This window comes from Nonomuraea sp. NPDC049684, assembly GCF_044465345.1.
In the GTDB taxonomy this organism is placed as follows: Bacteria; Actinomycetota; Actinomycetes; order Streptosporangiales; family Streptosporangiaceae; genus Nonomuraea.
This window is the reverse complement of record NZ_JBITLO010000001.1, coordinates 1,124,102-1,181,092: the sequence shown is the minus strand read 5'-3', so window position 1 is coordinate 1,181,092 and position 56,991 is coordinate 1,124,102. Positions and strand designations below refer to the sequence as shown.

The window sequence follows — 56,991 nt, the reverse complement described above, 5'->3', positions numbered from 1 at the left end:
ACTCCCAGAGCTTGCTCTCGCTTCCCTCGGGCCAGCTCTGGCCCGCCGTGAGCAGCGGGATCAGGTGATGGACCACCCAGCCGGGCAGCGCCTCGGTCTGCCAGACGGGCTCCACGTCCTTGGTGGCGATCCCGCCGTCGAACGCGCCGGTGCCGCCCGCGGGCTTCCGCGCCTCGTCGGTGGCAGTGGTGACGTCGCCCTTGCCCGCCATCATGCCTTTCGGTAGGCGTTCGACAGCCCCAGGTCGATCGCCTGCTCGGTGGTGAGGGTGTTGGAGACCGTGGCGCGCAGCAGCGGCCCGGAGCCGGAGATCTCCTTGATCAGATCATCGGTGTCGCGCAGGAATCTCTCGGGGCCTCCGCCCGCCAGGTACTGCCTGCTGAAGGACACGCCGTCCGGTCCGTCGCCCTGGGGACGGACGGCGTTCAGCGCCCGGATCCGCGCCGCGATGGCCGGCCAGGCGGCGCCCAGGTCGGTCGCCATGGCGTCCCACTGGTTCAGACTGTGGCTGATCGGTTCGCGGATGTGCACGTCCGCCCGGTCGTCGGCGGTCATCGGCGGCGTCTCTCTCCCGGCAGCGGACCGGAGAGCTGGTCGAGCACGGCCTCCAGGTCGCCCTCCAAATGGGCGCGTAACTGCTCGGGCGGCACCACGGGCTCGAAGAGGTCGACCAGCTCGTCCAGGGCTTTGGCGGTGGCCCGCCGGATGGTGTCGGTGATCGTGTCGGCCAGCCCTCTGGCGTTGGGCCGGCGGTACAGCCGGGGGTCGAGATCGAGCCTGATCAGCTCTCCGCGGACGCTCACCGTCGCCGAGACCAGCCCGTCGGCGGATCTCTCCGTGACGCGGATGGCCTGGGCGCGGGCGTTGAGTTCGCCCACGTCGCGCTGCATGCGCATGAAGGTGTCGCGTAACTCGTCGGCGTAGGCCTGGAGGCCCACTATGTCCGCGTCTTCCATCGAGGCCCACCCCCTGACTGGGGTGAATATAACAACAACATCATCCGGCTCGAAAGAGATCATCAGTGATGTCGTTCACCGGTGCCCCCGATCATCACAGCCTTCTCGCCGAGCGCTGAGACCTCCTCCCGCCGCACCCAGGCGCGGTACACGCCGCGCTCGATCCGTTCCAGGCCGAGCCCGGCCGCGTGCGACGCGTTCCCGCCGGTGTACTCGACGAGCAGCTCCGCCTCCCGTTCCGCGAGCACCAGGAAGGAGGCGCCGCGCCACTCGCAGACGGTCGTCACGTGCCAGATGGCCGCGCAGCCGGCCGCGGGAACCGCGCGTACGAACCGGCCGGGCGCCGCCTCCTCGAAACCGTCCGCGGGGACCGGGGCGTACAGGCGCATGAACAGCCGGCCGTCGACGAGCTCGGCCGACGCCTCGTAGTCCGTCCCGTCCCAGCGGGCTCGGTACGACTCCCCGTTCACCGGTCCGCCACCATCAGCCAGCGGCCGTGGTCGGCGTCGTACCTCGCCTGGACGCGCTCCTGGCCGTCGGACCCCAGCTCCACGATCTCTGCGCCGTGCGGCAGGCCGACGCCGTCGACCTTGTACTCCCTGATGGTCTCGGCGGCGTTCGGCACCAGGCCCATGCCGACGAACGGCGGCTCCTCGATCACCCAGCCGGCCACCGCCGTCCGGCCCCGCTCGTCGACGCCGCCGTAGGGGGTGCGGTAGAGCTCCACCCCGATCGCCGGCCAGCGCAACAGGTTGACCGCGCCCTCCGCGGTCAGCGCGTCCTCCTGGAGCAGCGCGTCGGCGAGCACCGAAGGGGTCGCGATGTGGGCGACGTCGAGCGCGTGATGGCAGTAGCCGGAGATCCGCGGCCGCTCGCTCTCCAGCAGCTCCTGGAGCTGTGCCACCTCCAGCAGCTTCTGCATGATCGGGAGGCCGCTGTCCGGCTCCGCTGCCAGGTCCTGCTCCAGCGTGGGCACCGCCAGTCTGGCGACCGTGCCCGGTTCGAGCAGGAACGACGGCTCCAGACCCGGATTGACGGCCAGGCCCCAGCGAGGATCGGGCCAGCCGGCCGCCAGCTCGACCAGCGACAGGATCCGGAAATGCCGAACGCCGCCGTCCGTCGCCTCGCGCATCGCCTCCGCCGAGGTGTACACCGCCACCCACACCCGATCGGCGCCGGGGAACGTCGGCCAGGTGATCGGCTCCTCGCCCCTGGCGGCGGCCTGGCTGACCGGGCAGGCGAAGTCGGCGTACCGCAGCAGCGCGAGACAGGTGGTCAGGTCGTGCCGGCCGTGCGCCTCCTGGAGCCGCTCCTCGAACGCGGTCGGTGCCTGCATGGCGACACCCTAGTGGGTTGATCGGCTTCCCTGTAGGTTGCGCGTGTGACGGATCGGCCGATTGCCCGCACCCGCGACGAGGCTCTCGTGTACCTCGACCTCAACCCGTGCCAGTGCGGCTCGGTGGAGACCGAGTGGGACAGCGGCGTGGTCAGCGTCGAAGGCTCGCTGGCCAAGTGCTACTCGGGTGCCTGCGACGACTGCGGCGCGGCGCGGGAGTACCTGTTCTCGCTGCCCCGACGCGAGGTCATGCCGGCCGGCTGGCCGACGTTCGGCGGCGCGGAGCCGTCGGAGCTGCTCGACGCCGGGGAGTGGATGTGGCTCGCCGATCTCACGGCCGGCAACGTCCCCGACGACCCGGAGGACGGCCGCCGGGCGCTGTCGATGGCGCGCGCGGCCGTGGAAGAAGTGCTCAAGTTCATCCCCGAAGGGCAGGACGACGTCCCCGCGACGGCCTTCTGGTCCGCCCGCGGACGGGAGGTACGCGCCGCCGAGCCTCCCAGGTTCCGCCGCGACCGCCTGATGGTCGTCCGGGACACCTACCGCGACCTCGCCGACCGCTGAACCTGTGCTCGCCACGGCGGTCAGGGCGTGTCCTGCCCCGCAGGGGGCAAGTGATCCTCATGTTCGGCGAGCGAACGACGGCGGTGGTCCCTCGGGCTGAGGTCGTAGGCGGTACGGAACGCGCGGCTGAACTCGGCGCCGTTCCTGAAGCCCCAGCGCACGCCGATCTCGCCGATCGGATCGTCCCTCAGCCGCGGGTCGGCCAGGTCGGCGTGACAACGTTCGAGCCGGCGCCGGCGAATGGTGGCGCTGACGGTCTCGTGCCGCTGCTCGAACAGCGCGTGCAGGGTGCGTACGGAGATGTGGTGGTGCGCGGCGATGCTCGACGGCCCCAGATCGGGGTCGCCGAGATGCTGGTCGATGAAGGCGTCGATGCGCGCGGCCAGGATCCGGTGTCGGCTCTCGCTCGGCAGTTGGCGGTCGGCGTCGAGGCGTCCGGACAGGAAGGCGGCGGCCAGGTCCACGCCGATGGTGCCGAGACGTGGCAGCTCGGCGGGGTGGCAGCCGCTCGCGTGTTCGAGCAGGCCGGTGAGGTAGCGGGCCAGCATCGCCCCTGAGCCGGTGGCCGCCGGGAGCCTGGTGGCCAGCAACCGCTCCATCTGGCCGCGGGTCAGCGGCAACGCGTCGCGCGGCAGGAACAGGAGCGTCACCCGGGTCGGCCGGTCCGTGCCGAGGAATTCGGTCGTGTACGGGGAGGAGGTGTCGAACAAGCCCATGTCGCCGGCCTGTAACAGAGACTCGTTGCCCTGCTGCCGCAGCCTGTTCGCGTTGTTGTGCACCAGGAACAGCTCATAACCCTCGGGATCGTGCCGGCTGATGTGGGCCGGCGTGCGCCGGCCCTCCAGCGGCGACATCGTGAAGTCGCCCACGCGCACGCGCGACAGGTCGATGGACTGCACCCGGCCGTGGAAGTCCTCGGCGTGCTCGCTGGACAGTGCTGTCGGGACGACCTCGTGCGCCGCGATATGCGCCCACCACTCCAGGCGATCCTTCCTCGGGATCGCATCGGTGGAGAGGGAGACCACCGGGCTCGCTTTGACTGTTCGGTGGATCCAGGAACTCCGGTACGGGTGATCGCACACCGCGTCTACGCTGTCGGCCACCGTCCAAGGGTCCACAACCCCGTCCCCGGCCGCAAGGGAGCGCGTCGAACTCTAGTGACCGCAGCCAGACCACGAGTACATGATCAGGCCAGCGATGCTTGCACGCCACAGGATCTGCGTGCAAGCGGTATGAATCGTCCCGGGTTCGGTGGAGACTTGATCTCTTGAGAGGATCGAGTCCATGCCAGGTAAGTCTCCCTATCCCGCCGAGCTGCGCCGTCGAGCGGTGCGGATGGTCGCCGAAGTACGGCCGGATTACCCGACCGAGTGGGCCACGATCAACGCGGTCGCGACCAAGCTCGGCATCGGCACTGCGGAGACATTGCAATCAACCGCTGAGGTCTCCATCAAATTCGGGGCGATTCACGTAGACCATGCATCAGAAGATGAATATGGAAAAGGTGAAGCATCATGAGCATGCCTGACCCAGGCCGCTGCTCCCTCAGGAAGCCGAGAGATCTCGCAGCTACTGTAATTGCTTCCGTCTCCCGGGTCACCGGAGCTCGCGTACGTTGAGGCGAAGCCTCTCAGAGCAAGGACCCGGGCGGACGTCGTTATCGGTAGGCGCAGCGTCGCCGTTATGTGGATCAGCCGCGACGAGCGCTTCGGCGGCCCTTTTCGGGAAGTGCGTTGTCTCGCTCTTTGTTTTGTGTGCAAAACAAAGAGCGAGACAAATATCGGTTCTTGCTCAGGACTCGTTGAACTGTGCGAGGATGGCCGCGGCGAGGCGGCGCTCGTCCTCTCCCATGGCTGAAGCCTGCTGAATTAGAGCTCGGGCGCGCCCAGTCAGAGATTTGTCAATCTCCACACTGATGGAGACCAGATCCATGCAGTGCATGCGTTCGCTCCTGCTCCCGCTCTCCATTATTTCACTGTAGAGGGGGAGCCCTCGCAGTACCTCTCGTTGGACCTCAGGTGCAAGGTTACGGTCACTGCCAAGCGGGTCTACGCCTCCCCCTAGCTGAACTAGCAGCTCCAGGACGTGCTGCCGGCTGACATCGTTTGCGGTGAGTAGTCCTTGGACCAGGCACGCCGTCACGTCGGTGGCGCCCGGCTGCAATGCTCCGTTGACGACGACGACGGAATCGATCTGCCAGTAAAACCTCTCAATCTCTGCCTCATCCTCCGAATGGATGAGCCGGTAGATCACTTCGCCCATGTCGACGCCGAGCGGAGCAAAGCCGCTCCAGTCGCGCCATTCCAGCTCCCAACGCATGTGCGTCATCCTACCGTGGAATGTCAGAGAGGAAGGTGGTGGCTGGGTCGGTGAATGGCGCGCGGCCATAGGTTGCCTCGCAGAATCCGCAGACAGGGATGGCTCGATAGGGGCCGCTACCGCCTGTCGGGCGATACGCTCGCGTGAACCGGATCAGATCCTTGTTTCCGCCGAGATTGCGAACGGCGCAGGTTTCTGCGCATTCCTGGAGCAGTTTGGAGCTGTGCCCGACAGTAACTTCGCCGGTCTTGATGTTGTAAGCACCTACGACGGTGGCGGGCCGTTCTCTGCTACTCAATTGGCCCAGGCGTGCGAGTTCGCTTTCCAGCGACTGATTCGCTCTCCCGAGGAGTACCTGATCCTGAGTAAGCCCTGATCCGACGATCGGATTGCTCACTTGACCGGTAATCTTTGCCGTCTGTCCTGCGAGGGTCCCAGTGGTTCCGATGCCCATGGTTGCCACGCCGGTCGCGACTGTGCCGGCACCCTTGCCAACGGCGCCCGCATAGCTGTCGCCGTCGATGGGATAGGTGGTGTCGACCCAGTCGTAATAGTCGCCCCCATGTCCAGTGAAGAGCATGACTGCCGGGTCTAGAAGGATTCCGAAGGCGGACATGATCGAGTTGTTCATGCCGTTGATCAGGTTCTGCTGCATCGACTGGCTGCCGTAAGGCACATAGTCGGCGCTAGGTGGCCTGATGACGATCTGAGGCTTGATCACCGGGGTGTAGCTCGTCCCGGTCGATCGGCTTGCACTCGTCCCTGTGCTGGCGACTGGCTTGTAGCCGCTGCCTGCCGGGTTGCTGCTGGTGGTGTAGCTGCCGTCGGTCTTGGTTCCGGTGATCTTGTTGCCGTGGCTGTCGGCGCAGCCACCGCCTACGGAGCCGTAGGCGCAGTCGTCAGGGCGCAGGCCTGTCGGGTCACTCCAGGTGCTGGGGTTGTTGTTGGCATAGGCGTAGCCATGAAGCTGCTGTGGATTGGTCAGATCCATGACAGGGTCCACGCTGATGAACCGGCCGATGAGCGGGTCGTATTCGCGGGCGCCCAGGTGGGTCAGGCCAGTGCTGTCGCTGATCCCGCTACCGAGGAAACCGTGGTCACCGGGCCATGCGCCGGATGAGCCACGCAGGCCACCGAACGGGAGAGTGCGGCGGATCGCCGTGATCTGGGTAGCGCCATTGACGGCCAATTGGCCGGTGCCCTGATGATCAGGGGCGATGAACGACACCGTGCTGCCCACGCGGACGGCGATGGTCTGGCCGGCGGTGCTGTAGTAGCGGGTGCCGGAGACCACTGTGGTCTTCTTCAGTTCCATCCCGTTGGGGAGGTACAGGGTGACGGTGGTGCCGTCGCGGCGGATGAGCCGGCTGCCGTTGGCGTCGTAGAGGTAGGTGCTGGTCTTGGTCCCGTCGGTGACCTTCTCCAGACGTCCTTCGGTGTCCCAGGTGAGTGTCTGGGTGGTGGCGCCGATCTTGCGGGTGGTGGTGTTGCCGGTGGCGTCGTAGCCGAAGCTGTCCGTACGCGCTCCGGCGGCGCCGGTCTGCTGGATCGACGACAGGCGGTGCTGGCCCTGCCCTGGGGCGGGATAGGTGTAGGTGCGGACGGTGTCGGCGGCGCCGCCGACACCGTGCTGGACCTCCTTGGTCCGGTTGCCGGTGGCGTCGTAGGCGTAGGACTGCCAGTACGGCTGGATGCCGCCGACCACGCCTGCGGCCGGGCTGGCCGAACAGGAGGTGTCGCCCTCGGTCCACGCGTCGGTCAGACGGCGCAGGTAGTCGTAGGTGAAGCACTGGGTGTCGGTGCCGGACTTGGACACGTCCGCGATGGAGGTGATGTTGCCCGACGGGTCGTAGCCGTAGGTGGCGGAGCGGTCCACGCCGGTCTGGTTCTCGCGCTCGACGCGGGAGTCGGCCAGGCGTTGGGTGCCGTATTCGTAGCCGTAGGTGAACCAGGAACGCTTGCCCGCCGTGGTGCCCACCTCGTACTGGCCCAGCTTGCCGGTCAGGCCGTAGGTGGTGGCCGAGACGTAGGTGTTCAGGTTCGACGTCAGCGTGGTGGGACGAGCCAGGTCGTCGTAGCCGTAGACCACCGTTTCGGCAGCCAGACCACCGGCGGAGGGATAGCCGACGGATTGGACGGTGCCGTCCAGGTTGTAGCTGGTGCCGAACTGGTAGGCGCCGGCGAGTGTGCCCTCCGTCGTCGGGATGGTCACCGTGGATCGGATCGCGCGGCCCATCTTGTCGTACTCGGCCACCGCCTGCGTGTAGGGCTGGCCCCCGGAGTAGCGAGTAGAGGAGGTGACGGCGCCCTTGCGCAGGGTGTCGTAGACGAACTGGGTCAGCAACGTCCCGGTGGCCGAGCCGTCGCGGGTCTCGGTGACACGGTCGAGGTTGTCGTAACCGGTCCAGACGCTCTTGCCGCGGGCGTCAGTGGTCGTGACGACGCGGTCGAGGTCGTCGTAGGCGGTCTTGGTGACGCCCTTGTCGGGGTCGGAGGACTCGATCTTGCGACCACGCTGGTCGTAGGTGTACGTCCAGACGTTGCCCGAACCGTCGGTCACCTTGGCCAGGAGACCTGTCTGGCCGAAGCCGTACTTGATCGCGTCGTAGTCTCCGGTCGGTGCGCCGCCCTTGTACTGGCGGATCTCAGCGGTCCGGCCGCGTCCGTCGGTGATCGTGGTCGTGGGAGTGGCACCCGCGGGCGGATCCACGTGGACGCGGTCGCCGCCGTAGCCGGTGGTGGTGCGCCACTTCTCCTGGCCGACGCCGTTGCCGGTCAGCAGCTTCTCAGCGGTGACACGTCCCAGGCCGTCGTACTCGTAGGCGACCTGCGACTCCACACCGTCGGTCACCTTGAACAGCGACGGTTCGGGCACACCGGTGGCGTAGTAGGCGGCGTAGGTGCGCTCGACCTTGCCCAGGTAGTTGTAGAAGGTGTCGGTCAGCAACCGGCCGCCGTTGGCGCCGGGGACCTGGGTCTGGCGCGGGCGCAGCAGGCCGTCCATCAGGGTGTAGGACCACGGCAGGTAGGCGCCGTTCTTGCCGATGCTGCGAGTGCCGACCGCGACGATCGCCCCGGCTTTGATCGTGTAGGCGTACTCCGTGTTGGCGCCCTGTCCGGCGGACTTGGGGTTGTTGGGCAACCAGACGCCGGTCAGCCGGCCGAGCCCGTCGTAGGTCATATCGGTCCTGGAACCAGCGGTGTCAATCTTCACGATCGGCAGATTCCAGGCGCTGTCCAGCTCGGTCGTGCTGGTGAGTGCCGTTGTCGCGTCACCGGCCTTGGCGGGCGGAGTGGTGATCTTGATCGAGGCTGGCAGGCCAGAAGTGGGAGTGTATGCGGTGATGGTGCTGCGGCCGGCAGCGTCGGTGCTGGTCAGAGGCCGGCCGTAGGAGTCGTAGGTGGTGGTTGCCGCGGGGAGGTAGGTGGCCGTGGTGCCGTTGTGCGAGGCCAGCTTCTCGACCTTGGTGGCCTGGCCCTTGGAGGGGGCCGCGCCTAGGGCGCCGTTGTCGAAGTAGGTGCGGACGTCGGAGACGACCTGCTTGGTCCTGTCCGGCGTGGCAGTACAGCCGACTGCGACGATCTCTTCCCGGGAGACGTAATTGATCAGCCAGTCACGGGTGTTGGCCGCGGCATAGGTGACGCGGTTGCACTGGTCATCGGCCGGATCGGCGACGTCGCCCTTGTCGTCGGACTGGGTCCGCAGGCCGTAAGTGGTCTCGTAGGTGTGGTCCACCCGGGTCTCGCGGAAGCCGCCGCCCTCAAGCGCCGTCCACGCACGAGCGCTGCTGACGCCGGTCAGGGACGCGGTGACCGTGCCCCACGTGCGAGTTCGGCTGGCACTCTGGTGCCGCCAAGGCGTGTTGACCGTCTTGGACACGACCGCGCCACCGGGTTTGTCATACGCCGTGGTCTTGAGCAGGAACCCTTCCAGACCTTCGGAGTCGGTGTGGGTGCCGCCCTCGCCGTCGGACACCGTAACCGTCTTGGTCTCGCCGGTGCCCTTGTCGGCCAGGTCGCCGTGCATGCCGCGCAGGTACAGCGAGGTCTGCTCGGTCTTCATCCCGACTTCGGGGCCGCCTCCGCTGCGGGAGGTGACCTTGCCGTAGCCGCGCCACTGCGACCAGGTCTTGTACTTCTCCTTGGTCAGGCCGTCGTCGTCGTCGAAGTGCCAAGCCGCGCCGCCCTCGTAGGCGTAGGTGGTGACCATGTCCGGGGATTGGGCGGTACGGTCGGAGACGATGACCTTGGTGGCCACGTACTTGTGGAACCAGTCCCGGACGGGGTTCGCGGTGCCGCCCGGCTCCCAGAACACCGGGAAGCAGCGCTTGGTGTTGTTCGAGGGGGCGGGCAGGCTGCCGAGGGTGCATTCGGGCGCGCTGTAGGTGACGTCGATCTGACCGCCGGACTCGTCATAGATCGTGCCGAGGCGGTACTTGATGAACGGCGGGATGTCGTCGCCCTGTTCGTCCAGCCGGTTCATGAGCTGGACGTGGTTGAAGGTGACCGGCGGCAGCGTGACCGGCGTGCCGGTGGCCAGCCCGGTGTGCTGGACCGACTTCAGCAGCAGGTCGCGGTCGGAGTCCGCCTCGCCCCACAGGTGATCCATGGCCCAGGAGTCAACGGGCCGGTAGGAGCCGTCGCTCTTGAGGATGCTGGTGGTGACCTTGGTCAGCCGCTTGCGGGTGAAGAACGCCGGGGAGAGGACTTGCTCGCACTCGCCGTCGGCGTTCTTGCACTGCTGATCCCAGGGCACGTCCGGCCACTGCTGCGGCTGGTTGTCGATCTTGTCCGGGGCGCAGTCGAAGCCCGCGTCCGGGATACAGCGCTCGGCCACCTCGAAGTCGACCTTGCCCAGCGGCTTGGAGGAGTAGACGGCGTCGGCGCGCAGACCGTAGTCGATGTGGTCGAGCCAGGAGCCGCGGTCGTAGGGGGTGTCGTCCTCCTTGAGGTTGCGGCCGTAGTGGTTGCCCTCCACCTCGTAGTAGTACGCCATCGCGTTGCCGGACGGGTCCACGACGTAGTCGAGGTTCCAGCGGTAGGCCTGCTGGCACCAGGAGTCGGCGAAGCTGCCGCCGTGGCAGGGCTCGCCGGAGTTGTTGCCGAACACGGGAACGGTCAGGGCCGACTTGGTGGCGCCGCTGCCGTTCCAGCCGGGCAGGCGGTTCAGGCCGAAGTAGTACTGGGTGCCGTCGGTGGTGGTGACCCGCCAGTGCTCGCCGTTGTCGTCGCCGTTGACGGTGTTGAACAGGTGCTCGATGCGAGTGCCGTCGTCGTTCTTGAACTTCCAGACGTCCGAGCCGGGTCCGGTCTGGATCAGCTCGCCGCCCTTGCCGTTCCAGCTGATGGTGGCGTTCGGGTACGCCCAGCACAGGTCGCCTGGCTTCTCCAGGTCGGTGCCCTCGCCGTCGTCCTGACATGGTTTGTAGCTGCGCTCGATGAACCCGGGCGACAGCTCGAAGCCCTCACCCACCCAGGACGGCTGGGCGTTGGTGTTGGAGGTGCGGCCGTCCACGCTCGACGAAGAGTAGGAAATGGCCAGGTTCGGGGTCAGGTCGCCGGGCACGGGAGGTACACGCATGGGGTATGCCCAGGCGAAGTCGCCCGAGTTGCCGCCTGCGTTCCAGGTGGCCGAGGCCGACAGCGAGGTCGCCTTGTAGTCGCCCTGGCTGCCCGACGGGCCGGCGGTGGCCGCCAGCACCATGGGCTCGCTCGCCGCGAGTGTCTGGCCGCTCGGCTGCAGCGCCCTTCCACCGGCGGACGACGTCTCGACCGGCGCGGGTGCTCCTGGGAGTGTGACCTGGCCGGTGACGGTGTCGGTGCGGGGGTTGTTGGCGGACTTGATCGGGGTGGCCTTGCGGCACTCCGGCTTGTCCGGGGTGGTCAGCGCGCAGGCGGGCAGTTGGACCAGGCGCAGGCGAGAGCCGTACGAGCCGCCGTACGCCTGGGCGAACGACGAGTAGTCCAGCGCCACCTGGGCCTGCCCGGTTCCGCCCGACAGGCTGAAGAGCGGCCCGTCGAGGCCGGCGCGCTGCGATGCGGCCCTGTCGTGCAATTCGACCTTGACCTTGCCGGTCGCTGCGGGAGCCGCGCTGTTGGCGGTGCTCTTGGCGGAAGGCGGCGCGGGCGGGGTCAGCCGGATCGGGAAGGCCGTCTTCTCCGTCGGGGCGTTCAGGTCGGTTTCCACCACCGCGGCGGCGGGCCAGGCGATCTTGTGAGGGATGGAGCTGCTCTGGGCGGCCGGGTCGGGCTTGCGGTCACGTACGACCACCGGTCCGCCCTTGGCGACGCGGTCGTGGCTGGTGACCTTCGGGCGTTCGGTGTTCACTTGAGCTGTGGCCGGTAGGGCCTGCAACGTGGTCAGGCTGACCCCGGTGATCGCGAGCATCGCGATCCTCCGGGTCCAGCGGCCTCGTCTGTGCGGCAGCGTGCTGCCCACGAGTACCTCCTATGGGGGAACAAGGACACGACGGATTCCGGCAGGCGGGTGCCTGCCGGAATCCGTGGGTGATCAGGAGTTGGCGAGGAGGGTGATCTCTTCGGCGGTGAGTGCGCCCTGGTAGGCGTGGACTTCGTCGAGCGCGCCGGGGAAGGCGTTGCCGTAGCTGCCGCTGACGAACCTGGTGCGGCCGATCTGCAGGGCGCCGCCGCCGTTCCACGGGGTGTCGTGGGTGGCCGATCCCTGCAGCGTGCCGTTGACGTACAGGCTGACCTTCTTGCTGGTCGGGTCGTAGACGCCGGCCAGATGGGTCCACGTGCCGATGGCCGGCGCGGCTGTGGAGACGGCGGTGCGGGCGGCGGCGGTCGAGGTGTCGTTCGCCCTGATCCGCATGATCCAGCGCTGGGTGGCCTGCTCGTAGCCCAGGTAGAACGCGCTGCCTCCGCCGCTGTCCTGGGAGACGGCGGCGTGGTTGGCGGTGGCGCTGTCCAGCTTGACCCAGGCCGTCACCGAGAAGGCCCGGTCGGTCCGTACGGGAGCGGTCGAGCTGGCGTAGGCGCCGCCGGCCAGTTGGGCGGCGCAGCTTCCGCGTACGTCCTCCACCCAGCTCGCGGTGCTGTTGAGCGTGGCGTCGTGGCCCTTGCCGGAGTAGTCGTAGACGGTGGTGCCGTCGCACTCGTCGAAGGTGAGCAGCAGTTCGGGCGCGGTGGGCGGATATGTAGTGATCTCGGTGCTGTTGGCGAGGGTCTGGATCTGGCTCTCGCTCGCGATGCCGGTGAAGGCCCAGGTGTCGTCGAGCTGGCCGGGCCAGTACTCGCCGTACGCGCCGCCGGTCTTCGTCCGGCCGAGCTGCAGGCCCTTGGCGGCGCTGAAGGCCACCGTGTTGTCGCGGACCGACACCGACTCCTCGAGCTGGCCGTTCACGTACAGCCGCAGCTGGTCGGCGAACGCGTCGTAGACCACCGCGAGGTGGTCCCAGGTGGAATTGGTCTGGAAGCGGGGGTGGCGCGCGGTCTGGGACACCGCGCCGGTGGCGTCCTTGTCCGGCACGTCGATCTGCCAGGCGCCCTGGTTGGCCGGATCGGCCGGGTCGGGCACGTAACGCAGGGTGAAGGCGCTGTTGACGTTGCCTTCCTCGCTCAGCACGGCGACCGGCTTCTGCGGGCGTCCCGCCGTGCTCGCCCAAGTGGCGACGGTGAAGCTTTCACCGGTGTTGACGACCGGCGCGGCGGTGGCGGCGTAGCCGCTGGTCCCGTTCAGCGTCAGGGCGCCGGTGCCGACGGCGACGTTCGCCGTGCTGATCGAGGCGCCGCCGCCCAGAGTGAGGTTACGGGCCTTGCCGCTGTCGTCGCCGGAGACGGCGGGGGTGCCGGAGGCGGAGTTCAGCTTCCAGCGGGCGGCCACGGTGGGGTGCGTGGTGAACAGGTCACGCGCTTCGGTACCGGTGACCACGCGGTCGTACAGGCGCACGTCGTCGATGGAGCCGCCGAACAGGGTACCGGGGCCGCCGCTGTAGGCGCCCGAGCCGATGAACACCGGGCCGGTCGCGTTCCAGCCGGAGGTGAAGGCGGTGCTTTCGGTGAGGGTGCCGTTGACGTACAGGCGGAGCTGTCCGGCGGTGGCGTCGTAGACGCCGACCAGGTGCTGCCATTCGCCGCCCTGCGGGGCGGCGGCGCTGTTGACGCGGACGCCAGTGGCGGTGCTGGTGTCGGTGGTGGTGCGCATGAAGCTCCACCGGTCATAGCCGGGCGAGTAGAACAGGTCGAAGCCGGACTTGACCGCGCCGGCCTGGGCCATCACGTTCATCTGCTTGCCGGGCTTGGACGTGGCCAGACGCACCCAGGCGGCGATCGAGAAGCTCTTGCCGGTGTCGAGGGCCGGGCCTGCGGTCTTGGCGTAGACGCTGGTGCCGTCCAGGTCGAGGGCGGTGCCGTCGGCGCCGGGGATGCCGAGGGTGGCGTTGCCCGTGAGCGTGGCCGGGATCTGACCGGACAGGGTGGTGGAGCCGCCCGGGTCGTCCATGTTCCACTCGGCCTTGGCCGGGGTGCCGGCCTTGACGCGGAACAGGTACTGGGCCACGGCGCTGGCGTTGCCGGCCGCGTCCAATGCCTTGACCCGCAGGAAGTTCACGCCCGCCGTGGACGGCATGACGCTGACCGTGACCGGGCCGCCGCCGGTGGTGGTGCGCTCGAAGGCCGACGACGGGTCGGTGTTGAGCCCGATCTGGTACTTCACCACGTCGGTGGCGTCGGTGTCGATGGTGAAGTCGCCGTACCTGCCGACGCCGTCGAGCCAGGGGTCGTCCGGGTTGTCCGGGTCGGATTCCGGATAGGCGGTCGAGGTGATGGTCGGGGCGGTGGGGGCGGCGGTGTCGTACAGGAAGGTGCAGAAGACGGCGCCTGTGCCTTCGCTGCTGTAGGCGCTGTAGGTGGTGCCGTCGTAGGAGCGGGCGTCCCAGGAGAGCGTCTTGCCCTGCGGCGGGTTGAGCGTGGCAGGGATCGTCATCTGGAACTGGGAGCCGGACGCCTTGGCGTCGGTCAGCGGCGAGGTCCACTTCAGCGCGCCGTCCCAGAACAGCCGGAACTGGCCGCGGACCTTGGCGGCGTCCTCGGTGTCGGCGTCGCGCAGGGTCGCGTACAGGACCGGCAGCTTCTGCAGCTTCGGGCCGTTCGGCGACACACAGGCGCCACCCGGGTTCATGCTCAGGTCGGCGGGCTTGGGCTGCTGCGGCGGGGTGTTGTAGTTGACCCGCAGGTACGCGTCGTCGCCGAACCGCTTCCAGCCGATCATGTCGCTCTCGTTGGCGGCGCGCAGGCCGAAGGCCATCCGCGACTGCCCGGCCGCCAGGGCCTTGGTCAGACCGGCCTTGGCGTCGAACTCGACGTTCTTGGCCGGGCAGGTGGCGTCGTGGCCGTAGGCCACGTCACGCGAGTCGAGCTGCTGCCGCCACCATCCGGACGTCTTCTGCTTGTCCCAGTCCAGCGCGTCGGCGAAGTTGTCGGTCCACCACAGCTGGACAGACCGGCCCTCGCACGAGGCCGACCAGACCTCCTTGGCCTGGAACTCGGCCGAGATGACGGTCTTGCCGGCGTACGCGCCGATCGGCATCTCGTAGTGCAGGCGCTTGACGTGGTTGCTGCCGCAGCGCGAGTCGAGGCTGGTGCTGCAGTAGCCCATGCCCTCGTCGTTCTTGCCCTTGAACTTGTAGTAGGACGTGGACGGGAAGGCGCTGGTGGTCATCGCCCACTCGTTGGCCTGCTCGGTCTTGAACACCGGGTCGATGTAGACGGGGAAGGTGGTGTTCGCGCCGGTCAGCAGGCTCTGGTCGGGCACCAGTGACAGGTTGTCCTGGGTGACCTGGACGCCGAGCTCGGCCACCTTGGCGCCCTCGCCCGGGCCCTCGGCGGAGCTGACCTGGCCGGGTGCCGCCGGAGCGGCCTTGAGCGTACGGGCCGTCGCGGCCTGGGCGGGCGCCGAGTCCCACATCAACGGGGTGGGCGCCCGGAATACGCCGGCTCCCGAGGCCGTGTCGACCGCCGACACCGCGCCGGTGTCGTCCTTCCTGGTGGTCAGCCCTTTACCGGACAGGCTGTAGCTGAGCTGGGACAGCGCGGGGTTCGCGGCTGCCTCGCGGGTCTTGACGACCAGGACGTGGGAGAAGCCGTCCACGTCGGCGCGTGCTCGCAGGTCCACGCCGGGCAGTACGTCGGCGTAGACGGCGGTGTCGCCGTCCAGGGTCGGCGCCGGCAGCGTGTTGTTCCAGCCGAGCGCCAGTTCCCGGCCGGCCAGGCCCATCGTCGCCAGCGGCGCGTCGCCGCCGGTGGAGAAGCGCAGTTCGACGGTGGAGGCCACCGGGCCGATGGAGCCGTCGGCCTTCTTCTCCAGGCGGGCGTCGGTCCTGACCCAGCGGCCGGCCTGGCGCGTACGGACCGGACGCAGGTGTTCCACTGCGGTGTAGGTGCCGTCGCTGTTGGCGAACACCTCGCGGGACTCGCCACGGAAGGCGCCGATCTCGACGGGCTTGCCGGTCTTTCGGGCCAGCTTCAGCGCTGCGGCTTCGGTGGCCACCATGGTCTGCGTCGGGTCGGTCTCCGCATGGGCCGCGGAGGGGGCGACTGCCGCCAGATGCAGCTGAAGGAGGGCGAGCGTCAGCGCCCCCGTCAGCGCAGCGGATACACCGCGCGTATTGATCACTTAATTTCCAAACAAGAGCAAAGAGGACGTAAAGCGGCGATAAAATTAGCAGCTCAGAGGGCTGTCCTCGTGCCGCGAAACGTCGCGGTTATCGATCAAGAAACAGGCGGGAAGTCCTGTCTCGCCGATCGTTTCGGTGGGTCGGCATGCTTTTGATCGTGGTTGTCACAGATATGTCACAGTTGGGGGCTGGCCTGCAGGAAGCTGGCGAACACGATCACGTTGTCCGCGTAGCTGCGAGACGTGGTATCGAAGGCGCCGCCGCACGTGATGATGCGCAGAGCCGGATTCGACGTCGAGCCGTAAACCTGGGCGCTCGGAAACGTCGTTTTGGCGACCCTTTCGACTTGGTCGACGACGAACACGTCACGCCTGCCGTCCATATGGGCCACTGTGATCCGGTCCTGTGGCCGCAATTCCTTCAGGCGCGCGAAGACCGCCGGAGCGGTCCGGGTGTCCACGTGGCCGAGCAGGACGGCCGGGCCCACCTCGCCCGGTGACGGGCCGAGGCCGTACCAGCCCACCAGGTTCTCCTCGTCCAGAGGGGGCGGCTCGATCACCCCGCCGGCGTCCAGGCCGACCTGGACGATCGGCGCTGACACGCCGATCGCCTCGATGTCCAGCCGGGTGGGAGGGGCCACGGCCTCGGCTGGGGACGGTTGCGCCGTGGGTGGCGGAGGCGCGGGGATGACGACGTACTGCGGAGGCGGGGACGCCGACGCGGATGCGGCGTCGGCCAGAACCCGGTAGGTCATCGCCAGCGGGGTGCCGACCAGGACGATCACCCCGGCAATGATCATCACCCAGGAGAAGGCGTTCAGCCTCCAGCCTGGCGTCCCAGAGGCGGGCGACGAAGGACAGGCCGCCGGTCGGCTTGTCTTCGCGGCAGCGAGGAAGACCAGCCACGACTGCTCCGAGTGCCGGTCAGAGTCCATGCACGCGCCTGCGCCTCAACTCCCAGCCGATGCCGATCGCCAGCAGCAGCGCGACGCCGCCGCCCGCCACGTACGGGAGAGGATCCGGCGCGGCCAGGCCGCCGCCGCCGGTCGGCGCGCCACCCACGGGAGTGACGATGGCGCCGCCCTGATCGGTGTCCGTCGGTTCGGCGGTGACCGTCACGGTAGGCGTGGGGGTCGGGGTGGGCGTACTCGACGGCGTGGCGGTGGTTGCGGCTTCCGTTCCCTTGACAGTGATGGAACCTAGGGCGGGGGCCGCGGCGTCGGCGGTGCACGCCGTCTCCTGGGCGATGCCGTCGCGGGTGATGATCAGGGAGATGTCACCGGGGACGACGCTCAGCATGCCGGCCTGACGGGGCGTGTAGGTGCCCTTCATGGCGCCGCTGTACAGAGACTGGCCCTTGTTGATCGCGGCGCTGTTGGCCGGCGAGGTGGTGGTGACGGTGGTGGCGGGATCGGCCGATGCGGCGGCACCACTCGTGGCGCTGGGCGTCGGCGTGGTGCCGGCCGACGTAGGGCCGGTCGGAGAGACGGTGGAGATCTTCAAGGTGCCCTTCTGCACCACCGCGCCTGCGGGCAAGGCGTCCGGGGCTAGCAGCCCTGTGTCGACGGACCAGTCCAGGTTGAGGTTCTGTCCGACAGCTGCGGTGGCCGGAAGGGTCGCCCGGACCTGGACCTGCGCGGGCGCGTCCGTGCCCAGGGGCGATTTGCAGATGTAGGTGACGGCCGTGTCAGCGCCGGCCGGAGTGACGCCGAAGCCGAGGACGGCGGCGAAGGCGACGATCGGTGGCGTGATCCATCGGGAGAGCATGAACATCCTTTGCGGAGAGGAAGCAGTGAGGGAGAAGTCAGTGGGCCCGGTGCTGCCCGATGTGCGCCTCGCGGCGCGGGCGCGTGATCCTGGTACGCGCCTCGACCAGCACCAGTCCGCACAGCACGGCCACGATCAGGACGATCGCGGGAACGGCCAGCAACATGTCCCGCCATCCCATCCCGGGGCGTGGCGAGGGAGCGCTGACCAGTCGCACCGCCTGTTGGACCGGGGGAGAGGAGGACGGTGCCGGCGACAGTGTCGGCGTGCTCGGCGGAGCCACCTGGGGCAACGTCACCTCGGGCGTCGGCGTCCCCAGGCCAGGCGTTTCGGCCGGGATTGGTGGCAAGCCTGCCGCAGGGGGTTGGCTGACGGGGGCGGGCAGCGGAGCTGTGGTCACGGTGACCGTGGGCGCCGGCGTTGGTGGCTTGACCGTCTTGGTGATGGTGGGTGCTGGGCTCGGCCTGGCGGGTGGTGTGACGGTGACGGTCACGGTGGGAGCCGGCCTGGGGGAGTTCGAATCGTCCTCTACCGTTCCCCAGTCGGGTTCGACCGTCCCCGGCTGCGGGTCCGCATTGGCCGTGCCTGGGAACATGCTCAGGAGCAGTACGGCCGCCAGGATCAGGATCCTTCTCACGCGACTACTGGCGTCGACGTCAGCCTGCAGGGGCAGGTGATCGGAGTGGGCACGGGACGAGGACCTTACGAGTCGGCGAAGGGCGGCCCGAGTAGATTAAGGCAAAGATTTGCCCATGATTGTCCTGTTTGATGTCAAAAAGAGAACCTTTGGGTAGATCTTCTTGGTCCCACTCGCTGCTGCTGATCACATAGAGCCGCACCTGCCGACTAGGCATGGAGCGTGTTCCCGACGGACTTGCCGACGTTGGAATGCTGCCCAGGCGCTGGTGGCGATCGTTCGGTTACGCGGGGCCGGTAGTGAGGAGGACTTCCTCATCTGCGATGCGGTCATCGGTCAGCGGCTGGAAATTTTGGTTGCGTCATGATGGGCAAGTCGGAGGGCTCCCATCGGGTCGTCGCCGAGGTGGCAACCAGGCAGCCAGCGGGATTCAGGGTCTGCGCTCGGGTTCATGCGAAATCGGATCGCTTCGCCGCCGGCAATGTGCGACGGTCACTGCATGCCTCAACCGATCTTGCGTACCGAGCGTGTGTTGCTCGTCCCGCTCGCCGACCGGCACCTCGACCTGGAGGTTCGACTCGACTCCGATCCCGAGGTGCTTCGCTATCTCGCTGGACGGCCGCCGACCAGGGACGAGGTGGTAGCCGCTCATGCGCGGCGGATGGCCCTGACGGGCAAGGTGGACGGCTTGGGTTTCTGGATGGCCTTCGTCCGCGATGGCGGGGGGCGAGGTTCGACGCCACCGGAACGGGAGGAGGAGGGGGAGTTCATCGGACTCATGATGCTGCCACCGGCGCATGGTCCCGATCAGCCCGACGATCCCACCGTCTCGGATCTGGGGTATCGCCTCGTTCGCCGGTACTGGCGTCGAGGCTTGGCCAGCGAGGCGTCCCTGGCGCTTTTGCGGCACGCCTTCGACACGGTCGGGCAGAGTCGCGTGATCGCGCAGACCATGGCCGTCAACGCCGGATCCCGGGGGGTGATGCAGGCCATCGGCATGCGGTACGTGCGCACGTACTACCCGCAGTTCGACGATCCGCTACCAGGTACGCACCTGGGCGAGGTCGAGTACGAGATGACCCGCGCCATGTGGGAGAGGCTCCGCTGAGCCGGGGACCCCAGGTATCAAGGTCACCCCGCAGCGACCTGCGGTGATGCCCCTCGTTTGGGCCGTGTGGCACGTTTCTTACCGACACCCGAAGACGCTTACGCTCGCATGGAGCCACCGGCCGAGGGCAACATCGCGGACGCCGACGGCGAAGGACCTCGCACACCGAACACGGCGGTGAACGTCTGGCACCCCTGGAAGGCGTTCTCGCCCACGCGATGTGACGGGCGCATGTTGGCGTCGCGCTCGCCAGGCGCCCTCAGTCGAGCGCGGTCGATGAGGCGGCCGGTCGGCTTGCCCGGGATTCTGCACGAGCAGGGCGAGCGAGGTCAGCCTTCGGAGTATTGACTGCTTGGGCGCGACTCTGCTGCTGAGCGCAGCGATCAGCGCGGTCATGGCGGCGCCCGGCACGTGACCGACGTGTGTTCCCGGTCTCCGCCGCCCCCGCACTTCCTCGCCGACGCACAGGGTCCGGCCGGAAGCCGCGTCGGCGCGCTCCAACCTCACCGGACGCGAGCAGGTCTAAGAGACAGCTCGCGAGCAGGTCTAAGAGACAGCTGTTGTGTTGTGGCGGCCGTAGGTCAGACGCCGTAGGAGGACCTCCATCGGGCCTCGATGGCCTGTGCGGTGCAGCCAGTTCGCCAGGACGATCGAGACGGCGCCGACCGCGAGGGCGATGCCGAAGGCGGCGGCGAAGCCCACGTCGTCGGACAGGCCCAGCGTGAACGGGTAGAACAGGGCGAGGAACACCGCTGACTGGAACAGGTAGAAGGTCAGCGAGCGCTGGCCGAGGGCGACGAGGGCGGCGGTGAGGGGGCCGAGGCGCGATCGCGTCGCGATGAGCCCCATGAGGGCGGCCAGGCCGATGCCGCCGGCCTGGCCGGTGAGGGTGTGCGCGAGGACGGCGGCCCAGGGCGCGGGGGGCGTCCACGCGCCGGACAGCAGCAGGGCTCCTGGGAGTCGTCCGGCGAGCGCGATGCCGAGGCAGATCACGGTGACGCGGCGCAGCAGGGCCCGGTGCCGCTGGGGCTCGTCCAGGACGCGGCGGCGAGCCGCCCAGATGCCCAGCATCATGCCCGGCACGATGTCGATCGTGCCCAGGACCGTCTTCACCGGCCACATCTGGAGGCCGGACAGCAGGTGGGAGCCGAGGTCGGCCGGCATGATCCCGGCCCCCGCGACGTTCACGGCGCCGGCGAAGGCCAGCAGGATCGGCCCGGAGGTCACGAGCACCGCCGGGAGGAGGGTCAGGGCGGCCGTCCGGCACAACACCGAGTCCCGAGCCCGCACCAGCGGAACGAGCACCAGCAACGTCAGCCCGTACACCGCGATGATGTCCAGCGGCACGAGCACTCCATGCACGAAGCCGATGACGATCAGCCATCGGCTCCGGCGCCGCAAGAGCCTCCTGAGCGAGTCCCAGTCCCCGCCCTTCACCTGGTGCCGGTAGGCGAACTGGCCCAGCGCGTAGCCGAACATGAACACGAACATCGGCCGGGCCTGGTTGTGGGCGAGCAGATGATCGAGGAACGCGGCCACGCGGTCGAGCACCCCGAAGGCCGTGCCGGTGACGAACACCGGCGCGTGCGCCACCGCGATCGCCAGCAACATCACCCCCCGGGCCAGGTCCGGCGCCAGGGACCGGCCGGTCGTCGTCGTGACGGTCACGGCCTTCACCCGACCCGCTGCAGGGCACGCTCGCGGCGTGCCGCCACCGTCGAGCCGGACTCCCCGCGTGCCATCCGCCGCAGCACGACCGGCGCCACGAGCAGGCCGAACACCGCCCAGGCGCCCAGCACGCCGGCGGTCTCCAGGTGCCGCCACGACTCGCCGATCTCGACGGCGACCGCCGAGTCCGGCAGCAAGGCCGACCGCATGCCGAGGCCCATCCAGTAGATCGGGAAGATCTGGGCGATCCACTGCAGCCACTCGGGCAGCGAGGTGATCGGGTAGAAGATGCCGGAGATCCCGATCAGCGCGAGGAACGGAAGCTGGACCAGCCCCTGGGCACGGGCGCTGGTGAACACCGAGCCCAGCACCGCGCCGATCGGCAGGGTCGAGACCAGGCCGAGCGCCAGCACCCAGGCCAGGCCGGGCCAGGAACCCGGGCCGATCCGCAGGCCCTCGACGAGGAGCACGGCGGGCACGAGGAAGATCACCAGGTCGGCCAGCAGGCCGCCGGACACCGAGATCACCTTGCCGATCAGGTAGGCGGGCATCCCGTGCGGGGTCGCCTTGGCACGCAGCAGCGTGCCGTCCTCGCGGTCGGCGGTGAGCTGCTGGCTCATGCTGATCATGCCGGTCGCGGCGTTCATGCCGAGGATGCCGGGTAAGGCCAGGGCGCCGAGCAGGAGAGGGCCGGCCGGCAGGTCGCGGATGAAGAAGAGTGTGGCCACCATCAGGGCGGGCCACAGGAAGTGGGAGAACAGGTCGGCGCCGTTGGTGAACGACTGCCGCAGCTCGATCAGGCCCCGGGACCAGCCCGCGCGCAGTACGGTCGTGTTCATCGGGCCACCCCCTCGGCCTCGCGTACCAGCGCCAGGTACGTCTGTTCCAGCGAGGCCCGGTGGACCTCCAGTTCCTGGACGTGGTCGCCGTGGCGGGCGAACAGCTCGCGGGCGAACGTGGTCGAGTCGGGTGTCCTGTGGACGTATCGCCGCCCGTCGCGCACCCAGCGCACCTCGTCCTCGCCGGCGATCCGCCGCGCCAGCTCGGCGGCGGTGCCGTCGGCGACGATCCGGCCGCCGTTCAGCACGAGGATGCGGTCGGCCAGCTTCTCGGCCTCGTCCAGGTCATGGGTGGTGAGCAGGACGGTGGTCTCGCGGGCGTCGGCCAGGTCGCGTACGAGATCGTGGAAGTCGGACCTGGCCTGCGGGTCGAAGCCGGTGGTCGGCTCGTCGAGGAACAACATCTCCGGGCGCCCCACGAGGCCGATCGCCACGTCGAGCCTGCGCCGCTGGCCGCCCGACAGCGCCTTGAGCTTCTTGCCGGCGTGCTCGGTCAGGCCGACCCTCTCGATCAGCCCGTCGGGGTCCCAGGGCCGCGGGATCCCGGGGACGGCGTAGGGGGCGTAGTAGGTGCCGAGGTGGGCGAGGAACTCGCGTACCCGCCATTTGCCGTGGTCGCGCCAGGACTGCAGCACGATCCCGAGCCTGGCCCGCCACCGCTCGTCGCCGTGCGCGGGATCGGTGCCGAGCACCGAGACCCGGCCCTGCGACCGGGTGCGGAAGCCCTCCAGGATCTCGATCGTGGTGGTCTTGCCTGCGCCGTTCGGCCCCAGCAAGGCCAGAACCTCGCCGTGGCGGGCCTGGAACGTGACGTCGTGCAGGACGTCGAGCGAGCCGTAGCGCATGCGCAGCCCGTCGACGTCGAGAACGACGCCGCTACTCTTCGTCATGAGATGACCTCTCTTCGTGATCAGATGGCCTCGTGCCGGAGCGCATGCCGGCGGAAGCCCGGCACGAGGGTAGGACGCATCGCGGCCCGAACCGGGCCGGAGCGTGGGGGCAGGGGTGCTGGTTACCAGCTTTCGCGCAGGAGCGTCTCCTCGACGCGATCGATCAAGCCGGCCCGGTCGACACCGGCCAGGGCGAGCGCGCGTGGCACGGTGCCGACGTCGGCGCTCAGGACGCCGAGCAGCAGATGGGCGGGACGCAGGTCCTTCTTGCCCTTGGCGGCGGCGAAGCCACGTTCAAGCGCGAGCCGGGCGGAGGCGCCGGGCTTCGGATGATCCTTGGGGTCGCGGAACGGCCTCGGAAGGTCATGGGAGGCGAGGGGGAGCCCGACCGCGTCGAGGCTGTGCTCGAACTCCCGGTCCAGCGCATCCCTGATCGCCTGCCGCCCGAGCCCTGCCGCCGCCAGCACGCGGTGCGCGGCGGTGCCCTCGACGGCGGCGATGGCCAGCAGGAGGTGGTGGGCCTCGGTGGCGGCCGAGCCTTCCTCTCGCGCCTCGGCCGCTCCCCGCACGACGATGTCGTTGATGTAGTGGTCGATCGTGCTCACTGTCGTCTCCTCAGCGTCACGCCGGCGGCGATGAGCCGCTTGGCGTGCTTCTTGTGGACCGCCTGACGGGTGACGCCGAGCGCCTCGGCGACCTCCGGCCAGCCCCACCCGGCGCGCATGGCCTGCTCCACGGCGGCATCCTCGAGCTGGTCGGCCAGGCGTCGCAGCGCCACGACCGCCGCAAGCGCGTCCGCTGGACCCTGGGGTACGGGTACGTCTTCTGCCGGCATGCAAGCAACCCTAGTTGACTAATCTGCAGCAGTCAACCAAGGTTGCTTAAGCTGGCCCAGGGCTCGGTGAGGGCGCCGTCGTGGGCAATGACGGCGGCGGCCGACGGCTTGGAGAGGGGCGGACAGCGATGGCGTACTGATGGGTCGTCGATCAGCCCCAGCGTCGCCGCAGCACCGACGAACTGATCGCCCATCGGGCCGGCTCGGGCACCGAGATGTAGCCGCCCTCGGCGGTCTTGGTGTGGTCGTGGTCGTGGTTGTCGTCCGCGACAGCGCGTATTGGATCAGCGCCCCGCCGTCCTTGGGGTGCCTGACCACCTGACGGGGCCATCAGGCGAAGAGCTGGACGACGGTGGCCTTCTGGTCGAGAGTGGCGTGCGCATCGTGCTCGGCGTCGTTCAACAGGGGGCGACGGTCCCTGGGAATCCGCTGGTCGTCGAAACCCAGACAGGTCGTCGGCTCGTGTGTGCTGAAGACCAGACAGGGGCCCGTGGCCACAAGGGGCAACAGAGCTGTTGAGGATTTCTCCTGGCTCGTCCGCGTCGCGGCATTGGCCCCCGCCTGGATCGTGCCGCTGTTGACGCTCGTGTCCTTGCCGTACTGGAACTACGAGATCCTGTCCCTGACATGAGGAAGGGCGGGGCACGTGAGAGAAGAGCCTGTCGAGCAGACCCGGCTCGGTTCGCGCGGCCGGGTGCTGGCCATGACGGCAGCGGCAGTGGTGGCGCTGGGGGCGCTCGCAGTCGCCGCGCTGGATGCGCCACCGGACCCCGGTCCCGGCGCCGGCCCGGTGGCGATCACCGAGCCGGCACCGACCGTCACCGAGCCGGCGGGCACGGGCACGACACAGACCGCCGAGCCACCGGGGGAGACGGGGCGGCCGATACCGACCTGGGAAGGCCCGACGGCTCCGCCGATCGATCTCACCCTCGCCCGCGGGATGGAGTCGGCACCGGTGACGATCGTCGAGTTCGGCGACTTCAAGTGCGTGAACTGCGGAAGGTTCGCCCGCGAGATCGAACCCGAGTTGCGCCGCCGCTACATCGACACGGGCGTGGTACGGCTGTTCTGGCGCGACTTCCCCGCCCAGGGCCGCCAGTCCATGCGAGCTGCGATCGCCGGCCGCGCCGCTGCCCGGCAAGGCAAGTTCTGGGCCTTCCACGACGCGATCTACGCTGACCAGTCCGGTGGCCTCGGCGAGGAGAAGTTGCGCTCGGTCGCCGCCAAGGCCGGACTCGACCTGGCCGCCTTCGACACCGACCGCCGTGATCCGGCCCTGCGCGAGGCCGTGGAGCAGGATTTCGCCTTCGGCGCCCAACTGGGCATGCCCGGCACCCCGGCGTTCCTGATCAACGGCACGCTGTTCTTCGGCGCACAGCCGCTGTCCGCGTTCGTCAAGCAGATCGAGAAGGCCCGGCATGAGTGAGGTCGGGTACGCCGCCGCCTTCCTGGGCGGGCTGTTCACTCTCCTCAGCCCGTGCAGTGCGCTGCTGCTGCCCGCCTTCTTCGCCTACGCCTTCCCCGGGCATGCCGCGCTGATCGGCCGCACACTCCTGTTCTACCTGGGCCTGTGCGCGGTGCTGGTCCCGCTGGGGATGGGCTCCGCACTGATCACCGGGTTCTTCTACGGCCACCAGGACCTGCTGATCACGGCAGCGGGAGCGATGCTGATCCTGCTGGGTGTGCTGCAACTGGCGGGACAGGGCTGGGCGGTCGGCCCGCTGGAACGGCTGCGCGGCCACGTCCGCGGCGACTCGCCCGGTGCCGTGCTGGCGCTGGGCGCCGTCTCGGGGCTGGCCGGATTCTGCGCCGGGCCGGTGCTCGGCGCGGTCCTCACCATCGCCGCCGCGTCCGGCAGCACGCTGCGCGGCGCCGTACTGCTCGCCCTGTACGCCGCCGGCATGGCCGCGCCCTTGCTGGTGCTGGCCCTCGTGTGGCAGCGTTTCGACCTCGGCCGCCGGCGCTGGCTGCGCGGCCGTGGCCTGCGGCTCGGCCGGTTGCGCCTGCACACCACCACCTTGGCCTCCGGGCTCACCTTCATCGGCCTCGGTGCGCTCTTCCTGGCTTTCGACGGCACCCGCACCCTGACGGTGCCGATCCCCGAGGCGTGGGAGGCCGGCCTGCAGCAGGCGGCGGCAGCCGTACAGGTGCCGGATCTGCTGGTGGTCGCGGGACTGGGAGCCGCTCTCGCCGTGTTCGTTGTGCGGCGGCTGCGGAAGGCAGGGAAATGATCGAGCGGATCCCGCTCGGCCGCAAGCCGGCAAGCCTGGCGGGGGCTGCCTGAAAGACGGGCCGGCAGGGCCGGAATAGTCTATCGTCCACGAGGTCGCCGCAAGGCGGATCGAGTACGGCGTATCCACGGGGCAGTTGTGGCGACGACCGCAGCCCCGACGATGAGCACCTCCCGGTCAAGGACGACAGGTCCCGCTGAGGACCCGAGCCGGCCGGTCATCGGGGCAGCCCCCATCGGGAGGTGCCCGCCGACACCATCTGTGTCACTGCGCGAGCACGTCCGGGAAGCCGGACATCGCGGCCAGCGTGGGATCCCGGAACTTGATCACGCGGGTGACCCCGGTGGTTGCGGGGGCCAGTACCACAACGCCCTCGGCATCCCGGGGTACACGACGGCGGCGGGTTGGCCGTTGGCTGTGGTGGCGATCATCCGCCAGTCGCCCGGTGTGCCCAGCACGTACGCGCCGAGCATGTGGATGCACATCGTCCGGCCCGACTGCCAGTCGCGGAATGGCGTCTCCTCCGGCGTAGCGTCCGCGCGCAGCACCTGTTCCAGCAGGCCAGCATGGGAGCGCTTGAAGGCTGCGATGTAGCCGTCGAGCAGCGCACGTGCCTGTTGATCGGTCGGTTCGAGCAGTTCCTCGGGCTCCGGCTCCAGTTCGTCCAGCCGGGCACGGGCGCGCTGCAGGCCGGCGAGGACCGCCGGCCGCAGCGACGTTGGTGGCGATCGTGTGAAGCCACGATCGGATCGACGCGCGGCCCTCGAACCCGGAGGAGGACCGCCACGCCCGCAGGTACGTCTCCTGCACCAGGTCCTTGGCGTCGTGCGCCGAGCCGACCATGCGGTGGCAGCGCGCCGGCAGCTCCCGGCGGAACCGCTCGGTTTCCGCGGTGAACCGGTCTTGATGCAGCGCCACGCGCATGTTGGAGGTCACGCCGGGAGCCTGATGTTGCAACACGTCCGGGTTGTCCTGGACATTGCGGCTGCTGGAACCGACGCGCCCCCAGCATGGGCGCGGCGACGATGACGCCGCTGCGCAGCGGGGTGAGGCGCCGACGGCTAAGGCCCGGGACGGGAACGGGCGACGGCCAGGGTGAGCGCGGTGACGTGCTCGGCGAGCGCCGCGACCAGCGCGGGCGGATTGCAGACGGTGAAGGGCCAGGGCAGGCCGGTGAGGATGCGCGCCATGGCTGGCAGGTTCTCCGCGCCGCTGACCAGGAGCACGCCGCCGTCGGGGTCGGCGTGCAGGTCGCCGAAGGTGGCCGGCAGATGGTCGCGGGCGGTGTCCAGGTCGGTGTCGAGCCATACCTCGGTGCGGTGAGTCCAGGCGCCGAGCGTCAACGTGCGCAGCACGTGGGTGACGGGATCGAACCCCTCGGGCGGGATGAACCGGCCGGGCAGTTCGGCGGCGCCGCTGATTCTGTCCAGGCGGTACATGCGGATGGCGGCGCGCTGATGGTCGTGTCCCACCAGGTACCAGCGGCGCGCGTGCACGACGAGCCCGTACGGGTCCACCTCGCGTGCGCCGCGGGTGTGCTCGATCCGGACGGTGTGCCGCGCGTGAGCGGCCGCGGCCAGCATCAGGGCCAGGTGCGGTTCGGGAGTCAGCGGGCCCGCCGTCGCCGAGGTGGCGGCGATCAACGCGGTGACGCGCCGGCGCAGCGGCGCGGGCAGGACGCGGTTGAGTTTCACCAGCGCCCGGTCGGTGGGGCCGGGCTCTCCCGCCTGTCCGTGCTGCTTGCCGGTCGCCAGCGCGACCGCGACGGCGACCGCTTCGTCGTCGGCGAGCATCAGGGGCGGCAGGCGCACGCCGCGGGCCAGCCGGTAGCCGCCGTAGCGTCCGCGGACGGACTCGACGGGGATGTCCATGTCGCGCAGGGCGGTGATGTAGCGGCGGACGGCGCGGGCGTCGACGTCGAGGCGCCGGGCCAGTTCGTCGGCGGGCACCAGGCCGCGCTCTTGCAGGATCTCCAGCAGTGCCAGGACGCGGATGGCGGGACGGGACACGGCCGCGATCTTAATGAGGGCAGAAAGCGTCCACAATCCTCCCTAGCCTTGCGCCGGCAAGAAGTCGATCGAAAGGAGTCGACCCGGTGTCGACCATGGTTCTTGTCGGCGGTTCGTTCCTCGGCGCATGGGCCTGGGAGCGCGTCACGCCGCTGCTAGCTGCGTACGGCCACCAGGTGCATCCGTTGACGCTCACCGGTTTCGGCGACCGCGCGCATCTGGGCTCGTCGGACACGACGCTCACCACGCATGCGCGCGACATCACGGCCGCGATCGAGTACGCAGGGCTGCGCGAGGTGGTGCTCGTGGCGCACTCCTACGGCGGAGCCCCGGCCACGGTCGCTGCCACCACGATTTCCGGACGGATCGCCCGGATGGTCTACCTTGCTGCGATGCTGCCCGAGCCGGGCAAGAGCCTGTTCGACAGCACGCCCGCGCCGGTCGTGGAGGCGATCATGGAAACCGTCCGGGACGGGCGGATCCCGGTGATGAGCGACGAGGTCATCGACGCCAACTTCGGCGATCATGGGCTCACCCCCGAGGACCGGGCCTGGCTGCGGGCACGCGGCGTCGGCCAGCCCGTCGGCACCTACCAGGACCTGGCGCCGGCCGACCTGCGCGCGGCGCAGGGCCTGCCCCGTACCTACATCGCCTGCGCGGGCGACCCGGGCGGCCCCCCGCGCATGCCGGGTATGGCGGTGATCACGCTGGACGCCGGGCACTGGGCGATGATCACCGAACCGGAGTCGCTGGCCCGGGTGCTGGACAAGGTGGCCCGGTCATGATGCGGCCGTACCGGGTGAACATTCCGCAAGAGGCGCTGGACGACCTGGCCGCCCGGCCGGCCGCGACCCGCTTCACCCGCCGGCTGCCCGGCCAGGGGCTCGGCGTGCCCGCCGACCGCGTCCGGCATCTGGTCGAGTACTGGCGCGACGGCTACGACTGGCGCGCGTGGGAGCGGCGGATCAACGCCCATCCGCAGTTCCTGACCGAGATCGACGGGCTTGACGTGCACTTCCTGCACATCCGTTCGGCCCGGCCGGACGCCTTGCCGCTCATCCTCACCCACGGCTGGCCCATGTCGGTCGTGGAGTTCCTCCCGCTGATCGACCGGCTGAGCGACGCCTTCCACCAGGCCGCCTGCGGGGCCGTCATCGATCCCGCTGGGCCTTGCCTGCTTCGCCGACGACTTCTTCCCCTCCATCCGCCCGCTCGCCGAACGCGACCACAGCGCCATCGTGCACTGGAACACCTACGAAAAAGGCGGGCACCATGCCGCGCAAGAGGAACCCCAACTCCTCGCCGACGACCTCCGCACGTTCTTCACCCTCCGCCGATGACGTCGCCCGCAGGCGTACCGGCCGCGGCACCGGTGGCCTTCACCCGATCGGGAACGCACAGCGCATGCCGACCTCGTTCGTCGCCTTCTACCGGAACATGAACCTGGGCCACCCGAACAGCCCCACGCGTGCGGTGCTCGAAGACGCGCTGCGCACCGCGGGGGCGCCGTCGGCACGGTCGTTCCAGACGAACGGGACGGTCCTGATCGAGGTCGGCGACACCTCGCCACGTGAGGTGGTGAACCGGGCGGCGCCGCGGCTGCTGGCGGTCAGCGGCTACGACGACGCCGTGTTCGTGCGTCCTGTCGACCAGCTCGCGGCGATGCTTGAGCGCGCCCCCTTCGCCGGCATCGGCGACGAAGACATCTCTCGCGAGACCTTCACCTTCTTCGACGGCGTTCAGGAGTTCGGCGCCCCGCTGCCCTGGACGAACGACCGAGGCGATGTCCGCATCATCGAGGTCTGCGGTGGCGTGGCGTTGGGCGTCATCAAGAGGATCGCAACCCGGGTCGGTAGTCCCACCGCCGAGGTGGAGGCGAGGCTCAAGGTCCCCGCCACCACCCGCACCGCAGGGACGGTCAAGCGCCTGGTCAAGCGTTTCGCCTCAGCTACGGCGAGCGACAGTGACCGCCCGCCTGCACGTCACCACGGCCCAAAAATCTCGGAAGTAGACTCCCCGGCGCGGGTTCCGAGATGACGCGCTCTGAACCTCGCAGGCGTCCGGATTTGCTTCCGAGATCACGAGGCGCCATCCGGACGCCCGCCCCACCCGGCTGCCGCCCACCTACGACGGCGTCCTCGGCGCGTACGCCGCGGCGCTGGAGCGCGCGCGCTGTCGGACGAGATCCGGCGCACCTACCGCTCCCGGGTGCGCATGTTCCTGTCCTGGCCGGCCCATCACGCCGCCACCTGTTTCGCCGGTCCTCTCACCGATCGGCAGGCGCGGGACTGGGCGGTGCGACTACCGGATGTGGCTGCTGCCCGACGGCCCCACCAGGCGCAGCCGCGTCCATGTCGACTCCGCCCTCACCTCACTGGAGGACTTCCACGTCCGCCGAGGCTTGGGCAAGGCCGACGTCGCCCGTGGCGCGTCGCCGCCGGTGGAGAAGCGCAGCTCGACGGTGGAGGCTGCTGAGCCGATGGAGCCGTCGGCCTCCTTCTCCAGGCGGGCGTCGGTCCTGAATCAACGGCCGGCCTGACGCGTACGGGCCGGGCGCAGGTGTTCCACGGCGGTGTAGGTGCCGTCGCTGTCGGCGAACACCACACCTGAACACTTCGCTGGACCCAGCGGCACGCAGCGCGACCGGGAGCCGGTCTCGTCGCTCGTGCGGCCCTTGGCGTCTTGACACGGCATCCCAGCGGCGGCCGCGTATGGCAAGATCATCTAGCTGAACGGGCGGACGCGGCAACCACGTCGCGGCCGGCGTCGGGGGAAACCGGAGGAAGTCGGGCGATGCGGGCAAGCAACACAGGGCGGATGCGTAAGGCGCTGGTCGCGGGCGTGGTCGTCGTGTCGGGGCTCGGTGCCGAGCCGGCCATGGCCGGTGCCGCTCCCGCGGTGCCGGATTCGGTGGCCGCGGACCCGGCCTGCTCGGGTGGCGTGCTGAACGCCGTCGCCGACGCCGGTGCGAAGGGCGACGGGCAGGCCGACGACACCGCGAGCCTGCAGCAGGCGATCACCACCGCGTACGCCTCGGGACGCTGCCTCTACCTGCCGGGCGGCCTCTACCGCATCACCGGCGGCCTCGACTGGAGCAAGCCCGCCTCCCTCCTCGGCGACCCCGACACACCCGCCATCTTGCGCAGCACGACCAACGCGGCCCTCGCCGACACCACCTACGCCAACCGGTGGGACCGTACGCCCGTACTGGACAACGTGGTGTTCGACGGGCTGCGCCTGGACGTCAACAGCCCCTACAAGACCGGGCCGATCATCCGGCGCAGCGTGTTCGTCAACCGCATGGGCGACGGGGAGACGCCCACCGGGGGCGACGAGCAGCAGACGAGCTCGGCCCAGGTCGCCGTGGCTCTCACCAACGTGGTCGGCGCCAAGGTTCAGGACTCGGTCTTCCTGTCGGACCGGCAGGTGGACGGCGGCGCCCCGCTGTTCACCTACCGCACCCGCGACCTGACGATCAGCGGCAACGTCCTGGGCGCCGACCTGTCCTCGACGGCATGGCTGAGCACCTGGGCCGGCGGACGCTCCTGGTCCCAGGCTCCGGCCGCGCGCCTGGCCGAGGTACGCCGCCGTACCGGCCTGCCCGCCGCCCTCGGCCACATCCAGCGCGGCATCAGCATCAAGGGCGACATCAACGCGACCGTCTCCGGCAACATCGTCAACCGCGACCCGCGCAGCCGCGCCAAGAGCGACCACGGCGTGTACGCCTGGGGCTTCGACGGCCTCAAGATCACCGGCAACTGGCTGCGCGGCTGGCCTCAGGACGCCAGGGGCGGGCTCAAGGTGCGCAACGGCACCGGCGCGACCATCGCCGGCAACCTCTTGGACGGCACCGCGCTGCTGCTCTACACCTACGACGTGACCAACGCCCCCAAGGTCTTCCAGGACGTCGTCGTCTGCGGCAACGTCTACGACGTCCGCATGGTCACGCCGGCCGCCGACCACAGCGGGATCATGTACTGGCGCAACTTCCCCGGTACCGGGGCCGAGCAGGCGATCGCCGTGTTCGGCAACCGCTTCCTCGACCCGCTCGCCGGGACCCCGGGCCGCCCCGACGTCTCCCAGGTCGCCGGGGACGCGGCGGCCTTCACCGCGTCCGACAACACCTACGCCGACGGCCGCGCCGTGCCGGTCGTGGGCATGCGCAACGCCGCCCCCACCGCCGACCAGCGCGCCCGCTGCGCCGGCAGCACCGTCCCGGAGCTCTCCATCCCCGGTTACCAGGGATAGGAGCCACCCGATCACCTCTTGCGCCCGATGTCCGGAACCGATCGAAGCAGCCAGTCGAAGCGTGCTGCGGGTCGCCGAGCCGGATGCGGGTGTCGTGGTGACCTGCTCGTCCTCGGGCACCGTTCTCACGGACGGGCAGGCGCAACGATCGGATGCCGAGCTCGGCCGAGGCCGGCTCCGTCAGGGACGTGGGTCCGCCGGCGGCGGGTCGTTTCTCGGACGAGCAGGCGCTGAGGCCGGTGGCGGTGACCGCGGTCAGCTGACCATTCGGGGCAGCGCGACCGACAAGACCGTCCTGGCGAACGCCGTCTCCCGTGAGGTGGAGATGTCGTCGGCGAACGGCGCGAACCCGCAGTCGTCACAGGTGCCCAGCCGGTCGGCGGGCAGGTGGCGGGCGGCCGTCACAGGACGTCGGCAATCGCCTGGTAGGAGCAGCCGAATCGCAGTTGTGCCGGTAGGTGCCCAGACTGTCCCGGAAACCGGCCGATGCCGCTTGGCAAGTCGGTGCCTTCGGTCGGGTGGGTAGGTCGCGTCCTCTCCTCGAGCACTCGCGGCTCGCGCTGATTGAAGTATCAGGCCGATCGGCCTACCCTCAGTACATGCAGCCTGAGAGTAGGCCGATCGGCCGAAAGCGAAACCCCATCATCGAAGAAGCCCGCCGGAGACAGATCATCGACGCCGCCATCGAAACGGTGGCGAGCGTTGGCTATGCGCAAGCATCGCTGTCGCGGATCGCGCAGCACGCACACATCAGCAAGAGCGTGATCTCCTACCACTTCGCCGGCAAGGACGAGCTGCTGGACCAGGTAGTCCAGCAGATCTACGACGACACGTGGGCCTTCATCCAGGCGCGACTCGAAACCGAGACGACCGCAGCCGGCAAGCTCCGGGCCTACATTCAGGCCAACCTCGACTACCTGCGATCGCATCGCTCTCGTGTGCTGGCGGTGGGAGACATCGTCGCCAGCCACCGCGCAGCCGACGGCACGCCGCGCTTCGCGACGACCACCGACGAATCGGTCATCACGCTACTGACCGGCATCCTGCGCCAGGGCCTGGATGACGGCGAGTTCCGGGACTTCGATCCCCAGGTGGTCGCCGTGACCGTCGGCCAGGCCCTCATCGGAGCGCTCAGCCAGTGGGCGCTGGACCCCACCGTCGATCTCACCGCCTATGCCGTCGAGCTGACCACCCTTTTCGACCGTGCCACCCGGAAGTAGGGAACGTACACATGGGCCTGACCCACAAAGGCGTCAACTACGACGTCGGCACGAACTATCTTCCCGGTGGCGCCCTCTCCCGGGACGTGTGGCGGCCCGATCTGATGCGGCAGGAGATCCGGGCCATCCGTGACCAGCTACACGCCAACTCTGTCGGCATCTACGGCACCGACCTCGACCGGCTCGTCCAGACCGCGACAGTCGCGCTGGAGCACGGGCTGCACGTATGGCTGCAACCCCGGCTGATCGACGCCGGTCCGCGCGAGATGCTGGACCATCTGGCGCGAACGGCCGAAGCCGCCGAACTCCTCAGGAAGGAGTATGAGGCGATCGACCTCAACGTAGGTTGTGAGCTCACCGTCTTCTCCGCGGGCATCATCCCCGGCGCCTCCCACGAGGACAGAAGCGCCAAGCTGGCCTCCCCGCTGTACTGGCCGCTGTTCCCGTGGTTCAACAGGAAGCTGAACCGCCTCCTGGGGAAGGCCGCCGCGGTCGCCAGGTCCGCTTTCGGGGGCCGTATCACCTACGGCTCCGGATTGTGGGAGAGAGTGGACTGGACACCGTTCGACGTCGTGGGCCTGGACTACTACCGCATGCCGTACAACGGTTCCAGGTACGTCAAGAACCTGCGCGGCTTCCACCGGTTCGGTAAGCCTGTGGTCATCGTCGAGTTCGGCTGCGGCGCCTACGACGGCGCCGCGGAGAAGGGCCCCTCCAGCCACGCGATCATCGACCGCGGCGGACCAGCGCCGGTCATCAACGGCTCATGGGCCAGGAACGAGCGTGTCCAGGCCGATCAGATCGCCGAACTGATCGGGATCTACGAGAAGGAAAACGTGCAGGGCGCGTACGTGTTCGAGTTCATCGAGCCGCACCACCCGCACTCCGCCGATCCCCGGCATGATCTCGACATGGCGGGCTACGGCATCGTCAAAGTCATCCAGGACGATGCGGCGGGATCGTATCGCTGGGAGCCGAAAGCAGCCTTCCACCAAGTGGCCCGGCTCTACGGCGGTCAGGCCTGACCACCAGCCCATCGGCCCTCACCGCCGTCGGCGCCGCGCTGGCGGGCGTAACGACGATCACGCCGAGCGACCACAGGAGCATCGCGGCACGCAGCATCGGCAACGCGATCACCGGCGACAACAACACGGTCCACCGCTGACACGGCGTCAAGCGCAGAGCCCACGAGTCGTGGCTCAGCCGTCGACCGGGACCGGATGGGCGGGCGGGGCATCGACGAGCAGGCCGGCGAGCAAGTGCGGCAGCGGGCCCAGCGTCACTCCCGTCACCTCCGTCTCCTCACGCAGTCACGAAGCGCCGCGCGCACCACCCCCGGTGCGCTGGTCACGACTGGAGACCAACAGAAGCCGATCGGCGTCGTCGATGAGGACGACTCGAGCGCTGGGACGCGGAACCGGCCCGACCGACATCCCATGGGGCGCGGCCATGCTGCGGTTCAAGGGCGGGACGCACGAAAGCTCCTTCACAGAGGGTCGAGACCTGGGCTACCGTCACGGAAACGATCATTCTCCAGGTGTGAACCGATCTTCTCCACCTGCCTGAGTCGTGAACCCCATGCGCTACGTCAAGTGTCAGCTTGCGGGGTCCCCGGGTTGAGCCAGAGCGAGACGGCCGCGTGCCGAAGGCCGTACGGCCTGCTCGCCAGGGGAGACGCGGCCTGGTCGGGCCTGAAGGCGGTCCGAGCCGCCTGTCAGACCTTTCGCGCACGCCGACCCGGAGATCACGCCGCCAGCGCGAGTGCGAAACAGCCGGCCGTCCTCTCCGCCCCCGAACGTCGCGATGTGCCGCCGGAGGACGGACACCAGCTCGGGCGGGACGGGGACGGTCCGGGTCTGCTGCACGTCCCTACGCTTCAGACCGCGCTCGTCGCGGGCCCGCCCCGAATCGGTGAAGCGCTCTATCCAGCGGATGCCTCCATCGTGTAGAGGCGGTAGGTGGTCAGGATGTTGAGCCTGTGCAGGTTGCGGCACAGGTGCAGCATCGCGTCCTGGGCCTGGGGCGGCCCGAGGGCGGAGGCGAGCGCCGGGTCGAGGCGTTCGGCCCACGGATCTGTGCAGGTCCGCGTGGTCTCCTCCAAGGTTCGGCCCTGCCGCGTCGCGGTGTGGACCTCCTCGTGGAGCCGTTCGAGGTAGGAGATCAGGGCATCGATGGCCCGGTGGCCGTCGCCGGCGGGGCCGTGGCCGGGCACGATGGTCCGCATCTCGGCCAGCGCCGCCTTCATGGCACGCAGGGTGGCGAGGTACGGCGCGGGTCCGCCCTGCAGCAGCATGTGGGCGATGCCGGCGTGGCACAGCAGGTTGCCGGTCCACGCAGTCCTGACGTCGGGCACGTAGACCACGGTGTCGCCCGGGCCGTTGCCGGGCCCGAAGTGCCACAGCTCAACCGTCCGGCCGCCCAGGTCGACCTCGGCGAAGGAGTCGAAGACGACATCGGGAAGTCGCCAGGTGGTCACCGCGTCGAAGAGGGCCTCGTCGCCGTACATGTTGCCCGATCTGACCTGCTTCTCGAAGCCGAGGTCGGTCATGTTGTCCCGGTTGGCGCGGGAGGAGATGATCACGGTGTCGGCGGGGAAGGCCATGTTCCCGAACGTGTGATCACCGTGGTAGGTCGTGTTGACCAGGTAGCGCAGCGGCCGGTCGGTCAGCTCGGCGGCCAGCGACTGGATCGTGCGCGAGACGCCAGGGGTGATGCCGGCGTCGACCACCAGCGCGGCGTCCCGTCCGGCGATGAGCCCGTTGTTGTCCTTGGGCGCCGGGACGGCCATCAGCGCGTGGACGCCGTCGGCGAGCCGCCTCGGGACGAGCTCCAGACCGACCGGCGACAGGTTGGGTCCGTTGTAGGCCGCGGGCCGCTCGGCGATCTCCCGCTCGGGGATGTGCATGGTCACAGCAGCGTCCCCAATCGCTTGAAGAGCTCGGGAACCTGCTTGCCGAGCTGGGTGCGCACCAGGTGCTCGGCCATCTTCGGCACCCCCTCCAGCTCCAGCCGGAACTCCACCCGGCAGCCGCCGTCGACGTCGCTGACTCGGTACGCCTGGCTCACCCCCGGCTTGGCCTGCGGCGGGGTGTGCAGCGTGAGCGATTCACCCGGCACGTAGCCGGTCACCGTCAGGCCGATCTCGGTGCGGCGGCCCATCACCTTGCGTACCTGCTCGACGTGGACGCCGTCACGCAGCGGCCCGTCCGCCCGCGACTCCAGGACGTCGGCCTGCCATTCGGGGAAACGCGCGGGGTCGGACAGGACGGCGAAGACGGCGGCGGCGGGACGCGCGTACGTCGCGGTGTGGTCGATGGTGATCACGGCCGGCTCCTCAGCAGCTGGGCGGTCAGCGGGTTCAGTTCGATGGGGTCGTCCTCGCCGATGACGACGGTGCCGCCCAGGTTGGTCAGGCGGTCGCCGATGACGGCGTTGGGTTCGAAGGCGAAGGTCATGCCGGGGGCGAGGGGCAGTTCGCCGCCCATCGTGGGCACCTCGAACAGCCGTCCGTAGCGGGCGGCCTCGGGCAGGCGGCGAAGCCCGGCGCCGAACCCGCACACCGGCCCCATGGGGTTGAGCGTGTGCACCAGCGGGTGCACGTTCCAGGCCCCGGCCTCCTCCAGCGGCGCGCGCATGGCCTCGACCAGGTCGCCGAAGGTGTTGCCTGGACGGGCGGCGGCCAGCCCGGCGTCGTAGGCGGCGCGGGCCACCTTGGCGCCCACCTCGATATCGGGATGGACCTCGCCGACGGCGATGGCGACCTGATGCTGGGTCTCCTTCATGCCGAACCGGCAGAACACCTCCGCCATGATCACGTCACCGTCCTCGATGACGCGCGGCGCCTGCGGCCGGTAGGACCAGGCCGGCGGACCCCAGGAGACGAACCCGGGCCCGGAGGAGATCAGCATGCCGGGAGCCGCCAGCCCGCGGCGGAAAGCGGCCGTCATGCCCGCGGCGTACACGTCGGCCTCGCTCGCGCCTGGCCGGGCCGCCTCGACCATCGCCTCGGCCATGGCGTCGCCGGTGGCGGCGGAGTGGCGGACGACGGCCAGCTCCTCTTCCGACTGGCAGATGGTGGCGAACAGGTAGCTGAGCCCGACCGGCTGGAACTCCACGCCGGGCAACTCGGCCAGCACCTGGTTCCACAGGCCGTGCGGCATGATCGGGTTGATGTGGAAGGGCGGGTAGGGGTCCAGACCGAGCACGCCGACCTTCCCGCTCTCCAGGCGGTGCTCGCGCAGGACCTCCACCACCCCGGCCGCGTGCTTGGCGACGCGGATGCGCTCGGGCGGGATCCACAGCTCCTCGCCGCGGCGCAGCGCCTGGATGTGGTCGGCGACCGGCAGGGTCGACCAGGTCAGTTCGATCGGGTCGGCGTCACGGCAGAAGACGACGATCGCGCCGGGGCGGTCGTTGGTGAAGTAGACATCCGGCGCGAAGGGCGCGAGGTCCGCGCACTCGTGCTCGCCGTAGGCGATGAGCGCCTGCACGCCCTCGGCTTCCATGATCTCCCGTGCGAGTGCCCAGCGGCGGTCGCGCTCGGCGAGGGAGTAGGTGGGAACGTTCATGGAGAAGACGCTAGGAACGGCCGCCCTGACGCCGCTTCCGTCATCCTGCTGGAGCCGCCGCGGCTCGCTTAGGTCATCGGGCCCAACGCGGCCAGTTCACCGCGCGAGGAGACGCCCAGCTTGGGGAAGGCTTTGTACAGGTGGTAGGCGACCGTGCGCGGGCTGAGGAACAACTGAGCGCCGATCTCCCGGTTCGACGCGCCGGTGACGGCCAGCCGTACCACTTGGAGCTCTTGCGGGGTGAGCGTGGCCAGCGGGTCGTCGGCCCTGACGCGGCGGGCCGGCGAGGCGCCGGTGGCGCGCAGTTCCGCGGCCGCGCGGGCGGACCACGGGGAGGCGTCCAGCCGGTCGAAGGCCTCCATCGCTGCCTCGAGCTGGATGCGGGCCTCGGCGCGCCGCCGCTGGCGGCGCAACCACTCGCCGTACACCAGGCGGGTCCTGGCCTGGTCGAACGGCTGCTCGTGCCGGCCGTGCACGGCCAGCGCACGCTCGTAGAGGCCCGCGGCCCGCTCGTCGGAGGCCAGCAGGGCTCGTGCCCGATGCAGTACGGCGAGCGGACCGGGTTGCCCGACGCCCTCGGCCCAGGCCGCGTAGCGGCGCAGGACCGGTTCGGCGCGTCGCGGCGTGCCCGCCCTGACGGCCGCCTCGACGTAGTCCGGCCAGGCATACCTCCAGATGAACGCGTACCGCGAGCTGCCCTCCGTCACCCTGTCCAGCCGGTCGAGCACCGCCTTGTTGCGACCCAGCCCGAGGTCGAGGATCACGCGCCCGTACTGGGCCCACGTGCTCGCCGGCAGCCAGGACCTGTCGTCGGCGTGCCGCAGGGCCTCGGCGGTGCACGCGGCCCACTCCTCCTCCATGCCGGCCACCCCGTACAGCCAGGCCTGGACGCCTCCCAGGTAGCCGCGCCAGAACGGCTGGCCGACGTCGGCGGCCAGGTTCAGCCCCTCGGCCACGGTGGCACGCGCCGGCCGGTGACGCCCGTCGATCAGCTGGGCGATGGTGAGGACCGTCATGGCCTGGGGGAGGCGGCCCAGGCGCCCCTGTGCCCGGCACTCCTCGACCAGGGCGGTCGCGCCGGTCAGCATCTCTTCGCGTTCTGCGCGGACGATCGCGTGGTAGGTGATGACCATGCGAACCTCGAACGGCACGGCCGTCAGCTCGCCCATGCCGTCGGGGAAGGCCGGTACGGGGGTGGTGTCCCCTTCCAGGATCATGCGGTAGCCACGGTTGATCGCGCCCACCGCGGCGGCGAGCCCGCCACCGTCGGGGGTCAGCTCCTCGGTGCGACGGGTCAGGGCGATCTGATCGGGGTGGGGCGCGCTGGTCCAGACGTAGAAGCCGGCGAGGCCGAGCAGCGAGAGCATCGTGGAGGGATCCGCCGTCTCGGCGCCTTCCTGCAGCAGCCGGGCGGCCTCGAGCGGCCTGTCGGCCTCGAATGCGAGCTGTGCCCGCACTCGGGCGAGTTCGGCCAGGACCGATCGGTCCAGCGTGGATGAGCCCGCCTGCCGCAGCGCCGCGGCGACCAGCTCGGCCGCCCGCCGGCTCAGCCCCGCCTCGGCGGCCGCCCCGGCGGCGGTCGTCCACCGGCGTACGGCGTGGGCCGGGTCGGCGGACAGCTCGGCCGCCCGCGCGTAGGCTGCCGAGACCGTCGCCTGCCCGCCGCGCTGCCGGGCGCGCAGCGCCAGGCTCTCCAGTTCTCCGGCCACGTCCTCGTCCGGTCGCAGGGTGACGGCCGCCAGGTGCCAGGCGCGCCGGTCGTCGTCGACCGCATGTGCCAGGGCCCGGTGTGCGGTCATCCGGGCGGCGATGTCGCAGGCGAGCAGGACCGCTGTGCGTACCAGTGGGTGACGGAAGACGACACCGGCCGCGCTGACCTGGACCAGTCCGGCTCGCTCCGCCGGCGCGAAGTCCGCCAGCGAGGCGTCGAGCCGTTCGAGTGCGGCGGCGAGAACCTTCAGCTCGCCGCGGTCGTCCAGGGCCGCGGTGAGCAGGCAGGAGCGAGTGGCGGCGGGGAGAGCGGCGATCCGGGTGCGGAAGCCGGCGAGCACCCGGTCCGTCACCGGCTCCACCGGCCCGAGGGAGAAGGCCAGGGGGGTGAAGGCGCCCGCCCGTTGCTCGGGACTGAGCATGCGGGGCAGCTCGATCAGGGCCAGCGGGTTGCCCTGCGCCTCGGCGACGAGTTGATCGCGGACGGCGAGCGGCAGGTCCGCCGCCTGCTCGGCCAGCAGGTGCCCCGCCGTGTCGGCGTCGAGCTTGTCCAGCCGGAGCTCGGGCAGCCCCCCGCCGGGGAAGGCGCCGCCGTCCTCCCGGGCCGCGAACAGGACGACAACGGGCTCGATGTGCAGGCGGCGCGCGGCGAACACCAGGGCGTCGGCGGATTCGCTGTCCAGCCACTGCGCGTCGTCGACCAGGCAGACCAGGGGTTCCTCCGCGGACAACTCCACGAGGAGGCTGAGTGTCGCCAGGCCGACGAGGAAGCGGTCTCCTCGGGTCGCCTCACCGAGGCCGAGCGCGCCCAGCAACGCCTCCGCCTGCTGCGTGGGCAGCGCGGCGACGCCGTCGAGTACGGGGCGTAACAGCAGATGCAGGGCGGCGAAGGGTAACTCGGCCTCCGACTCGATCCCGGCGACGCGCAGCACGCGCCCGGGCGTCCGCCGGGAGGCGTACTCCAGAAGGGCCGTCTTGCCGATGCCCGCCTCGCCGCGCACCACCAGAGCGCCGCCCGGTCCGTCGAGCATCTGGTCGATCCGGGCCTGTTCCGCCTGACGGCCGTGCAACATGAAGATCCTCAGCAGTCACGGCGCATCCACTCGATCGCCCAGAGGTGCACGACCTTCCCCTGCGCCCATTCCGATCATATGGGCTTTCAGCGGGCATAGTAGGACTGGCCGCTCGGTCATCGTGGAGTGTGACCTGCCGGCACGCCGCCCCGATGCCGCGCGCGAACGCCTCCTTGGGGGCCGGCGCCCACTCCCGCCGCGTGTGCCTGCTGGTACGGGCCGCCTGCGCCTCGTGGGCGAGCGGCACGGCGGCGCGCACGTACGTGCCGGGAAGGCCGCACGGGCGGGACCGGCGGTCGAGTGCCCCATCTTGACACGAGAAGGTGTGAGTGGTTTATTACTCACATGATGACGAGCCGAGCGCGACAGCTGTCCACCGCCGAGGAGCGCCGGGAGACGGTGCTCGCCACCGCCATCGGCGCCTTCGCGGCCCGCGGCTACTGGGGCACGACCACGACGGAGGTGGCCAAGGCGGCGGGCATCTCCCAGGCGTATGTCTACCGGCTGTTCCCGAGCAAGGAGTCCCTGTTCGTGGCGGTCGTCGAGCACTGCTTCGTGAAGGTGCGCGGCGCGCTGGAGCAGGCGGTGGCCACCCACGGTGGCGGCTCGGCCGAGACCGTCCTGCACGCGATGGGCGACGCCTACGCGCAGCTGATCAGCGACAACGACCTGATGCTGATCCAGCTGCACGCCCAGGCGGCGGCGGTGTCCGAGCCGGCCGTGCGCGAGGCGGTCCGGCAGGGCTACGCCCGGCTGGTGGAGTACGTGCGCGGCGCCTCCGGCGGCAGCGAGGTCCAGGTCCAGGACTTCTTCGCCCGGGGCATGCTGTGCCACCTGCTGGTGTCCACCGGAGCCGACGAGGTCCAGGCCCCCTGGACGCGGACCCTCTCGGCGGGCATCACGCACTACTGAGCCCTCCCGGGCGATCCGCCCGGGGGCGACGCGGCGGGGCTCGCGCCCCGCCTTCTTTCCCCGCAAAGACTGAGTGGTTAACCACACACATTTGGAGTCGGAGATGCGCAAGACAGTCACGGGTCCGGCGCTCGCTGCCTTGGCCGCGGCGCAGTTCCTCGTCGTACTCGGCAACTCGATCGTCAACGTGGCTCTCCCGCAGATCCGGGACGGCGCCGGTCTTTCCGGCGGCGGCACGACCTGGGTCGTCAACGCCTACGGACTGGCGTTCGGCGCTCTGCTGCTGGCCGGTGGCCGGGCCGCGGACCTGCTGGGCCATCGCAGGCTCCTGGTGGGCGGCCTGGCGGTCTTCGGGACGGCCTCGGCCGTGTCGGGGCTGGCGTCCTCGGCGGGTGTGCTGATCACGGCCCGTGCCGTGCAGGGGATGGGAGCGGCGGCGGTCGCCCCGGCTGCGCTGGCGGTGGTGATGACGTTGTTCCCGCCCGGCCCCGGCCGGGGCCGGGCGCTGGGGGTGTGGGGCGCGGTCTCGGGCGCCGGCGGCGCCGCCGGGGTGCTCCTGGGCGGTCTCCTGGCCCAGGCGTGGGGCTGGCGGGCGCTGTTCTTCGCCGTCACCGCCGGTACCTTCGCGGCGCTGGTCGCCGTCGCGCTCGCCACCCCGCGCGCTCAGCCGCGCCCCGGCGGCCGGTTCGACCCGCTCGGCACTCTCACGATCACTCTGTCCCTGACCGGCCTGGTCTGGGGGCTGAGCACAGCCCGCGCACAAGGCTGGACCGACGGACGTGTCCTGGGCGCCCTCGCCCTCGCCGCCGTTCTCGGCGCGGTGTTCGTCCTGGTGGAACGCCGTCACCCCGATCCGCTGGTGCCGCCGCGGCTGGTGCGGGGCGGCCGGGTGGCCGCGGGCAACCTGCTGATGGCCCTCTTCGGGTCGGTGTGGCTCGCGCTGTTCTTCTTCCTGCCGCTCTACCAGCAGGAAGTCCTAGGCGAGAGCCCGCTGCTCACCGGTCTGGGCCAGCTTCCGCTCGCCGGCGCCATCATGATCGGCTCAGCTCTGTCCCCCCGGCTCACCGCCCGGCTCGGATCCCGCCGGACGCTGCTGTCCGCCCTGCTTGTGCAGGCCACCGGGACGCTGTGGCTGGCGCGGATCAGCGCCGGAAGCTCCTACCTCGCCGACGTGCTCGGTCCGAGCGTCCTCATCGGGCTCGGTCTCAGCGTCGCCTTCATCCAGCTCACCGACCTGTCCATGGACGGAGTCGCCAAGGAGGACTCCGGAACGGCCGGCGGGTTGGTGAACACCGCCCGCCAGGTCGGCGGCGCGATCGGCCTGGCCGTCCTGGCCACGCTGGCCGGCTCGGTCACCGCAGGCTCCTCCTCACCACAGCTCCAGGCCCTCACCGACGGCTACCGCGCGGCGTTCGCCGCCTCGGCCGCCGTCCTGCTCGCCACGGCCGTCCTGGCCGCCTGTCTGACCCGTTCAACCGAAAGGAATCCCGAAATGCGCACCATCGACGAGACCGCCCCGGTGATCGTCCGCCTGTCCACCACCATCGACGCCCCGATCGAGCGGGTATGGGCACTGCACACCGGCATCGACGCCTGGCCGAGCTGGAACGGCGACATCGACACCGCCACGCTCAGCGGCCCGGTGGAGCCCGGCAGCTCCTTCCGATGGACCACTCACGGCCTGGACATCACCTCCACCGTCTTCGAGGTCGTGCCCCGCGAGCGGATCGTGTGGGGCGGCCCGGCCGGCGGCATCGACGGCGTGCACGTGTGGACGTTCACCGCCGACGGCGACCGCGTCACCGTGCGTACCGAGGAGTCGTGGGCCGGAGCGCCCGTCGAGGCCGCCGCCGAGCAGCTCGGCCAGGCCCTGCACGCCTCACTCCAATCCTGGCTCGCGGCCCTGAAGACCCGCGCCGAGCAGCCCGCCTGATGACCACCCCCTTCACCGCAGAACGCTCCGACCACATCAAGGACGAGGAAATCCCCATGACCATCAAGCCCTACCTGACCGGCCACTACACCCCCGCCGTCGACGAGATCACCGCGACCGGGCTGACCGTCGAGGGCCACCTGCCGCCCGAGCTGAACGGCCGGCTGGTCCGCAACAGCCACAACCCCAAGCCGGGAGTCACCCCCACGCACTGGTTCAAGGGCAGCGGCATGGTCCACGGCATCCGGCTGCGGGACGGCCGGGCCGAGTGGTACCGCAACCGGTGGGTCCGCACCCCCGCACTCGACGGCGCCCCCTACATGACCGAGCACGGCCCGGACATGGCCGCCAGCCCCGCCGGCACCCACGTCATCGAACACGCCGGACGCCTGCTGGCCCTGTGCGAGGCGAACTTCCCGTTCGAGCTGGACGCCGAGTTGGAGACCGTCGGCGTCCACGACTTCGACGGCAAGCTGCGCAGCGCGATGACCGCCCACCCCAAGACCGACCCTGTCACCGGCGAACTGCACTTCTTCGGCTCCTCGCCGTTCCCGCCCTACCTCCTGTACTACGTCGCCGACGCCGAGGGCCGGATCGTGCACAGCGCCGAGATCCCCGGCGCCACCGCCTCCCTCAAGCACGACTTCGCGATCACCCGCCACCACGTGGTCTTCGTCGAGGGGTCGGTCACCTTCGACCCGACCGAGCACTCCGGCATCCCCTACGGCTGGAGCGACGCCCAGCCCTCCCGCATCGGCGTCATGCCCCGCACCGCCGACGGCGCCGCCAGGATCCGCTGGTTCGACATCGAGCCCGGCAACATGCTGCACGCCGCCAACGCCTACGAGGACGCCCAGGGCCGCATCGTCCTGGAGGGCCCCACCGTCGACCGCGAGGGCTTCCAGCTCTCCTGGAACTGGTGGGTCGGCGCGCCCGGCCGCGGCGCCGAGCCCAACACCCGCTCCTACACCCGCCGCTGGGTCGTCGACCTCGCCCAGGGCAGCGTCGGCGAACAGACGATCGACGACCTCGCCGTCGAGTTCCCCACCCTCAACAAGGACTACCTCGGGACCGAGAACCGCTACACCTACGCCATCTCCTTCCCCGACCAGGACGGCTTCGGCGGCTACGGCGTCGTCAAGTACGACCGCGCCACCGGCGCCCGCCGCGTCCACCAGGCCGGCGACGCCCGCCTGCCCAGCGAGGCCGTCTTCGTCCCCGCCGAAGGCGCCACCGGCGAGGACGACGGCTACCTCCTCACCGTCGTCTCCGACCTCAAGCAGGACGCCTCCCAGCTTCTGGTCCTGGAGGCCGCCGGCCTCGACCGGATCGCCACCGTCCACCTGCCCCGCCGGGTCACCGGCGGCATCCACGGCTCCTGGATCCCCGACACCGACCAGTAGCCGGGGCTTCGGGGCGGTCCTCACCGGGCCGCCCCCGTTGTGAGACAGGAACCTCCTGATGTCCCTCGACGGAATCCCCCTGGCCGCGCACGTGCCCGCCGCCCTTGCCATCCTCGCCGGCCTCGTCACCGACCGGATCGGCGTCGTCAGAGCGTTATGATCTTGTCAGGCACGTTGGCTGGCGTCGCAGGCATGGCCTTGGAGGCGAGGCGCCGGGACCCGTCAGGTCAGCGCCGAACGGCGCTCTTCCGAGGGACGACGCCGGTACGTGCTGGCCCCGCGCACGCCCCTCGCCCGGCTACAGCGAGAGACCACAGCACAACAAAGATCATGCTGTTAGGCGCTCCAAGTAAGGGTCATCATCCGAGATGACCGGCATTGGGCTAGTTTGGCCGGGATGAGGACATATGAGGATCTGGCGGCAGAGCTGGTGACCGAGCGGCTGCGGTTGCGGCGGTGGGTGCCGTCGGATGCAGAGAAGTTCCGCGGGTTGTGGCTTGAGCGGGACCCGCGAGTGCCGGCGGCCCGGCGGATCGACGCCGAGGGACGGCCGACGGTCGAGGACGTCCGCCGCTGGCTCCTTGACAATCCGCTGGCGGCCGATCCTGGGCTCGGGTTGCTGGCCATAGAGCTGCGCGACACCGGCGAGTTCATCGGGTATTGCGGATTGACCGTCGGCCAGGGATCGTTCGACGAACCTGAGATCGCGTACGAGCTGGCCCGACGAGCCCAGGGCCATGGTTACGCGACAGAAGCCGCCCGTGCGGTCTTGGAAGCCGCGATTCGAACAGGGCGTCGCCGCCTCTGGGCCACTGTGCGGGAGTGGAACATACCCTCGTTCCGCGTCCTTGAGAAGCTCGGCTTCCACCGAAGCGACCGCATTGACGAGGACGTCGAACACGGTGACTCGATCTGGATGACGCGCGTACTCGACCCCGGATAGAGACGCGGGCATCAGCTGTCATCGCGAAGGCGAGCGCCGGACTCATCCCCGAACGCCCGGACCGATACTCGCGGTCGGGGCACCGCAGCCGTCACCCGGTGTGGCCTGCGGCCCCGCCGACCGGCTGCCGATCGAGGTCGTCCGCTGCCGCTCATCGCCGAGTGGACCGCGGTCAAACGCCGGTGGGGCCTGACCGTGGACGAGCGGGAGAAGCAGGAGCTGACCTCCGTCGCCGCCCGGTGCCCGAACGCGCCGCTGCCCGCTGACCTCCCGCTGCTTCACCACCGTCTCCCCGCACTCCCGGGGCCGCTGCTCACACCTGCGCGCCCGAGGCTTGGCCGGGTCAGGTGGCGTTCACGTCGGTGGTGGCGAGGGCGGCGTAGACGTCGGGGCGGGTGCGGCGCAGGCGCAGGCCGAGGAAGCCGACGGCGGCGTACGTGGCCCGGGGCACGGTGTGGTCGGGGCGGCGGGCCTCGTCGCGGTGGATGGCGGTGGCCTCGAAGCCGATGAACGCGGCGACGGCGAGGCCGAGGGGGCCGCTCATGCTGGAGGTGAAGACGTTCGCGGGAGTGAAGGAGTCGAGCGTCAGGCCGTTCGCGCCGCCTTGGGGCAGGACGGCGACGGCCGGCAGGAGCAGGATGGCGGTCTTGGCGATGAGCAGGGCGGCCAGCACTGTGGCGCCGAGGTCGATCGACCGGTAGCCGAGGAACCGGACCAGGACGATCCCGGCGAAGGCGTACACGCTCCAGGGCAGCTCGACGCCGAGCAGGGTGCCGAAGGTCGTGGCGGCGAAGAAGCCGAAGGCGCCGTACATGCCAATCTGCAGGGCGTTGTAGGAGAACACGGCGAGCAGCGCCGCGCCGAGACCCGCCGGCCGCCCCATTCCCTGGGCGATGTAGGAGTAGAAGGCGCCGGCGTTGCGGATGTACGGCGTCATCGCGGTGAAGCCGATCGCGAACAGGCAGAGGACCACGCCGACGGCCAGGTAGGCGACGGGGGCTCCGATGCCGCCGAGCACGAGGGCCAGCGGGGCGACTCCGGCCATCACCGTCAGCGGCGCGGCCGCCGCCACGACGAAGAAGACGATGTCGGCGACGCCGAGAGTGCCGCGCTGCAGGTGAGGGGCGCTGGACGATCCTGAGGCGGATCCCGGGGGAGTGGCGGGGACGACAGGCTCGGTCATGGGGGGTCCGAGGGGGTGGTCCTCGCTGGGACGGTGGTAGATGGGGCGCCCCGAGGGCGGACGGAGAGAAGAGCGCTCGCCGGGACGGTGAGGGAGGGGCGGGCCTGGTCAGCGACGACGGTGGGTGGAACGGACCTGGTCAGCGACGCGGGTGGGTGGGGCGGCCGGCGAGCCAGGTGCCGAGGACAGGCAGGGAGAACAGGTCGCGGGCCGGGATCTCGACGGGGTCGGCGGCGGTGCTGTCGCGTACGGCAGGCGTCACACGCCCTTCGCGAGTGCGAGCCTTCCTGGGGAATGTCCAGGTCGATCAGCTGGCCGCCGCCGGCGCGGCGCACCGTGGCGGGCGGTCAGGTCAGCAGGCCGCGCTGGAAGGCGACGGCCACCGCGGCGGCCCGGTCGTTGACTCCGAGTTTGGCGTAGATGTGCAGCACGTGCGTCTTGACCGTCGCCTCGCTGATGAACAGCTGGGCGGCGGCCTCCCGGTTGGTCGTGCCCTGCGCGATCAGCCGCAGGATCTCCAGCTCCCTGGCGCTGAGCGGATCGGCGACCGGCGCGCGGATCTGTCCGATCAGCCGCGTGGCGACCGACGGCGAGAGCACCGACTCGCCGCGGGCGGCCGCCTCGACCGCGCGGATCAGCTCGTCGCGGTGCGCGTCCTTGAGCAGGTAGCCGGTCGCTCCGGCCTCGATGGCCGGCACGACGTCGCGGTCGGTGTCGTAGGTGGTCAGGACGAGGACGCGGGCCGTGCTGCCGGTCCGTGCCAGTTCCCTGATGGCGCTGACGCCGTCCATGCGGGGCATCCGCAGGTCCATCAGGATCACGTCCGGCCGCAGGGCGAGGGCGAGCTTGACCGCCTGGCCGCCGTCGCCGGCCTCGCCGAGCACCTCGAAGCGGTCGTCGCCGGTGAACATGCCCCGGATGCCGTCGCGCAGGATCGGGTGGTCGTCCACGATCAGCAGCCGGATCGGCGTGCTCACGCGTCCTCCCTGGCGACCGCCGGGACGGTGGCCGAGATCGCGGTGCCGCCGCCGGGCTCCGACTCGATCTCCAGGCTGCCGGCCAGCCGCGCCACCCGCTTGCGCATCGACGTCAGGCCGAAACCGCCGCCCTCGCCGGCCCGGTCGAGGGCGAAGCCGACACCGTCGTCCCGGACGTCCAAGGTGACCACATCTTCCATGTAGGACAAGGTAAGGCCGACCCGGCGGGCCTCGGCATGCTTGGCCACGTTCGCGAGCGCTTCCTGGGCGATCCGCAGCAAGGTCTGCTCGACTTCCGGGTGCAGCGGTCGTGCCGTGCCTGTCGTGATCATCTCCCCCGGCACGGCATGCAGCCCCGACCAGCCGGCGACCACGTCGGCGAGAGCCTCGGGCAGCGGAGCCGTCTCCAGCTGGCCCGGCCCGATGGCGTGCACCGAGCGCCGGGCCTCGGCCAGGCTGTCGCGAGCCAGCCGGGCGGCGGTGTCGAGGTGCCCGCGCCACCGCGCGCCGGTCTCCCCGGCCTGCGTCGCCGCCTGGATCTGGGCGATGATCCCGGTGAGCCCCTGGGCGAGGGTGTCGTGGATCTCCTGCGCCATGCGCTGGCGCTCGTCCAGCACGCCGGCCTCGCGGGCCTGGAGGAGGAGCTGGGTGTGCAGGACGGCGTTCTCCCGCATCGCCTCCTCGAGCTGGGCGACCATGCGCTTGCGTTCGGTGCTGCGGGCCGTGGTGACCTCGCCGACGAGGCTGAACAGGGCGACCAGCGAGGTGATCGCGGCGACGAAGAACAGGTGGGTGAGGATCGCGGGGAGCGTCGGGGCGGGCAGGCCGCCGGTGAAGCCGGTCACGCTGATCGTGGCGGTCGCGGCGACCCCGGCGAAGCGCCACTTGCCGCTCAGCAGGTGCCAGGAGGCCAGGTAGCCGGTGAAGGCGAAGAATCCGGCGAACCAGATCCCCTGGCCGCACAACACTCCGATCAGGACGATCAGCCCGGTGACGTACAGCGCGTGGTGCCGGCTGCGGCCCAGCAGGGCGATCCAGGCCGCCGTGACGGCGGCGACGCCGAGCATCAGCAGATGCTCGGCGAGCGACCGTCCGTCGGTCAGCCAGGCGAGGGCGACCGAGACCACGAGCAGGAGGTACGGGACGACGGCCTGGAGCCGTTCGAGGCGGGCCTCCTGCAGGTCGAGCGAGGTCACGTTACTCCCAGCGGAAGAGCTTGGCGGCGGCGACGCTGATGACCACCGCGTATCCCGCCATGATGACCAGCGACAACGAGTTCGGGAAACCGCCCGCCCAGACCTCCTGCAGAGCCTGACGGAAGGCGCCGAGCGGGGTATATGTGCCGATTTGGGCAAGAATAGCGGGCATCTGGGTGGGCGGCTGGATCAGCCCGGCCAGGTAGGCCATCGGGAAGTAGAGCAGCACGCCGATCCCGTTGGCCGCCCGGCCGTTCGGCGCCAGCGCGGCGATCAGCAGGCCGATCGCGAACATCGCGCCGGTGCCGAGCAGGAAGGCCAGCGTGACGGCGGCGGGCGCGCCGGGCAGCCGCGCGCCGAGCAACGTGCCGGCCACCACGAGCAGCAACCCGCAGGCGGCGACCGCCAGGACGAGTTGCAGGATGAGCTGCACCGCCAGCAGCCGCGCGGGCGGCACCGGCGTGGTGGACAACCGGCGCAGGATGCCGCGCTCACGGTAGGTCGCCAGGGTGGTCGGCACCAGGTACAACCCGACGAGGCCGACCGCGATGGACAGGGCCATGGGCACCACCACCGTGTCGCCGGCAGAGACCGAGCTTCCGAAGACCACCAGGATGAACAGCGGGATGAGCAGGGCGAACACCGAGCCGGGTTCGCGGACGAGCAACTTGATCTCGACGGTGGTGAGCTTGGCGAGCGCGCTCATCTTCGGGCCTTTCAGGAAGGAGGGGAGGAGTCAGGAGAAGGTGCGGCCGGTGAGGGCGAGGAAGGCGTCATCCAGCGTGCGCTTGTCGATACGCAGGCCCGAGACGAGCAGGTCGTGCCGGGCGAGCTGCGAGGTGACCGCGCTGGCGAAGTCCCCGCGGCCGGTGACGACCGCCGTTGCCCCGACCACCTCGACCGAGGTGACCCCGGGCAGGCCGCCCAGCAGCGCCGGCAGCTCCGCCGCGGTCCCGTCCAGCAGCGTGAAGCGCATCTCGTGCTCGGCCCCGACCAGGCCGGCGGGCGTGTCGAGCGCGACCACCCGTCCCCGGTCGACGACCGCCACCCGGTCGCACAGCTCTTCGACCTCGTCCATGAAGTGGCTGACCAGCACGACGGTCACCCCGCCGTCCCGCACCTGCTTGATCAGCTCCCAGGTGGCCCGCCGCGCCTGCGGGTCGAGCCCGGTGGTCAGCTCGTCGAGGAAGGCCACCCGGGGATTGCCCACCAGGGCCAGCGCGATGAACAGCCGCTGCTTCTGGCCGCCGGACAGCTTGCCGAAGCGGGCGTTGCGCTTGTCCTTCAATCCCCACTGATCGAGCAGCTCGCGCCAGTCGCGCGGGTTGCCGTAGAAGGAGGCGTACAGGTCCAGCGCCTCCCACACCTTGATGTTCTCCGGCAACTGGGTGTGCTGGAGCTGCACCCCGATCTGCCGCCGGAGTTCACCGCCCGCGGTGAGCGGGTCGAGCCCGAGGACGCTGATCCGGCCGCCGTCGGCCCGGCGCAGGCCCTCCACGCACTCCACCGTCGTGGTCTTGCCGGCGCCGTTCGGGCCGAGGATGCCGAAGATCTCCCCGGCCTCCACCGAGAAGGTGACGCCCTCCAGGACCGACTGGCTTCCGTACTTCTTGACCAGGTCTGCGACTTCGATGACTGCCATGGCACAAGCATCGCCTCGCGGCCCCGGCCGGCGGATCGTCCCGGCAGCTACCGTTGGCCGCGGATGCGGCTGATCGCCTGATCCACCGAACGGTGGATGGCGGACCCGGCAGAACACCGTCAAGAAGCTGCACGCGCTCGGAGGTCGACGGTCGGAAACCCCCAGAAGGGCTCGTTCCGCTCAGGACGACCCATAAGCCCAGGTAGGTAGAGTCGATAAGGCGTTGGGGCACGTTTGAGGGGGACAGATGGTGGAGTCGTTCGGCAGTCTGCTGCGGAGCCGTCGGCAGGCCGCCGGGCTCACCATCGAGGAGCTCTCCGACGCCTCGGGCGTCAGCGTGCGGGCCATCAGCGACATGGAGCGCGGAATCAGCCGGAGCCCGCAGCGGCGTACTGTCGAGGCGCTGGCCGAGGCGCTGCCGCTCGACGACGCGCAGCGGGCGGCGCTGGCGCAGGCGGCGCGGGCGGGACGGCTGCGCCAGGACGCCCCTGCTCAGGGCGCGTGTGAGCTGCCCCGCGGGGTGGGCGACTTCACCGGGCGGAGCCGGGAACTGCGCACGTTGCGCGACCTGGCGGCCCGTGCCGCGGACGCGGAGGCCGCCGGCGAGCCGGCCACGGGAGCGGCCGTCGTGGCGGCGGTCTCCGGCGCCGCGGGGATCGGCAAGACGGCGCTGGCCGTGCGTGCCGGCGGGCAGCTGGCGGACCTGTTCCCCGACGGCTGCTTCTACCTGGACCTGCGCGGCATGGACCCGATCCCGCTGGACTCGGGGACCGCGTTGTCACGGCTGCTCACCGCGTTGGGCGTGGCCGAGCGGCGGATCCCCGTCTCCGAGGAGGACCGCGCGGGCCATTATCGGGCCCTGCTGCGCGAACGGCGGTGCCTGATCATCCTGGACAACGCCGCGCACGAGAGCCAGGTGCGTCCGCTGCTGCCCTCGGCCGGTCCCGTGATGACGCTGATCACCAGCCGCCGGCCGCTGGCCGGGCTGGAGGGCGTGCACCAGCTCCCGTTGGCGCATCTGGCCGCCGACGAGGCCGCCGCGCTCCTGCGCTCGATCGTCGGCGCCGAACGTGCCGAAGCTGATCCTGACGGTGTGGCGCGGGTGGCGAGCTTGTGCGGGAACCTGCCGCTGGCGTTGCGTATCGCCGGCAACCGGCTGCAGAGCAGGCCCGGCTGGACGGCCGGGCACCTGGCCGAGCGGCTCGGCGATGAGGGACGGCGGGTGGAGTCGCTGTCGGCGGGTGACCTTTCCGTGGCCGCCGCCTTCGCATTGTCCTACCGGCAGCTCTCGTCGCCCGCGCGGCAGAGTTTCCGTCGCCTGGCGCTGGCGGCGGCACCGGATTTCGGGGTCCCGATGACCGCGGTCCTCACCGAACTCGGCCTGGCCGACGCCGAGGACGCCCTGGAGGAACTGGTCGACCTCGGCCTGCTGCTGTCGCCGTTCCCCGGGCGTTACCGCTTCCATGACCTGGTGCGGTTGTTCGCTCGCGCCCGGCTGTCGCAGGAGGAGCCGATCGAGGCCCAGCGGCGGGCGCGGCGGCGGATGGACGAGTGGCTGCTGGAGGTCGCGACGGTCGCGGGGCGCTGGTTCGAGCCCGACTACGGGGCGCCGCCGCCGGACTGGAGCGCGCTGGTCGAGCTGGACGACCAGCGGCAGGCCCGGGAATGGCTCATGGCGGAGGGCGAGGCCTGGTTCGCGGCTCTGCGTACGGCGGCCGGCCTCGGCGAGCACGCCCGGGTGGTCGAGGTCGCCGAGGCGATGCACTGGTTCTCCGACCAGTGGATTCACTGGGAGCACTGGCCCGAGATCTTCGGCCTGTCCGCAGCCGCCGCCCACGCGATGGACGACCGCAAGCAGGAGGCGGTCCACCTCAACTACCTGTCCTGGGCGCGTACCCACTGCCAGGCCCGCTACGACGAGGCGGAAGCGACCGCGCTGCGCGCGCTGGAGCTGGCCCGAGGTGTCGGCGACCTGCGCCAGCAGGGCTGGGCGCTGATCTACGCGGCCTGGGCGCTGTGGGGCCGCAACGATCGGGTGAGCGACGAAACCGCGCTGGACCACCTCCGGCAGGCGGCGGAGCTCTTCCCGGAGGCCGGGGACAGGGAAGGTTACGCCCAGGCGTTGATCGGTGCGGGCCACTGCTTGAACCGGTTGGGGCGGGTGGAGGACGCCGTCCGGCACAACCTGGCTCTGGTCGATCGGCTGCGCGATCCCGCCTTCGGCGGTTCCCCGGACCTCGTCGGTCAGGCTCTGGCGATGGTGCTGGACCAGGTGGGTGACGGCTACCGAGCACTCGGACGCTGGCAGGAGGCCGCCGACCATTACCGTGAGGCGTTGCGGGAGATGCGCGTGCCGATCGGCCGGGCCATGGCGACGTCGCTGACCAAACTGGGCCGCGCGCTGGTCGAGCTGGAGCAGGTGGAGGCGGCTCGCGAGGCGTTCAAGGAGGCGCTGGAGCTGTACGAGGCCGCCGGCGACACCGACCGGGCGGCCCAGGTGCTCGCGGAGCTTGACGCGGTGAGGCCCCTCACGGCTCCACAAAACGCTGGATGAACGTCAGGGCGGTGCCGCAGACCTCGCGCCAGCCGTGGTCGACGGTCAGCGAGTGGCCCCGGCCGGGCAGCTCGATGATCTCGGTCAGGTGCTGCTCGTTGCGAGCCTGCCTCTTGTAGGAGGCGTGCGCGGCGGCCCACGGGACGATGCGATCCAGCTCCCCGGAGATGAGCAGCAGCGGTCCCCGGTCCTTGGCGGTGGCATCGCACTCGCCCCACGGTCGCAAGTCCGTGGCGGGCGCCTGGAGCGGCGGTGCGCCCGGCGTGGGCACGACGAACGCCTCATACAGCCGCCCGGCCTCCTCCTCGCCGACCGCGTTGGCCAAGGCGCGGCGGAACTGCTCGTGGGTGAGCGGTGCGGTGCCGCTGACACGGGCCGGGGACATCGGTGACGGCAGCACCGCGGGCAAGGGCGACGGGCTGATCGCCACAGCGGCGCGGGCCAGGCCGCGTCCCGCGATGATCTGCGTCAGCAGGCCGCCGGCGCCATGGCCGACGACGGCGGGCCTGTGCTCCAGCCCGCCGATCAGGTCCGCGAAGTGGTCGGCGGCTTCGCCGCCAGGCCAGGCGGGGAGGACGGACGCGAATCCCGCCTCCTCGAACACGTCGGCCCAGCGCTTCCAGCTTGAGGGGAGCAGCCACGGATCGTGGACGAACACGACGGGGGTCCGGCCGGTGGCGTTGGCGCGGCGGACCTGGGCGAGGTCGGAAGTGGAGGGCATGAGTCCGTCCTGTCGGCGGGGAGTCGGCTGCCGCCGCTCGACGACGCCTGGCGACGATCGCGTTGCCGGAGGGTGCATCTCCGGGACGGTCGTTTCCAGGCAGTCGTCGAAGCGGGTGGGATCAGCGTGTGGCGCGTGCGGCCTTGTCGATGATCTCGGCGGTCTTGCCCGGCTGGGAGACCGACACGGCGTGGGAGGCCGCGACCTCGACCGTCGATGCGTGCGCGCGCCGCGACATCCACCGTTGGGCAGCCGGCGGGATGTTCTTGTCGCCGGTGGCGATCAACGACCAGGCCGGGATGGTCTTCCAGGCTGCGTCCGTCGCCTTCTCCTCCAGCGCGGCGACCGCGACGGGCCGCTGGGAGGCCGCCATCGCCGCAGCCTTGCGAGCCGGTACGTCGGCGGCGAACTGCTCGCGGAACTTGTCCTGCTTGATCGTCAGCTCGACCGCCGTGCCACCGCCCGGCAGCTGGTAGGTCCACTGCTGGGTGTTGGGCCCGAGGGTGCTGCCCGGGTATTTGTTCGACAGGGCCAGCGCGCTTTCACCCTTGTCCGGCAGGAACGCCGCGACGTAGACCAGGGCCTTGACCGAGGAGTTGCCTACGGCGGCCTTGCTGATCACCGCGCCGCCGTAGGAGTGGCCGACGAGGACCACGGGGCCCTTGACGTTCTTGAGCACACTGGTGAGATAGGCGGCGTCCCCGGTCAGGCCGCGTAGCGGGTTCGCGGTGGCGAGCACCGGATAGCCGTCCCGCTTCAGCTTGGTGATCACGCCTTTCCAGCTGGAGGCGTCGGCGAAGGCGCCGTGCACCAGCACGATCGTCGGCTTGGGCGGGGCGGCCGCCTCGGCGTGCGCGGGCGAGGGCGCGGCCAGTAGTGCGCCCACGGCGGTGGCGAGCCCGAGGGCGAGCGCCGCCTGGCGGCGAACCCGGTTGACTGCGACCTTGGTCATGATGTCTTCTCCTTCAGGGTGTGCGGGATCTCCGCGTGCGGGCCGCGACGCCAGGGTCGCGGCAAGGCTGGTCTCGCAGCCGGGGTGTTCGACACGGCGGGGGTGTGAGAAGGCGCGGGTAGCGCCGCCGTACCCCGGCCGAGGTCAGCGGATCGTCTTCGCGGCGGCGATGATCACGGCTGCCACCGCCTCGGGCTCCGAGGCCGGGATGGCGTGCGAGGCGCCAGGCAGTTCGACGCTCTGGCGTGAGCCGGCGCGTTCGGCCATGAAGCGGTGCGCGGCGAGCGGGATGTTGCGGTCCAGTTCCGGATAGACGAACCAGGACGGAATCGTCTTCCACGCCGGCTCGCCGGCGCCCTCGTTGAGCGCGACGGTGTTCAGCGGCCGCTGGGTCGCGGCGTCGAGCGCGGCGCGCTCGGCCGGCACGTCGGCGGCGAACTGCTGGTGGAACAGGTCCTGCCGGATGTACAGGTCGACGCTTCCGTCGGGCAGCGGCACCTCGGCCAGGGTCTGCCCGAGCGTCCCGCCGGGGTACTTGCCGGACAGCTCCCCGATGCTCTCACCGGCCTCGGGCGCGAACGCGGCGACGTAGACGAGGGCCCTGACGTGGTCGTGGCCGACTGCGGCGTTGGAGATGACGGCGCCGCCGTAGGAGTGCCCGACGAGCACGACCGGCCCCTTGACGGTGGCCAGGACGGCGGAGACACCCGCCGCGTCACCGGACAGGCTGCGCAGCGGGTTGCCCGCGGCGATGACCGGGTAGCCGTGCGCGTGCAGGCGCCGGATGACGCCGTTCCAGCTGGCGGACTCGGCGAACGCGCCGTGGACGAGAACGATGGTCGGCTGGGCCGTACCGGATGACATGATCGCTTCTTTCCGGCCGGGCTCAGCGGGTGGACAGGATCGTGGACAGGAAGTCGACGGCCTGACGGATCGCACCTTCGGCCGCGTGGGTGCCGCGCAGGGCGTTGAGCATCACGAAGTCGTGGATGGCACCCTGATAGCGCACGGCGGTGACCGGCACCCCGGCCTGCCGCAGCTTGTCCGCGTAGGCTTCGCCCTCGTCGCGCAGTACGTCGGCCTCGGCGGTGATGACCAGCGCCGGGGGCAGGCCGGTCAGGTCCTCGACGGTGGCGCGCAGCGGGGAGGCGGTGATCTCGGCGCGCTGGGCCTCGTCGGTGGTGTACTGGTCCCAGAACCACTGCATGGCGTCGCGGCGCAGGAAGTAGCCTTCGGCGAACTGGTGGTAGGAGCCGGTGTCGAAGGAGGCGTCGGTGACCGGGTAGAACAGCACCTGCCCGAGCAGCGGCACGTCGCCGCGCTGCTTGGCGGTCAGGGTCAGCGAGATGGCCATGTTCCCGCCGACCGAGTCGCCGGCAACGGCGATCCGCGAGGCGTCCAGGTCGTGCTCGGCGCCGTGCCGCACGATCCACTGCGCGGCCGCGTAGTTCTCGCCGATCGCGACCGGATACCTCGCCTCCGGGGAGAGGCTGTAGTTGGAGAAGACGACGGCGGCGCCGGTGCCGGCGGCCAGTTCGCGAGCGAGCCGGTCATGGGTGTGGTCGTTGCCGAACACCCAGCCCGCGCCGTGCACGTAGAGGATCACCGGGAGCGGCCCGCTGGCGCCTTCCGGCCGGTAGATCGTCAAGGCGGGTTCGCCGAGGGTCTGCCGGATGGTGCCGGGCACGACGATCTCGGGGCTCTGGACCTCGTCGACGGCCTTGCGGCCCTCGACCGGGCCCAGATCGAACAGGTACGGCGGGTTCGCGGTCGCCTCGACGAACGCTTGCGCCGCGGGTTCGAGAACTGGTTTGTGCATGGTGGAGGCTCATTTCCTGTGTGGTTGACGTTGCCTCGTGCGGCGATCCCGCGAAGCGGGTCGACGTCGGCAAGGGCTGATCAGCGGCAGCACCGCCGCGCTGAACACCTCGGGCCGGTACGCCGACAGGCCGTCGACGAGCCGG

49 protein-coding genes and 2 pseudogenes (1 of these 51 running past the window's edge) are annotated in these 56,991 nt (G+C 70.3%); 17 read left to right on the top strand and 34 right to left on the bottom strand.

The window, feature by feature from the left end; all coding sequences use genetic code 11:
• The 5 genes from ACIBST_RS05285 to ACIBST_RS05265 form a co-directional block, all read right to left on the bottom strand.
• A protein-coding gene (locus ACIBST_RS05285; RefSeq protein WP_397169300.1) for a toxin glutamine deamidase domain-containing protein crosses the window boundary here: on the bottom strand, positions 1-214 show its 5' end (the start). It extends 13,199 nt beyond the left edge of the window; the window shows 214 of its 13,413 coding nt (coding positions 1-214); the start codon lies at positions 212-214; its stop codon lies off the left edge, out of view.
• Positions 211-555: a hypothetical protein gene (locus ACIBST_RS05280; protein WP_397169299.1), complete on the bottom strand. Its 345-nt coding sequence runs from the start codon at positions 553-555 to the stop codon at positions 211-213. Before ACIBST_RS05280 ends, ACIBST_RS05285 begins: the two co-directional genes overlap by 4 nt.
• Complete coding sequence (locus tag ACIBST_RS05275) at positions 552-956, bottom strand: YbaB/EbfC family nucleoid-associated protein (protein WP_397169297.1); 405 nt, start codon at positions 954-956, stop codon at positions 552-554. Before ACIBST_RS05275 ends, ACIBST_RS05280 begins: the two co-directional genes overlap by 4 nt.
• Positions 957-1,018: 62 nt before the next feature.
• A complete protein-coding gene (locus ACIBST_RS05270) occupies positions 1,019-1,426 on the bottom strand; it encodes a hypothetical protein (RefSeq protein WP_397169295.1) in 408 nt (135 codons plus the stop codon).
• Entirely contained in the window at positions 1,423-2,292 is an 870-nt protein-coding gene (locus tag ACIBST_RS05265) for an SseB family protein (protein ID WP_397169294.1), read from the bottom strand. The genes ACIBST_RS05270 and ACIBST_RS05265 overlap by 4 nt, the downstream gene beginning before the upstream one ends.
• Before the next feature lie 45 nt (positions 2,293-2,337).
• Here ACIBST_RS05265 and ACIBST_RS05260 point away from each other — a divergent pair, with 45 nt between their 5' ends.
• On the top strand, positions 2,338-2,856 hold the full coding sequence (locus ACIBST_RS05260) for a hypothetical protein (protein ID WP_397169292.1): 519 nt from the start codon (positions 2,338-2,340) through the stop codon (positions 2,854-2,856).
• A 20-nt stretch (positions 2,857-2,876) separates the two neighbouring features.
• On the opposite strand, the gene ACIBST_RS05255 is transcribed toward ACIBST_RS05260, so the two are convergent.
• Positions 2,877-3,881, bottom strand: a complete 1,005-nt coding sequence (locus tag ACIBST_RS05255; RefSeq protein WP_397169291.1) for a helix-turn-helix domain-containing protein — start codon at positions 3,879-3,881, stop codon at positions 2,877-2,879.
• Between the two features lie 259 nt (positions 3,882-4,140).
• On the opposite strand from ACIBST_RS05255, the pseudogene ACIBST_RS05250 reads away from it, so the two are divergent.
• A pseudogene (locus ACIBST_RS05250) lies at positions 4,141-4,290 on the top strand (IS3 family transposase); the annotation flags it as partial.
• Between the two features lie 357 nt (positions 4,291-4,647).
• On the opposite strand, the gene ACIBST_RS05245 reads toward ACIBST_RS05250, so the two are convergent.
• The 6 genes from ACIBST_RS05245 to ACIBST_RS05220 all read right to left on the bottom strand — a co-directional run bounded on the left by ACIBST_RS05245 (position 4,648) and on the right by ACIBST_RS05220 (position 17,741).
• Positions 4,648-5,175: a hypothetical protein gene (locus tag ACIBST_RS05245; RefSeq protein WP_397169289.1), complete on the bottom strand. Its 528-nt coding sequence runs from the start codon at positions 5,173-5,175 to the stop codon at positions 4,648-4,650.
• Positions 5,176-5,185: 10 nt separating this feature from the next.
• Positions 5,186-11,614: an RHS repeat-associated core domain-containing protein gene (locus ACIBST_RS05240; protein WP_397169287.1), complete on the bottom strand. Its 6,429-nt coding sequence runs from the start codon at positions 11,612-11,614 to the stop codon at positions 5,186-5,188.
• A gap of 72 nt (positions 11,615-11,686) precedes the next feature.
• Positions 11,687-15,685, bottom strand: a complete 3,999-nt coding sequence (locus tag ACIBST_RS05235; RefSeq protein WP_397169285.1) for a LamG domain-containing protein — start codon at positions 15,683-15,685, stop codon at positions 11,687-11,689.
• Between the two features lie 299 nt (positions 15,686-15,984).
• Entirely contained in the window at positions 15,985-16,593 is a 609-nt protein-coding gene (locus tag ACIBST_RS05230; RefSeq protein ID WP_397169283.1) for a class F sortase, read from the bottom strand.
• A gap of 139 nt (positions 16,594-16,732) precedes the next feature.
• Positions 16,733-17,575 (bottom strand): hypothetical protein, encoded by an 843-nt coding sequence (locus ACIBST_RS05225; protein ID WP_397169281.1) that lies wholly within the window; start codon positions 17,573-17,575, stop codon positions 16,733-16,735.
• Positions 17,576-17,612: 37 nt separating this feature from the next.
• Complete coding sequence (locus tag ACIBST_RS05220) at positions 17,613-17,741, bottom strand: hypothetical protein (RefSeq protein ID WP_397169280.1); 129 nt, start codon at positions 17,739-17,741, stop codon at positions 17,613-17,615.
• Between the two features lie 970 nt (positions 17,742-18,711).
• Between ACIBST_RS05220 and ACIBST_RS05215 the strand changes: the two genes are divergently transcribed.
• Positions 18,712-19,320 (top strand): GNAT family N-acetyltransferase, encoded by a 609-nt coding sequence (locus ACIBST_RS05215; RefSeq protein WP_397169278.1) that lies wholly within the window; start codon positions 18,712-18,714, stop codon positions 19,318-19,320.
• Positions 19,321-19,866: 546 nt separating this feature from the next.
• Here the strand turns inward: ACIBST_RS05215 and ACIBST_RS05210 are convergent.
• From ACIBST_RS05210 to ACIBST_RS05190, 5 genes are all read right to left on the bottom strand, one after another.
• Positions 19,867-20,988, bottom strand: coding sequence for a DUF418 domain-containing protein (locus ACIBST_RS05210; RefSeq protein WP_397169276.1), 1,122 nt, complete (start codon positions 20,986-20,988; stop codon positions 19,867-19,869).
• Between the two features lie 5 nt (positions 20,989-20,993).
• Entirely contained in the window at positions 20,994-21,827 is an 834-nt protein-coding gene (locus ACIBST_RS05205) for an ABC transporter permease (protein ID WP_397169275.1), read from the bottom strand.
• Positions 21,824-22,717 (bottom strand): ABC transporter ATP-binding protein, encoded by an 894-nt coding sequence (locus ACIBST_RS05200; RefSeq protein ID WP_397169273.1) that lies wholly within the window; start codon positions 22,715-22,717, stop codon positions 21,824-21,826. Before ACIBST_RS05200 ends, ACIBST_RS05205 begins: the two co-directional genes overlap by 4 nt.
• 122 nt (positions 22,718-22,839) lie before the next feature.
• Positions 22,840-23,322 carry a Clp protease N-terminal domain-containing protein gene (locus tag ACIBST_RS05195; protein ID WP_397169271.1) on the bottom strand — a complete coding sequence of 161 codons (483 nt, stop codon included), beginning with the start codon at positions 23,320-23,322 and terminating at the stop codon, positions 22,840-22,842.
• On the bottom strand, positions 23,319-23,552 hold the full coding sequence (locus tag ACIBST_RS05190; protein ID WP_397169269.1) for a hypothetical protein: 234 nt from the start codon (positions 23,550-23,552) through the stop codon (positions 23,319-23,321). The genes ACIBST_RS05195 and ACIBST_RS05190 overlap by 4 nt, the downstream gene beginning before the upstream one ends.
• Before the next feature lie 646 nt (positions 23,553-24,198).
• Here ACIBST_RS05190 and ACIBST_RS05185 point away from each other — a divergent pair.
• Positions 24,199-24,978, top strand: coding sequence for a DsbA family protein (locus ACIBST_RS05185; RefSeq protein WP_397169268.1), 780 nt, complete (start codon positions 24,199-24,201; stop codon positions 24,976-24,978).
• Positions 24,971-25,783 carry a cytochrome c biogenesis CcdA family protein gene (locus ACIBST_RS05180; protein ID WP_397169266.1) on the top strand — a complete coding sequence of 271 codons (813 nt, stop codon included), beginning with the start codon at positions 24,971-24,973 and terminating at the stop codon, positions 25,781-25,783. Before ACIBST_RS05185 ends, ACIBST_RS05180 begins: the two co-directional genes overlap by 8 nt.
• Positions 25,784-26,506: 723 nt before the next feature.
• Here the strand turns inward: ACIBST_RS05180 and ACIBST_RS05175 are convergent.
• A pseudogene (locus tag ACIBST_RS05175) lies at positions 26,507-26,707 on the bottom strand (sigma factor); the annotation flags it as partial.
• A gap of 137 nt (positions 26,708-26,844) precedes the next feature.
• Complete coding sequence (locus tag ACIBST_RS05170; protein ID WP_397169264.1) at positions 26,845-27,792, bottom strand: helix-turn-helix transcriptional regulator; 948 nt, start codon at positions 27,790-27,792, stop codon at positions 26,845-26,847.
• 95 nt (positions 27,793-27,887) lie between these two features.
• Here ACIBST_RS05170 and ACIBST_RS05165 point away from each other — a divergent pair, with 95 nt between their 5' ends.
• The 5 genes from ACIBST_RS05165 to ACIBST_RS05145 all read left to right on the top strand — a co-directional run bounded on the left by ACIBST_RS05165 (position 27,888) and on the right by ACIBST_RS05145 (position 32,040).
• A complete protein-coding gene (locus tag ACIBST_RS05165; RefSeq protein WP_397169430.1) occupies positions 27,888-28,577 on the top strand; it encodes an alpha/beta fold hydrolase in 690 nt (229 codons plus the stop codon).
• Complete coding sequence (locus tag ACIBST_RS05160; RefSeq protein WP_397169263.1) at positions 28,574-29,233, top strand: epoxide hydrolase N-terminal domain-containing protein; 660 nt, start codon at positions 28,574-28,576, stop codon at positions 29,231-29,233. Before ACIBST_RS05165 ends, ACIBST_RS05160 begins: the two co-directional genes overlap by 4 nt.
• Positions 29,197-29,829 carry a DUF1697 domain-containing protein gene (locus ACIBST_RS05155; protein WP_397169261.1) on the top strand — a complete coding sequence of 211 codons (633 nt, stop codon included), beginning with the start codon at positions 29,197-29,199 and terminating at the stop codon, positions 29,827-29,829. Before ACIBST_RS05160 ends, ACIBST_RS05155 begins: the two co-directional genes overlap by 37 nt.
• A gap of 271 nt (positions 29,830-30,100) precedes the next feature.
• Positions 30,101-30,331, top strand: a complete 231-nt coding sequence (locus ACIBST_RS05150; RefSeq protein WP_397169259.1) for a hypothetical protein — start codon at positions 30,101-30,103, stop codon at positions 30,329-30,331.
• 278 nt (positions 30,332-30,609) lie between these two features.
• A complete protein-coding gene (locus ACIBST_RS05145; protein ID WP_397169257.1) occupies positions 30,610-32,040 on the top strand; it encodes a glycosyl hydrolase family 28-related protein in 1,431 nt (476 codons plus the stop codon).
• A 255-nt stretch (positions 32,041-32,295) separates the two neighbouring features.
• Here ACIBST_RS05145 and ACIBST_RS05140 read toward each other — a convergent pair whose 3' ends face one another.
• Positions 32,296-32,445: a hypothetical protein gene (locus ACIBST_RS05140; RefSeq protein ID WP_397169256.1), complete on the bottom strand. Its 150-nt coding sequence runs from the start codon at positions 32,443-32,445 to the stop codon at positions 32,296-32,298.
• 194 nt (positions 32,446-32,639) lie between these two features.
• On the opposite strand from ACIBST_RS05140, the gene ACIBST_RS05135 reads away from it, so the two are divergent.
• Positions 32,640-33,260 (top strand): TetR/AcrR family transcriptional regulator, encoded by a 621-nt coding sequence (locus ACIBST_RS05135; RefSeq protein ID WP_397169254.1) that lies wholly within the window; start codon positions 32,640-32,642, stop codon positions 33,258-33,260.
• 11 nt (positions 33,261-33,271) lie between these two features.
• Positions 33,272-34,285 carry a hypothetical protein gene (locus tag ACIBST_RS05130; protein WP_397169252.1) on the top strand — a complete coding sequence of 338 codons (1,014 nt, stop codon included), beginning with the start codon at positions 33,272-33,274 and terminating at the stop codon, positions 34,283-34,285.
• 896 nt (positions 34,286-35,181) lie between these two features.
• Here ACIBST_RS05130 and ACIBST_RS05125 read toward each other — a convergent pair.
• From ACIBST_RS05125 to ACIBST_RS05110, 4 genes are all read right to left on the bottom strand, one after another.
• On the bottom strand, positions 35,182-36,165 hold the full coding sequence (locus ACIBST_RS05125; RefSeq protein WP_397169429.1) for an MBL fold metallo-hydrolase: 984 nt from the start codon (positions 36,163-36,165) through the stop codon (positions 35,182-35,184).
• A gap of 2 nt (positions 36,166-36,167) precedes the next feature.
• A complete protein-coding gene (locus tag ACIBST_RS05120; protein WP_397169250.1) occupies positions 36,168-36,584 on the bottom strand; it encodes an SRPBCC family protein in 417 nt (138 codons plus the stop codon).
• A complete protein-coding gene (locus ACIBST_RS05115) occupies positions 36,581-37,828 on the bottom strand; it encodes a M24 family metallopeptidase (protein ID WP_397169248.1) in 1,248 nt (415 codons plus the stop codon). The genes ACIBST_RS05120 and ACIBST_RS05115 overlap by 4 nt, the downstream gene beginning before the upstream one ends.
• Before the next feature lie 68 nt (positions 37,829-37,896).
• Positions 37,897-40,611, bottom strand: coding sequence for a LuxR C-terminal-related transcriptional regulator (locus ACIBST_RS05110; protein ID WP_397169246.1), 2,715 nt, complete (start codon positions 40,609-40,611; stop codon positions 37,897-37,899).
• 345 nt (positions 40,612-40,956) lie between these two features.
• Here ACIBST_RS05110 and ACIBST_RS05105 point away from each other — a divergent pair, with 345 nt between their 5' ends.
• The 4 genes from ACIBST_RS05105 (at position 40,957) to ACIBST_RS05090 (ending at position 45,802) form a co-directional block, all read left to right on the top strand.
• Complete coding sequence (locus tag ACIBST_RS05105) at positions 40,957-41,523, top strand: TetR/AcrR family transcriptional regulator (RefSeq protein ID WP_397169245.1); 567 nt, start codon at positions 40,957-40,959, stop codon at positions 41,521-41,523.
• 103 nt (positions 41,524-41,626) lie between these two features.
• A complete protein-coding gene (locus ACIBST_RS05100) occupies positions 41,627-43,456 on the top strand; it encodes an MFS transporter (protein ID WP_397169243.1) in 1,830 nt (609 codons plus the stop codon).
• A complete protein-coding gene (locus ACIBST_RS05095; RefSeq protein WP_397169242.1) occupies positions 43,456-44,859 on the top strand; it encodes a carotenoid oxygenase family protein in 1,404 nt (467 codons plus the stop codon). The genes ACIBST_RS05100 and ACIBST_RS05095 overlap by 1 nt, the downstream gene beginning before the upstream one ends.
• A gap of 397 nt (positions 44,860-45,256) precedes the next feature.
• Entirely contained in the window at positions 45,257-45,802 is a 546-nt protein-coding gene (locus tag ACIBST_RS05090; protein WP_397169240.1) for a GNAT family N-acetyltransferase, read from the top strand.
• A gap of 343 nt (positions 45,803-46,145) precedes the next feature.
• Here the strand turns inward: ACIBST_RS05090 and ACIBST_RS05085 are convergent, their stop codons facing one another.
• The 6 genes from ACIBST_RS05085 to ACIBST_RS05060 form a co-directional block, all read right to left on the bottom strand.
• Complete coding sequence (locus ACIBST_RS05085; RefSeq protein ID WP_397169238.1) at positions 46,146-46,985, bottom strand: APC family permease; 840 nt, start codon at positions 46,983-46,985, stop codon at positions 46,146-46,148.
• A gap of 139 nt (positions 46,986-47,124) precedes the next feature.
• Complete coding sequence (locus ACIBST_RS05080; RefSeq protein ID WP_397169236.1) at positions 47,125-47,247, bottom strand: hypothetical protein; 123 nt, start codon at positions 47,245-47,247, stop codon at positions 47,125-47,127.
• 85 nt (positions 47,248-47,332) lie between these two features.
• Entirely contained in the window at positions 47,333-47,962 is a 630-nt protein-coding gene (locus ACIBST_RS05075) for a response regulator (protein WP_397169234.1), read from the bottom strand.
• On the bottom strand, positions 47,959-49,158 hold the full coding sequence (locus ACIBST_RS05070) for a sensor histidine kinase (RefSeq protein WP_397169232.1): 1,200 nt from the start codon (positions 49,156-49,158) through the stop codon (positions 47,959-47,961). The genes ACIBST_RS05075 and ACIBST_RS05070 overlap by 4 nt, the downstream gene beginning before the upstream one ends.
• Before the next feature lies 1 nt (position 49,159).
• Positions 49,160-49,864, bottom strand: a complete 705-nt coding sequence (locus ACIBST_RS05065; RefSeq protein ID WP_397169231.1) for an ABC transporter permease — start codon at positions 49,862-49,864, stop codon at positions 49,160-49,162.
• A gap of 30 nt (positions 49,865-49,894) precedes the next feature.
• Entirely contained in the window at positions 49,895-50,800 is a 906-nt protein-coding gene (locus ACIBST_RS05060; RefSeq protein ID WP_397169229.1) for an ABC transporter ATP-binding protein, read from the bottom strand.
• A 247-nt stretch (positions 50,801-51,047) separates the two neighbouring features.
• Between ACIBST_RS05060 and ACIBST_RS05055 the strand changes: the two genes are divergently transcribed.
• Positions 51,048-53,354: a tetratricopeptide repeat protein gene (locus ACIBST_RS05055; protein ID WP_397169227.1), complete on the top strand. Its 2,307-nt coding sequence runs from the start codon at positions 51,048-51,050 to the stop codon at positions 53,352-53,354.
• Here ACIBST_RS05055 and ACIBST_RS05050 read toward each other — a convergent pair.
• The 4 genes from ACIBST_RS05050 to ACIBST_RS05035 form a co-directional block, all read right to left on the bottom strand.
• Positions 53,329-54,075 (bottom strand): alpha/beta fold hydrolase, encoded by a 747-nt coding sequence (locus ACIBST_RS05050; RefSeq protein ID WP_397169225.1) that lies wholly within the window; start codon positions 54,073-54,075, stop codon positions 53,329-53,331. The two genes, ACIBST_RS05055 and ACIBST_RS05050, sit on opposite strands and share 26 nt — an antisense overlap.
• Positions 54,076-54,196: 121 nt before the next feature.
• Positions 54,197-55,027: an alpha/beta hydrolase gene (locus tag ACIBST_RS05045; protein ID WP_397169223.1), complete on the bottom strand. Its 831-nt coding sequence runs from the start codon at positions 55,025-55,027 to the stop codon at positions 54,197-54,199.
• A 144-nt stretch (positions 55,028-55,171) separates the two neighbouring features.
• Entirely contained in the window at positions 55,172-55,891 is a 720-nt protein-coding gene (locus tag ACIBST_RS05040; protein ID WP_397169221.1) for an alpha/beta fold hydrolase, read from the bottom strand.
• Positions 55,892-55,913: 22 nt separating this feature from the next.
• A complete protein-coding gene (locus ACIBST_RS05035) occupies positions 55,914-56,846 on the bottom strand; it encodes an alpha/beta hydrolase (RefSeq protein WP_397169220.1) in 933 nt (310 codons plus the stop codon).
• Positions 56,847-56,991 lie beyond the last annotated feature (145 nt).

Coding starts and splice junctions, on each gene's coding strand:
- ACIBST_RS05280 (WP_397169299.1), bottom strand. CDS start 555: ATGACCGCCGACGACCGGGCGGACGTGCACATCCGCGAACCGATCAGC.
- ACIBST_RS05275 (WP_397169297.1), bottom strand. CDS start 956: ATGGAAGACGCGGACATAGTGGGCCTCCAGGCCTACGCCGACGAGTTA.
- ACIBST_RS05265 (WP_397169294.1), bottom strand. CDS start 2,292: ATGCAGGCACCGACCGCGTTCGAGGAGCGGCTCCAGGAGGCGCACGGC.
- ACIBST_RS05245 (WP_397169289.1), bottom strand. CDS start 5,175: ATGCGTTGGGAGCTGGAATGGCGCGACTGGAGCGGCTTTGCTCCGCTC.
- ACIBST_RS05235 (WP_397169285.1), bottom strand. CDS start 15,685: ATGGTGGCCACCGAAGCCGCAGCGCTGAAGCTGGCCCGAAAGACCGGC.
- ACIBST_RS05225 (WP_397169281.1), bottom strand. CDS start 17,575: ATGCTCTCCCGATGGATCACGCCACCGATCGTCGCCTTCGCCGCCGTC.
- ACIBST_RS05220 (WP_397169280.1), bottom strand. CDS start 17,741: ATGTTGCTGGCCGTTCCCGCGATCGTCCTGATCGTGGCCGTGCTGTGC.
- ACIBST_RS05215 (WP_397169278.1), top strand. CDS start 18,712: ATGCCTCAACCGATCTTGCGTACCGAGCGTGTGTTGCTCGTCCCGCTC.
- ACIBST_RS05205 (WP_397169275.1), bottom strand. CDS start 21,827: ATGAACACGACCGTACTGCGCGCGGGCTGGTCCCGGGGCCTGATCGAG.
- ACIBST_RS05200 (WP_397169273.1), bottom strand. CDS start 22,717: ATGACGAAGAGTAGCGGCGTCGTTCTCGACGTCGACGGGCTGCGCATG.
- ACIBST_RS05190 (WP_397169269.1), bottom strand. CDS start 23,552: ATGCCGGCAGAAGACGTACCCGTACCCCAGGGTCCAGCGGACGCGCTT.
- ACIBST_RS05180 (WP_397169266.1), top strand. CDS start 24,971: ATGAGTGAGGTCGGGTACGCCGCCGCCTTCCTGGGCGGGCTGTTCACT.
- ACIBST_RS05165 (WP_397169430.1), top strand. CDS start 27,888: ATGGTTCTTGTCGGCGGTTCGTTCCTCGGCGCATGGGCCTGGGAGCGC.
- ACIBST_RS05160 (WP_397169263.1), top strand. CDS start 28,574: ATGATGCGGCCGTACCGGGTGAACATTCCGCAAGAGGCGCTGGACGAC.
- ACIBST_RS05155 (WP_397169261.1), top strand. CDS start 29,197: ATGCCGACCTCGTTCGTCGCCTTCTACCGGAACATGAACCTGGGCCAC.
- ACIBST_RS05150 (WP_397169259.1), top strand. CDS start 30,101: ATGTGGCTGCTGCCCGACGGCCCCACCAGGCGCAGCCGCGTCCATGTC.
- ACIBST_RS05145 (WP_397169257.1), top strand. CDS start 30,610: ATGCGTAAGGCGCTGGTCGCGGGCGTGGTCGTCGTGTCGGGGCTCGGT.
- ACIBST_RS05135 (WP_397169254.1), top strand. CDS start 32,640: ATGCAGCCTGAGAGTAGGCCGATCGGCCGAAAGCGAAACCCCATCATC.
- ACIBST_RS05130 (WP_397169252.1), top strand. CDS start 33,272: ATGGGCCTGACCCACAAAGGCGTCAACTACGACGTCGGCACGAACTAT.
- ACIBST_RS05125 (WP_397169429.1), bottom strand. CDS start 36,165: ATGCACATCCCCGAGCGGGAGATCGCCGAGCGGCCCGCGGCCTACAAC.
- ACIBST_RS05115 (WP_397169248.1), bottom strand. CDS start 37,828: ATGAACGTTCCCACCTACTCCCTCGCCGAGCGCGACCGCCGCTGGGCA.
- ACIBST_RS05110 (WP_397169246.1), bottom strand. CDS start 40,611: ATGTTGCACGGCCGTCAGGCGGAACAGGCCCGGATCGACCAGATGCTC.
- ACIBST_RS05105 (WP_397169245.1), top strand. CDS start 40,957: ATGATGACGAGCCGAGCGCGACAGCTGTCCACCGCCGAGGAGCGCCGG.
- ACIBST_RS05100 (WP_397169243.1), top strand. CDS start 41,627: ATGCGCAAGACAGTCACGGGTCCGGCGCTCGCTGCCTTGGCCGCGGCG.
- ACIBST_RS05095 (WP_397169242.1), top strand. CDS start 43,456: ATGACCACCCCCTTCACCGCAGAACGCTCCGACCACATCAAGGACGAG.
- ACIBST_RS05090 (WP_397169240.1), top strand. CDS start 45,257: ATGAGGACATATGAGGATCTGGCGGCAGAGCTGGTGACCGAGCGGCTG.
- ACIBST_RS05085 (WP_397169238.1), bottom strand. CDS start 46,985: ATGACCGAGCCTGTCGTCCCCGCCACTCCCCCGGGATCCGCCTCAGGA.
- ACIBST_RS05065 (WP_397169231.1), bottom strand. CDS start 49,864: ATGAGCGCGCTCGCCAAGCTCACCACCGTCGAGATCAAGTTGCTCGTC.
- ACIBST_RS05060 (WP_397169229.1), bottom strand. CDS start 50,800: ATGGCAGTCATCGAAGTCGCAGACCTGGTCAAGAAGTACGGAAGCCAG.
- ACIBST_RS05055 (WP_397169227.1), top strand. CDS start 51,048: ATGGTGGAGTCGTTCGGCAGTCTGCTGCGGAGCCGTCGGCAGGCCGCC.
- ACIBST_RS05050 (WP_397169225.1), bottom strand. CDS start 54,075: ATGCCCTCCACTTCCGACCTCGCCCAGGTCCGCCGCGCCAACGCCACC.
- ACIBST_RS05045 (WP_397169223.1), bottom strand. CDS start 55,027: ATGACCAAGGTCGCAGTCAACCGGGTTCGCCGCCAGGCGGCGCTCGCC.
- ACIBST_RS05040 (WP_397169221.1), bottom strand. CDS start 55,891: ATGTCATCCGGTACGGCCCAGCCGACCATCGTTCTCGTCCACGGCGCG.
- ACIBST_RS05035 (WP_397169220.1), bottom strand. CDS start 56,846: ATGCACAAACCAGTTCTCGAACCCGCGGCGCAAGCGTTCGTCGAGGCG.